The organism is Flavobacterium sp. HSC-32F16 (genome assembly GCF_024171645.1).
Taxonomy (GTDB): domain Bacteria; phylum Bacteroidota; class Bacteroidia; order Flavobacteriales; family Flavobacteriaceae; genus Flavobacterium.
In genome coordinates, this window is record NZ_JALKAC010000006.1 from 115,343 (window position 1) to 173,013 (window position 57,671).

A 57,671-nucleotide genomic window follows, 5' to 3' on the forward strand; every position below is an offset into this window, starting at 1 on the left:
GAAAAAGTTTTACCGCATCAATTTCATAGTCTTTTTTTAGTTTTTCAATATCCAGATCTGCCAGTTCTGCGGCTTCGGCAATGTTATCCCATTTGGCAATATTCTTCTTTTGGAGATACAATTTCTCACGAAGAATGCGCATAAATCCCACTGCTTTTTCTTTACTCTGAATCTGCGCCGCTTTCATAGCAATACAAGACGGATAAGACGAATCCAGTGGATCTTCAAGCCAGACATTACCATCAATTGGCATTTCGTAATATAGACTGGCTTCATCCCAATGGTGTGCCACGTCAGATGGTTTACTTATGCCGCCGCTGTTGTAATTCCAATCCGGCAGTAAACCGCCCATTCTGTAATCAATTTCAAAATATTCGCCATATTCCAATTTCAGTTTTCGCAGCTGCGGTTCAATTCCCCAGCACGAAGAACAAATAGGATCAGTATAATAAATTATTTTAACGGGTTTATTTTCTGTTTTAATAATTGTTTTTTCATTTAATGTTTCGCTGCTTGGCATTTCACACATACCGCTTACGGGATCACACAATAACGGATTTGTTTTGTTTTCGTTCATTTTCGAGTTAGTTTGCGACTGGCAGTTCGTACTGCAAATCAAGATTAACAACAGCGGCAGTATTTTCATAACAACTGTTTTAATTACGCTTAGGTTTTTTACTTTTACGCAAAGTTCGCCCGTATTTAATCACAAGTCAATTAGTCTAAAAAAGATGACTACAGAAAACAACCCCCAAAAAAAGAACGAATGTCCGGCTCAGGGACTTCTAAAATTATTATCAGGTAAATGGAAACCACAGATTTTTCTTTTGGCAGAAGCCGGTCCATTACGCTTTAACGGACTTTTGCGAGACATTAAAGGTGCTAATAAACAATCATTAGCGGTTGCGTTGCGTGAACTAGAGGAATTTGGACTTTTAGATAAAAACATAATCAAATTAAAACCGCTTCACATCGAATACACATTATCTGAAAAAGGAAAATCCCTTATTCCGGTATTTAAACAGCTGGAATTTTTTTCGGAGAAATAATTAAGATTGTATTATCAATTGTAAAGTAATTGCAATCTTACAAGGAATTATGTATTTTCACGTTTCGTAAAATATATAAGCCCAAGCTATGATTGAGATACATAAAAAAGACGATATTTTAATTCCGTTTACCAAAATTGGAGATGCCGATTGGAAAATCAACACTCAAAAAATTATCGAAGCCATTGCAGATAATTATGGAGACGATTTAAAAAAGCCTGTTTCAGAGGAAGAGGTTCTCGCTCTCGAAACAAAATTGGGTACTTCTTTACCAGAAAATCTAAAACTATTTTACCAGACATTCGGAATCGCAGATATTGGCGAACAGCTTCAGGATTTTGAAGAAGTCGACTGGATTAAAGACATCTGGTCAGATGCACCGCAATACGGCCCGGATTTTACAGAACAAGACCAACAGTTTTTACCTTATTTAATTTCTTTTAGTGATTATTTAGGAAACGGAAATATGTTTTGCTTTCACAGCGAAACAAAAGAAATCTATTATTACGATCACGACGATGCACCTTATTTAACCAAAATGTTTGACTTGGTTGATGATTACTTAAAAGGCTGTTTGATTTTTGCCCAAAATGATTTTTCAGAAAATAAAGAAATAGACGACTGGACAGAAGAAATAGCCAATGATCTTTTTGGTAAAACGACGGTTAGAAAATGGAGATATTAAATCTTCACAGAAATAATTTTAAATACATGGTTATATAGAATTTAATCTATGTGTTGATATTTTAAAATGCTTAAAATGAATTGCATACAAAAAATAAAGCGTCTTTATGGACTTTCGGATAAGGAAAACTACGGATTCTTAGAAACTGAAATCCTTGCACTTGAAAAAGATTTAGAAACAGTACTTCCTTTAAAACTCAAAGAATATTATTTAGAACTAGGGAAAGAGGAAAACCTTAATTATTCTTTTAACAGGCTCTTGAAACCAGATAATGAAGTTGGATTTTCAGATGATGATTATTTGGTTATTTATGAAGAAAATCAAGTTGTAGCTTTCTGGGGAATTAAAAAAGAAGATTTAAAATTAGATAATCCGCCAGTTTACGGCAATTACGATACAATTGAAAAATCGGATTGGGAAATTGAAACTCAAACGACCGAGAATTTCTTTTTATTTATGGCTGTTTTTAACGGAACTTTGGGCGGATTAAAATACAATGGGAACCATTTTGGTGCTATTGATTTAGATAAAGTAAAGTTTGTAGAAGAGAATTGGACATTGGTGCCGGAAATCAGCAGAGACAATCAAAAAGTATATACAGATGATTTTTACGATGTAATTAGTTTCTCTTTTGATAAAGAAAACAATTGCACGGCAGCATTTATTGGATCAAGCGATCAGGAACGATTCGATCATATTCTGGATAAAATAGATATAGAATGGTCTTATCTTTCCTATGATGATGACGAAGATTATGATGATGACGAAGATGAAGAAAACAAATAATTATGTGGTTTAGTAAATTCACTTTTTTCGATAAACAGCCTGGTTTATCAGAATTAATTTCAGAAGATTTTTTTACAAAACCATTTGCAAAAGAAGAATTTGACAATTTTCCTGATATAGACAGTTTGTATCCAAACGGAAAAACCTCTGAATATTTTCCTATTCCGGAACAGCTTCGATTACCAGAAGAATGTATCGAGCTTCTGCGCTATTCAAATGGAGGTGGTATTATAAACGGAGAACGTGAGTTTGGCTTTTTCTCATTCGAAACCATTCGGGAAATGTATATTAATTATGGATTTCCTATTTGGGCGCCGGCATTTCTTCCAATAGCATTTAATGGCGGAGGGAAATTTTATGCATATGATCTTAGAGAAAAAGAAGGTTTTCCGATTGTTTTGGTTCCAGCCGGAAATTTAGGTTATGATGATGACTGCTGGGTGTTTTTAGGAAATACACTCGAAGAAGTTTTGAGTAAAACCACAAATGTAGAAGAGGAACTCGATATACTTTATCCTGAAAAAGAACTTTCAGGAAAAGAACTTCAATACAAACAACTGCGTATCGAATTGAAAGAACTGGAAGAAAATAAAACGAAAAATCAAATTGATTTAAAAACCTATCTGCTTTCGAAAAAACGAATAGAAGCAGATTTGAAGAAATTACAAGAAAACGAATAAAACTATAATGAGAGAATTAAATTACTTAGTGAAAATTGAAGGAAACGAATTGCTTTTGGAAAGATTCATTGAAGCTGTAAACAACGGAACGGTTAAAATAGACAAAGATTATCCAAATCCTTATCTGCTGGATACGGGAGAAAAATTTCTTTTGGATAAAATCATTGAATATTTTTTCCAAACCAGACCTTTCTCAAAAGACCATTATATTGCTTTTTTTGAAACATTAAGAAAGTTAAACGGTTTTAATAGTTACTATTATTCGCTTGGAAAACAAACAGAAGAATTGGTTTTTAATACTTTTGAAAGAGTTAAAAAAGGCAAATACAAGATTTTTATTCCTAAAACAGAAGAAAATCATTCAAAACCAGACTTGGCAGAAAATGAAAAAGAACTCTTAAGCTTTTTATGTTATTTAGCCGTTTCTCATATTAAATACGGCCCAAGTTATGCCTCGGTTACTGCAAATGAATATTTTGATATCGTAACCGAATTAGGTTCTGATGAAGTAGAAAAACTTAAGAAATTTGGAACAGGAAAACTCCCAAAACAACTAACAAATTATAAAGACAGCGATTTTTCAGGCAAAGCCAATGATGTTTTTGCCACAATACAGATTAAACTGATTAATGAAACTGAAGAAAGTTATGGTAAAGCTTTAAACTTTGTAAATAATCTTCTTAAATCAGATTTTCCTAAGAGTTATGAAATAGCGTTTTCATCAAAAAACAAAGAAGTACTTCCGGTAAAAGGACTTCCAAAATGCGGACAGAACTACTTGTTTGCCGGAGCTGTAAAATATCCAAAATTACATTCTCAAATTCTCGAATACATTGGCCTTGCCAAACATAAATATGAATGGTACAATAACCTTGAAGACGAAAATTGTGCAATGCCTTCGACTTTTGCCGTTTTTGCATTGGGTTTACAAGACAATAAGTATTTTGATACGCTGATTGATTATTACCAAACAGTTGATGAAGAACACCAGTCGATCCAGGCAAAATTTACTCCGGTATTTTTAGAAAAATTTGGAGTAAACCAAAAATCAATTCAAGTATATATTAATGCGCTTTTATCTATGCAGGAACATCCGCATAATAAAGCCTTTATTTCCTGTTTCTGCACTGAAAACAGTCTGAAATTATTATTAGACAGCAAAGAAAATTTTGCATCTTATTATTTTACAGATGAAAATTTAAAAGAATACTCAGATAGTGAAAATAGTATTGAGGAAATGACAGATTACTGCAGGGAAAGTGTGATGTATACCTCTTTTGGACAAAGTAAAGGTTTTAGTAAAATTGCGAAAGGATTAAATGATGAACAAAGATTGATATTTGAAAAATTACAGATTGCAGATAAATAAAATGTGGAGCGATATATACAATTACTATAATATTCAAAGTGATTTATCATTTTCTCAAAAAGAAAGCACAAAAACAGTTATTGATATTATAGTACAGACTAAATATTTTAAGCAGAATGGAAATCAGAACTTTTCTAATGCGGATGGTTTTCCTTGGGTAGATTTAGTTTTAGTGGAAACTAAAGATGGAAATTTCGCTGTAAAAGAAAAAGAAAATCCATTTATTAATATGATAGCAATTGTTTGTTCTAAAAGAGAAGGAGTTGACCAAACGCTTTACATTAAAACTTTTTTGGAAATTGCAAAAGCCTTAAATTGGAAGTTGTATTTGGAAGAAGATGACGAAGGAAATGAAAATATAGAAATTACGAGTTTAATTTAAAACAACATAATGCTGGCAATTAAAAATAGAGAAGAAATTAAAAACAGTCTTTTATCAGAAAAGAAGGTTGTCAGGAACTTTCCTAAATCAGTTTCTTTTCCTTTTGATCCATTTTACAAGGATATCATTACTCAAATTAAGACTATTGAAATTTCGGCTGAATGTATTTTGTTTGACAGCGTACAATCTTTTAATGAAACCAAAGAATTTACTGATCCGGATTATTGGACAGAAAATTACAGTAAAGATCAAATCAATGAATTCTGGTTTTTTGCACAAAACGGACAAGGAGATTATTGGCTGTTTGATGATAAAAACAAAGTGTATTTCTACGATCATAATCAGGAACAAATGTGTCGGGAAAATTTTATTGACCTTGATTTGAATTTCGAAAAATGGCTTCAGTTTTCTTTTCTCAACAAGCAATATGAAGAATATTATGATCTGGAAGATGAAATCAACGAAGTGATTAAAACGGAATACAAAAACAAACTAAGAGAAATCAGCAAATCATTATTGGAAAATTATCCTTTTGAAATCTGATTTATTAAAGCAAAAAACATGTCAAACGCACAAAACCTAATAAACGAAATATCGACTTTCCTGGATAAATTTTCTTTAAAGAAAAACACATTAACAAAAGAAGATCTAATCAGCTTTATTGAAGAAAAATGGGCAGAAGCTGATGATGAAAAATACAATATTTATCAGGCTTATATAATCGCAGGCAGAATGACTAATGAATATATCTGGAAAAAAGATTTCCTGAATATGATGCGATGGCTTGAGATTAATGATCGTCATGCAGCTTCGGGCAGAAATGAACCATATATTCTAAATTATTACAGAGGACAATGCTGCTTGGAATGTGGAAATGAAGAAAAAGCATTAGAATATTTTTATTTGTGCTACAACGAAAATCCAGATTATATCTTTACCAGAGCGCCATTTTGCTATGATTTTTTCAATAAACACTTAGAAAATCCGCGTGAACTTCCAAAAGAAGAAGAATATGATGACTTTTTTGATTCTGTTGAATTAGAAGAATGGCAGTCTTTTTTTGATGAAGAAGAAATAATCCAGTGTGAAATTTTATTTGATGACGAAGAGGAGGAAGAACTTTCTGAAGAACACGAAAACGGAATCAATTATCTGGAAAGCAATCAAACGGAAATACTCGAAAGCATTTTAACAGAATTATTGAAAGTATATCCCAACTGGCAGAAAGATTATGGTTACAGCGAAGAGGACAAACCAGATTTTATGCCGGACATTAAGGAAATAAAAGATTTTGCTAGTTTGATATCGCCGTCTACAGTTTATATTACTTCTGTTTTTAAAGATGATCTGCCGTATATCGGTTTTCTTTTCTCCTGTTCATGGGACAGCGAACATGGTTTGGGCGTGATGACGCATAAAAACAGAATTATTGAAATAGGAGGTGCCGATACTGCATTTTTAACCTGGATTGCTGAAAAGGATAATGATAAAAATTGAAAGGAATAATCTAGTGAAAAAAAGCAATGAATCAAGAACAGTTTAAAAGTAATTTGCTAAAAACGATATCAGAAATTATAGAGGACTCCGAAAATAAAACGATTGTGTTTACAGTAAACCCAGTTAAAGAAACGAATGTCACTTATAATTCAACAGATGATTTTGTTTTAAAATGGGTTTTAACTGAAAAAAATATAATTGGAAGATTGTTTAATACCGATGAAGTTGTTACACTTTTATCATTTCCCAATCACAGATATACGTTGTGGATAAAGGTTAATTTAAGTGAAACTTCAGAAGAAAAACTAATTTTTGAATTAAGTATAAGTATGAGATTTCGAACACCCACTCAGCTAAAACATATTGACACAGGACATCCTCCTTTTATAAAAGGATAATGAAATAATTAAAAAAATAGTTCTAAGCAGAATATAAAAGCAATAAGTAAAATACCTTGAAAAAAAATATTCATTTAAATAACTGCAAATGAAACAAGAAACATTTGATATTATCGAATTACGTCCAGCTACAAAACATTATTACGGAGACAGTTTAAAAATGCCTGAAATCCTGTTAGAAGATGGATTGCTGGTAAAAGCAGAAACATTGGATATTCCGTTAGGACATTCCCGTTACGGCGGTCCAATTGCTGATCTTCCAAAAGATTTTCAATATCCTGATGATTTGCGTTTTGCTGCTCAATTGGATTTAAAACAAATTGCGCCGCATGATAAATTGGGACTTTTACCTAAAACCGGACATTTATTCTTTTTTGCTGATATTATGGAAGATAAAGGCTTGGTAGTTTATGCCGATATGGATAACAGTGAATTAATAAGAGTCGTAAAAGACCATGAAGATAATTTTTTTGAAGGCGTATTGATAAAAGAAGCCTTTGCATCAACAGAGAAACTTTCGAGCCGTTACCGCGAACCGGAATACGAAGATGAAGAAGAATATACAAACGAAGATGGATTATTATGGGATTATTTTGAAGGAAGTGAAACCTCTAAAATCTTCGGCATTTTTACACATTGCCAATATCAGGAAGAAAATATATTAGAAGTAGTCAATTCTGATAAAATAGTGCTTTTACAAATTGGAGAAAACGGATTTAATGACGAAGGTGTTTTTAGTGTATTAATTGATAAAAATGATCTTAAGAATCTGAATTTTAATAATTGTGAATTTCACTGGGGACAATCGTAAAATGATATAAAAATTTAGCTTCGAATTCCGTAGATCGCCCAATAGCTTTCGGGATCAATTCGTTGTAAAAATATATAATATACGGCTGTAAGTTCCATTTATGGCGCAAGCCCAAAAAAAACTCTAATCAATTGGAAATAATTAGATAAAAATAAAAAGAAAGTGATCATGATTAATGATTTAGGACACGGTTATAAAATTATTGATAACAAATTCATTCTTTGTTATGAAAGCGAAGTGTTTAAAAAGTTTTACAAAACGATTGACTTTGAAACTTTTAAAATAAGAGACACAAATGCAGAATATGATAGAGATGGTTTTGCTTCGACGATTTATTTTACAGATAAAAACCATGTTTATATTCAAAGTGCTTTTACCAGTTTTTCCATAATAGAACATGCTAAACCCGATGATTTTAAAGTAATAGATATTAAAAAAGGATATACATTTTCGAATGGAAACTATTTTCGGCATACTGATAAAATGCCTTTTGACTTGAGTAAAGGAAAACATCTTAATAATTATCATATTCAGGTAGAGGATAAATTATATTTTGGAGACGTAAAGTTGATTGAAAATGCCGATTTGGAGTCTTTTGTAATTCCGTATCCGGAATTAATTGAGAACTTAGCTTTAGATAAAAATCATGTTTTTTTTAAAGGAGAAGTAATTCCAGAAGCAGATTCAAAAACATTTAAAATTTTGGATGGATGCTTAAACGGCACTTATTATTTGGAATGCGATAATGCTTTTTATGCGAAAGATGCCAAATATGCGTATTTTGTCAGAACAATCAGCAATGAAGTAAAAGTGATAAAAACCAAGAGCCTGAACGATTTCCATTTCAAAGTTATAGATGAAAGAGGATATGCTTTCGATAAAGAATACAGTTATTATATGGGAAAACGAAGTAAATTATAAAATTATGGCAATATATAAATTCGACGAAGTACTAAATGACCTAATGGATTATTTCATTTTAGGCGATCCAGATTATCTGCTTCAATATAAAATAGAAAATAACCTTCCAGATGATCTGCTGACGGAATTCACAACAGAAGAAACCGGAGATCAGGTTGTGGAAGAAGGCGTAATAGTACCAATGATAGGAATTGAAAATTATCCTTATACGGTTTATTTCAATTTGTCAAATGAAACGCCTGAATTGTTAAAACCTGAAAATGAGGTACAACACCACCGAGATGGATATTGTTTGAAAGTTGTGAATGGTAAAATTTATCTTTATACAATTCCGTATTTAAGAGATTTTACAGAAACAAGAATCGATACATTAAAGAAGTATAAACACGCTGCTATAGAACTGCCAAACGGCTGGTATGCAGTTACAATTTTGGCCGGATTAACCAAACAGCTTTTCGAAGTAGAAAACGTTTCGGGTGAAACAGAAGTATTTGAAAGTATGGAGCCTACTTTTGAATTCATATTAAAACCTTCTTCGGAAAAACCAGATTATACGGCTGATTTTACGTATCCTTTTAAAGTTGAAGCATAAAAAAAAATCGAATTTATATTATTCGAAAAAGACATAAGAATAAATATGAAAATGTACATTTTAGTTAAACAGGGTGTTCCAGATAAATTTGTTCCTGTAATAACGGCACACGCTTCTTTAGCATGTTTTAGAAAGTTTGAACAAAATGAGAATATGCAAAAGTGGATCAACGGAATATTCAAAAAAGTGGTTTGTATCGTTTCTGAGAAAGAATTTGAGAATGCAAAAAATGAATCAGAAAACCTTGTATTGACAGAATCCGCATTAGAAAACAAAGAAGTTTGTATTGCATTTGTACCACGCGAAGAATATTCTAAAATGTTTAAGTTTTTTAGAATGTGGACACCGCAGGATAATTTATAAGTATGAAGAAACAGATAGCAATAGAAGATCTTAAGCAAAATACCTTTTTCTGGAAATTTTATTTCTGCTGGTCAAGAGGTTATGATGAAAAGGAAGAAATAAATATTGATGAAGTTTTAGAAGTTGTAGAAACGGATGAAACTAAAGCTTACGAATGGGAATACTTGTTTTTTAATCAGGCTGATATAGAAGAAAATCCAAGATACATTGCAGAAAAGCTTACCGATAATTTAAATTATGCGATTGAATTTCAGGAATATGAAATCAATTTTTTCCTGAATGATATTTATATAGGCAATTTAGGAGGACATTTTGAAGCGTGGTTTTTTACATTAGATGAATTACTGGCCTTTGAAAAATATCCTTTTTTGTTGCTGCTTTTTCTGCCTGTGACAGGAATACAAGAAAATCAGAAATCTATTTTAAAACCCATAATTACAAAACATTTGGAAGCGATTCCAAAATTTGAAACACAGTCTGAATATATTGCTGATTGTATTTTAAATGGTTTAATTATGGAATCTCCATTTCAGGAAACAGACGAAATTGGTTTAACCAATAATCAAAATCATAGCGTGAGAAATGTAAAAGCCTATCCGCGTTATAGAGAAGATGTGATAGAATTGAATAAGGTTTTGGCTTCTTTTAAAAAGTAGATTTTCAAAGTCCCGAAGGAGTGCATCATATTACAGCAGCGAATTTTAATCCGTTGTAAAAATATCGCCCACGTTTATAAAGTTCCATAGGAACGACTTCAACAAAAACCTTTGTATCTTTATTCTGAACTTTTGGATCTCAAAAAAAACTCCATTAAACTTTTATTAACAAAAAGTAAGATTCCATTAGTTTATATTTGTAAGGCACAAATTAATCCTAAAGCGTTGCAGCTCATGAAAATCAAGTCTTTTTTGTATATATTTCTTTTTGGCGTTTTTTCAATTTCAGCTTACAGCCAGAATGTGAAGCTTTTAAATATAGATCAGCTTAATGAAAGAATTAAAAACGGAAAAGACAGCACGTATGTGGTGAACTTCTGGGCAACGTGGTGTGCGCCATGTATTAAAGAACTGCCGCATTTTGAAAAACTAAGCACTGAACACAAATCAGAAAAACTAGCTGTTTTATTGGTAAGTCTTGATTTTAAATCGAAACTCACTTCTAATGTAGTTCCGTTTGTGAAAAGAAAAAACCTGAAAAACGAAGTATTTCTTTTAAACGAAAGCAGTCCTCAGGAATTTATTGACCGCATCGATCCAAGCTGGTCAGGGAGTATTCCCGCAACACTTTTCATCAAAAATGATAAACGAAAATTTGTCGAAAGCGAATTTACCTACGAACAATTATTAACTGAATATAAAAAACTGTAAACCCGCAAACCATTATGAAAAAAATAATCTTATTACTGACATTGGCATTTTCTGCCTTTTTAGCTCAGGCACAAACAGGAACAACACTTAAAGCCGGAGATACTGCACCGGATTTTAAACTGAAAAATGTAGACAATAAAGAAGTTTCTTTTGGAAGTTTTCCAAAGGCAAAAGGTTATATTGTTGTTTTTACTTGTAATACATGTCCTTACGCTGTAGGCTACGAACAAAGAATTATCGATTTAGATAAAAAATTTAAACCACAAGGCTATCCAGTAATTGCAATTAATCCAAACGATCCGGAAGCTTCTACAGCAGATACTTTCAATAAAATGCAGGATTTGGCAAAAGAGAAAAAGTATCCTTTCCCGTATTTATTTGATGCTGGGCAAAAAATCACTGACGAATACGGTGCAAAACGCACCCCGCACGTTTTCATTGTTTCTAAAACTGCAAAAGGAAATGTAGTAGAATATGTTGGCGCTATCGACAACGATCCGGAAGGAAATAAAGCGGATAAAGTAAAATATGCCGAAGATGTAATTGCATCTTTAAAAAGCGGTCAAAAACCAGCTGTAACACAGACAAAAGAAATTGGCTGTACAGTTAAAAGAAAAGCAAAAGCTTAATTACCAGAATTTAATTTGTTTAAAACGCCTCAAAATATGAGGCGTTTTTTTATGCAGTAATTTCGCTGAGTTTCTGTTCTTTCAGTTCTAATTCAGCAATAATTTGTCTTTTCATTATTGTCTGAATATAATCTTTTACTTCAGCGTATGAAATATCATATTTACGTGGGATATCCTGTAGATGAATCGGGAAATCAGCCAGTAATTTATCGTAATAAATATCAAGTTCTTTTTCATTCGGCATTTCAAATTTCAACTTAATTTGAAATCTTCGCAGTAATGCCGTGTCAATACTGTTGTAAAAATTGGTAGCACAAATCAATAAACTGTCTGTTGGGAAATAATCTATAAGTTGAATAATCGTGTTTACTAAACGCCGCATTTCGGCAACATCTTTATCGTCGCTTTCACGGCTTTTTCCAATCTGGTCGAATTCATCCAGAAATAAAACCGCTTTTTCACGAATCGCTTTGTCGAAAATGGTTTTTACATTTTTAGAAGTTTCCCCAATTTTAGCATTGATTAAAGTGCTGAGGTTGATAATAACAATATTTTTATTTAAAGCCGTTGCAATGGCTTTTGCCGTTGTTGTTTTGCCACATCCCGAATGTCCGTGAAGCAGAATTTTATTGTCAACTTTTAAATTGTACTTTTTTAATTCCTCAAGATATTTGTGCTCTTTTATGGTTTGAAGCAGGGCAGATTTATTCTCTTCGCTAAAAAGCAGATCATCCAGCGCAATTTTTTCAGTATCGTTTACAACCAGTTCGTACAGATTCATTTGAGATTTTATTTGATGCAAAATTAAGTTTTATTCTGCAATATTTTCATTCCAGATTTCTTTGCCTAAAAAACGATTTCCAAAGATAGAAGTTCCAATTCGCACCATGTTGGAACCTTCTGCAATAGCCAATTCTAAATCCTGAGACATTCCCATCGAAAGGTTTAAATTCGTTATTCCTTCAATTTTTGCTTCATAAACTTCATCTCTTATTTCTCTAAGCAAACGAAGCGACGGACGCATTTTTTCTTTCTCAACATCTAATAAACCAATCGTCATTAATCCTTTGATTTTTAAAGTATCATATTTCCTGATTTCTTTAATAAAAGAAACAACTTCTGAAGGTTGCAATCCAAATTTACTTTCTTCAAAAGAAGTGTTGACCTGAATAAAAACATCAAGATTTCGGTTTTCTTTTTGAAGTTGTTTGTGTAATTCTTCTGCCAGACTTAATCGGTCAAGAGATTGAATACAGCTTACATATTTCAAAACATCTTTGACTTTGTTGGTTTGCAAATGACCAATAAAATGACGTTCGATTTTCAAATCTTTTAGTTCCGAATCCTTATCCCGAAATTCCTGCATTTTATTTTCGCCAATCAAATATTCGCCTGCTTCAATTGCAATTCGTATTCTTTCGGCAGGAACCGTTTTGGTTGCCAGTAATAACTGAACATCTGCAGTATCTCTTCCCGAAGCTTTACAAGCCTTTTCGATACGATCGTGAACCTGTTTCAAATTATAAATAATCTCCTCTTTCATAATGAGCAAAGTTAGATGTAATATGGATTATAAAAAAGATCCAGTTTTTTCTATATAAAGTAGTCCAGATAAATAACATACTGGACCAGAAAACGCCTGAAAATGACAAAACTGGATTATTTAATGGTTAGGCATCCTGCCTAATTTTGTCTTGGCAATAAAGTCAAATTAAAATCAAATCAAAATGAGCAAATCAATTTTTTATCATGCAGGTTGTCCAGTTTGCGTAAGCGCAGAACACGACATTTTAAATTTAGTTAAAGATGTTGAAGTAGTAAACATCGGAGAAGACAGATCCCGAATTGCTGAGGCTCAAAAGGCGGGTATAAAATCTGTTCCGGCTTTGGTAACGCCAAACGGAAATGTACTGCACATTAATTTTGGTGCTTCTATGGAAGAAGTGATCGGATAAATATAAACACCTCTTTGGAGTTTTCTTCGAAGAGGTTTTGTAAACATTGAATTAAAAAAAAGATTTTTTTAAACACGTAGAAACATAGATTTTTTTCTTTTATAAAGAGTACAAAAAGAAACTAGTTTCTAACACATAGCTATGTTTGTTTAAACAAGTGAAACGCCTTTTACTACGCTTTAAAAACTATGTCTCTATGTGTTTAAATAACAACACAATAAATAAAAAATATAAATAAAAAAATAAGATGAAAGTAGCAGTATGGGATACTTATGTAACCCGAAAAGACGGTAAAATAATGCATTTTGATATTTTGGTAGATGAAAATACAGAAGATGCAAATCAGGTTTTTGAATATGGAAAGCAATACCTTAAAACAGTTTTACAGGAAGGTCAGCCTTTGACTTCAAAAGAATGCAGTTTTTGTCATATTGATAAAGCGCCTGCAGATATTGAAAATCAAATTCTTAAAAACGGATTTTCGATAATTGAAATGGAAAACTGTTATTAATTTTTCGTTTAGAATTATTAAAACGATAGGCTGAAAGTGTGGGGACTTTCAGTCTATTTTACTTGTTATAATTATGAAAAACATCTTCAATCTAGAAACACAAAACAATAGTTTAGACGGAAAAATTACAGCTGGATTTGAACGTTTGTCTCAGGTATTCAGAGTTTTATTGTGGGAAAAAGCCAAAAAATATGATTTAAGTCCGATACAGATTCAGCTTTTGATATTTATAAAACATCATTCTAAAAATAAGGCAACGGTAAGTTATCTGGCAAAAGAATTCAATTTGGCAAAAGCCACGATCAGCGATACCATTAAAATTTTGGAACAAAAACTGTACATCACAAAAACTGTTAATGCAAATGATTCCAGAAGTTCTACAATCGAACTCACGGCAAAAGGTTTAGAAATGGTTTTGGTAACCGAAGATTTTACAAATCCTTTATTTGATTTGGTAAAAACAGTACCCGAAAAGGAGAAATTGGTTTTGTGGAAAAATCTCAGTTCTGTAATTGAACAATTGCACTATTTACAAGTTATAAATGTTCAGAGTACGTGTCACAATTGCGGTTATTTTGTACAGCAAAACGGAAATAAGTATTGCCGATTAATGGATATTCAATTAGAAACAAAAGATATCAGATTAGATTGTAGCGATCACAAACCAGTTCGCTTATAAAAATTTTGAAAGTGCTTTAATTCCTTCTTCCATTTGCTCTTCTGTAAGCGAAGCATATCCTAATCTAAATCCATTTACTGGACTACCAAAACTGAATTTTTCCGGAGTCATTAATTTGATTCCTTTAGAAAGCAATTCGGTACAGACTTTTTGGGTATCGACAATTTTATTTGGAACAATCCAAAATGCCAAGCCGCCTTCAGGTTTTATAAAAGTAATTTTGTCTTTTAAATGAAGTTTGCAGAGACTTTCAAAATGATCTCTTTTTGCTTTATAAATAAGATTTGTTTTTTTGAGATGTCTTTTAATTTTACCTTCATTGATAAGATGCAGAACCGCTTCTTCCATAATATTATCACCCTGAACATCGATTATTTTTCTATGCTTTGCAATTTTTTCTATGTTTGGAATTGAAGTAGCCAAATAACCAATACGCAGAGCCGGAGCTACAATTTTACTTAAAGTGCCAATATAAATGTAGTTTTTAGCATTGCTGTAACTTGAAATCGGCAGAATTGGGCGTTGTCCGAAATGAAACTCATTATCATAATCATCTTCAATAATTGTAAATCCGTGTTGATTGGAAAGCTCAATAAGTTTCAATCTTTTTTTTAAGCTCATCGTAACCGTAGTTGGAAATTGATGATGGGGCGTAACGTAAATCGCTTTTATGGCTCTATTGTTTTTAAGATGATTTTCAACTTCTTCTAAATCTAAACCATCTCTGGTTACATTTACTGCCAGCAGACTGGCGCCGGCATTTTCAAAAGCTTCCCAAGCAGGTTTATATCCCGGATTTTCGATTATCACATAATCTCCTTTTGACAACAAACAATGCGCCGCGAGATACATTGCCATTTGGCTTCCTCTTGTTATACAGATTTCATCCAGAGAAACATTCATTCCTCTTTTAAAATTCAGCATTTGTACAATCGCTTTTCGAAATTCTACATTCCCCAGTTCATTGCTGTAACCCATAATCTGCCAGCGGGATTTTCTATTGAATATTTCGCGATAAGCACGTGCCAGATCGTTCATAGGAGCGAGGCGGCTGTCGGGAAGTCCGTCATCAAAAACAAGATGCGGTTTCTGGTTTTCGACTGCAATATTGACTTGTGTTTCAGCTTTTTTATTCGGGCTGATTTCAGGAAGAATATCGGCAATAAAAGTACCTTTCCGATCCATTGTAATCAGCCAGCCTTCAGCAATCAAAACATCCAAAGCTTCAATTACCGTGTTTCGGTTCACATTTAATAGTCCAGCAAGTTGTCGGCTTCCGGGCAAAGCATTTCCGCTGGTTAATTTACCGGATTTTACCGCATTGATTATAGCATCAGCAATTTGCAGATAAAGCGCTTTGTCTGATTTTTTATCTAAATGAATTTCAAATTGCCATGGTCGTAACATCTGGACTAGTTGTTTATATTAAAACTGTGTTATGTGTACAGTCCAAAGTTACAATATTTTTGTCACGCAATACTGCATTAACTAAAATATAATTAACATGGAAACGAAAGAAAAAAAATTCTCGTCTAAAGATTTTCACCAGACTTATGCAAGACCAAGTTTTGTAATGCCGGATAAATTAATTCACAGAAATGTAGAAAATGCCGGAGAACACAATCAATTTTCTACAGAACGAAAACATCCGGTGTTTTTTGTCGATTTGCCAAGTAAAAATGTAAGTATGACCATTGGCGGACTACTTCCGGGACAGCTTACCAACCGACACAGACATACTTACGAAACACTCTTATATGTAATTGAAGGTTCTGGCTATACCGAAATTGAAGATCAAAAAGTAGAATGGAAAGCGGGAGATGCGGTTTATATTCCGGCCTGGACATGGCACAGACATCAAAACTTAAGCGATACTGAAAATGCAAAATATATCGCAACAGAAAATGCTCCTCAATTACAAAATTTAGGTGTAGCATTAAGAGAAGAAGAAGGCAGGGATTTATAAAACGGAAACCAGATGAAAAACACACAATTTAAAGGTATTATCGCTTATCCTATTACTCCTTTTGATGAAAATGAAAAGGTTGATATTTCGCTTTACAAACAATTACTGGAACGATTAATTGTATCTGGTTCTCACGCTGTAGCTCCGTTAGGGAGCACTGGCGTGATGCCGTACTTAAATGATGAAGAAAAGGAAGCGATAACAGAAGCTACGGTTTCGCAGGTAAAGGGAAGAGTTCCAATTTTAGTCGGCGTTTCAAATTTGACTACAGAAAGAACTATTTATCACGCAAAAGCAGCCGAAAAAGCGGGCGCAGACGCCGTTATGATTATCCCGATGAGTTATTGGAAATTAAGCGATGACGAAATCGTAAAACATTATGATGCTGTTGCCAATCAGATTTCTATTCCCATTATGGCGTACAATAATCCGGCGACGGCTGGAGTAGATATGTCTCCGGCATTATTGAAAAGAATTCTCGAAATCCCGAATGTGACAATGATTAAAGAAAGTACAGGCGATGTGCAGCGAATGCATTATTTAAAGAAAGAATTAGGAGAAAATGCAGCGTTTTATAACGGATCAAATCCGCTGGCACTTTCTGCATTTGCAGCGGGAGCAACCGGCTGGTGTACTGCGGCTCCTAATTTAATTCCGGAATTGAATATTGCTTTGTACAATGCTGTTCAGGAAAATGATTTTCAGGAAGCGCAAAAGTTGTTTTACAAACAAATCAATTTACTGCGATTTATTGTAGAAAAAGGGCTTCCAAGAGCAATTAAATCAGGACTGCATATTCAGGGAATTGAAGGCGGACATTTAAGAAAACCATTGCAGCCTTTAACAGAAAAGGAAATCAGTGATCTTAACAGTATTTTGAAATTAGTCAGCAATTAAAATAGGAAAGGGATCGTTTAATTTTTAAACGATCCCTTTTTTTGTTTTTAGAATTCTCCTTTTTTCATGTAAGGCTGACCCCAAAGTATACTTTGCATTAAAACACTTTTTACCCAAGCGTTATACATTTTATCAACATCGGCGGCACTTGCTCCGGTTTTTGCCAAAAATGGTTTTAGCGTCGTTGTAACCGGAATAGTTAAAGCCGGAATATAACGATAATTAATAATGGGAACAGAAGTGACATTATCTGTTTTGTTTTTCTTGGTGGTGTAATGTCTTAAACCAATTTCATATTGGTAATTAAGCCAATCCTGATCATATTTTGCTTCAGCTGTTTGAAGAATCCACATTTTAAAACGACCTCTGACTTTTGCTAAATATTCTCCGTCTGGTTTTCCGGTTTTAGTGTTTCCAAAAAAGTAAACTAATTGCGGCGTTGATCCCACAAATCCGTACCAAACGTCCAGAATGGCATCCGTTTGACCTTTAAGAATGTCATGGCTCATTTGTAAATACTTTACATCTTCTTCAGAAAAAAGTAAAGATTGTTCTAAAAGTTTTAATTCTTCAAGTGTAAATGGAGATTTTGCTACATCTTTAGTTCCGTACGTATAACCGTGCGGTGCTTTTGTTTCCTGCGCCCCAGCTTGCAGGGTAATAACAAGTACTACTGCTAAAATTGCTTTTTTCATTTTTTTTGATTTTTTGTTAGGACATTATCGTCATGACAAACTTAGGCAGGCATCCTAACTAAAAAATGATCCAGTTTTTTGATTTATAATACCAAACTGGTGTACAAAGCAGCAGCGATTATTTTATACTAATTCCATAATCTCAATGGTTTTAATTTTTTGGGATAACTAATTTAGGAAATAAAAGCAGTCTTAGTAAATAGTTTAGCCAGAGTGACTGAAAAATGTTACTGACGCTAAGAATTAAACTTTATTAGCCAAAAGTTCTGTTAATAAGATATTTATGTTAACTGATGCGCAGGCAATTCCTTCATCGGCCGCGCCATAATAAATGTATAATTCTTCATCGTCGAGAATAGTTCCCGTTGGAAAACAGACATAATTTACATAGCCTTTTAATTCCCAAGGCTGATCTGGAACAAACAATGGATAGGGCAGACGTGCGATTTCTTTTGTTGGGTCATCAAGATCTAAAAGTGCAGCGCAGGCTACATACATATATCCATTTATCGTATCATGAACGCCGTGATAAATTAAAAGCCAGCCGTGTTCTGTTTCTATTGGCGGCGCTCCATTTCCTAAATAACTTAATTCGTGTGTAAATTTTGGGTCTAATACAATATGGTTCTTAAAATCCAGCATGTAATTTTTCCAGTACTCGGGAGTTAATTCGTCTAGAGTATTGACTGAGGCAATCTGAATTCCGGGACGAATTCTATGCAGGAAATGAAGTTTACCGTTTATTTTTCTTGGAAAGAAAACCACATTTTTATCCCATACATAACTGCTTCCAGTACTTGGCTGAAAATATTTGATATTTAAATCCTGCTGGTGTTTTATAAGAGAACGTAATTCATCGCCTGATAATTGAGGAACGACAATTCCGTGTTTGGTGAAATTTTTTAAATCTGGAGAAGTAGCAACACATCCAAATGCATTTTCACCGTCGTAACCACAATACGAAAGGTAATAAAGATCATCGATTGTGACAATTCGCGGATCTTCGACACCATATTTTTCATTGGGCATTTCAGGTACTATAACCGGATATTCGTATCGTTTTTCAATAGTTAACGGATCAGAAAAACGGCAGTATCCAATTGTGGAATGATTTCCTAAAGCAACGGCTCTGTAGAAAATATGTATTTTTCCATCAGCAGCAATGACTGCTGGGTTTAAAACACCTTCAACCTCAAAATCTAATTCGGTTTTAGTGATAATTAATCCATGTTTATGTATCATAAAGCTATTTTTTAGATCATTCAAATAAAATTAATGAAATAGACAATAACTTGATTTACATAACATTCCGAAATTCTTTCATAATTTCGAATTAAAAAAAAACTTGCAGTAAACTACAAGCTTTTTAATTTTTTCATGAATACAGGAAAAACTTCGTTTAATTCATCAAATAATGGATTGTTGCGGTGTTTTAGTTTTATTTCGCTGAATAATTTTAGTCCAAGGGCAAATTGCGTTGCTTCATATGGATTTTCGAATATGTTCTTGTCTTTTATTCTTTGGATGATTCCAAAAATTTCATCGTGATTATCAAATTCAATTCCGAGTTCTTTTGCAGGCTCGGTATCACCATTTGCATATTCCTTAAGGCTTAATGTCAAATAATATTTGTTTGATCTTTTTTGCATGATACTAAATTTTCAATTTTATTTTAACCATTTATCGACAATGGTTTTAAAGGTTTCTTTGTATTGTTCGCCCACTGTAATTTCTGTTTTATCTATAAAAATAGAATTTTTGCTGATGGCGTTTATTTTATCAAGTGAAACTATGAATGATCGATGAACACGCATAAATTTCGCTGATGGTAATTTTTCTTCTAAAGCTTTTAAGGAAATAAGAGAAAGTATGGCTTTTTGATTATCATCTAAATGCACTTTTACATAATCTTTTAAACTTTCGATATATAAAATTTCTTTAAGAGAGATTCTAACCCATTGATATTCTACTTTTAAGAAAATAAATTCATCATCGGCAGTAATGGGCTGGAAGTTGTTTGAAGCTTCTTCGGTTATTTGAAGTACTTTATTTGCAGCGCGTAAAAACTCTTCATAACTAAAAGGCTTTAAAAGATAATCGACTGCATTTACTTTATAACCTTCAATAGCATAATGATTGTAAGCGGTTGTAAAAACGATTTTGGGTACTTGTCCAGGCTGTTCCTGCAAAAGTCTTGCGAGTTCCATTCCGGTTAAATTAGGCATATTGATATCCAGAAAAACCAAATCCGGTTGTTTTTCTCTAATTAAACTCATAGCTTCGACTGCATTATCGCAGCTGGCGCTTAATTGCAAAAAAGGAGTTTGGTGAATAAAAGTTTCGACCAGTTTTAATGCGAGAGGTTCATCATCTACTGCTATACATTTTAATGTTGTCATTATTCTAAATTTATTTGCAGCTGAACATTATACATACCGTTTTTGGCTATACCTGCAATGAGTGTATGTTTATGCGGATAAATTAAATGCAGTCTGCGTTTTGTATTTGTTAATCCAATGCCGCCTTCATCTGTAGTTGACGTTTTTTCGAAATAAGTATTTTCTACTTCAAATTGGAGATTGCTTCCGTTTTGTCTCAGTTTAATATGAATTTCACTTTTATCGGTAGCATGAATTCCGTGTTTAAAAGCATTTTCTACTAAAGGTAATAATAACATCGGAACAATTGGGTAATCGTGTATTTTTTCTGGAATGTCGGTTGTAATCGTCAGTTTTTTATTCGCACGAAGTTTCATCAAGGCAATAAAATCTCTCATAAAATCGGCCTCTTTCAGCAATGTAGTTGTTTCTTCTGTGCTGTACAATAAATAGCGCATCATTCGGCTTAAGGTATGAAGCGCATTTCTGGAATCTTCAATATCAGTGTAGGTAAGCGAATAAATACTGTTTAAAGAATTAAAGAAAAAGTGCGGATTAATTTGAGCTTTCAGCATAGCCAGTTCTGCAACTGTTTTATCCTGTTCCAGTTTTTGTTTGTGCTGTGCGGCTTTCTGCCAGTATTGTAACATCGCCCAGCTCGTGCTGATTCCTAAAACCAGTAAAGTGAGCATTAAAACATAGTTGTCAAAATAAGGATTTCTATATTTTTTAAATCCCAAAACCAAACTTATTTTATTATGAAGATCTGTTTGAGAAGTATAAAAATAGGCAATAAGCTGCATGGCAAAAACGGCAACAAAAGCCCAAACTAAAAACGGAGAAGTATTGTCCTTAATTATGGTTTTTGGTACAATGATTTTGGCATTAGAATAAAAAATAATGATTAACAAAATCAAAATAATAATCTGCCAAAGCCAAAAGGCACCAGGCAGAATCACATTCCAGGTTAAAGGCATGTAAAACAACATGATAAATCCCAATAATAACCAGCTTAGAATGTGCAGTCCGGTAAAAAAATAAGGTCTGTATACGTTTGATGCCATTACAAGTTTTGTTTTTTATGGACAATATTACATTTTATTTGAATGCGATTTTGAAGCAATCGCTAAAAAGAGATTTACAGTCCTTAAAAACCATTTTAGAGCCGACGAGCTCAAAATTAAACACTTGTTTAATTTTAAAAAAAATCCATCGTGTGTCAGGACATTTTTATCGATTGTCTTTCGCTCTTCGTCTATTTGAAATTTTTTGTATGTTATATTTTATTTCTTTTGTTGTCATATAATCGATAATTACATATTATTTCTAATGAATAAGCAATCATTTTTAAGCATTCTCGCAGCATCAGTTATTATCGCATCTTGCGGTAAAAATGATAAATCGGCTCAGGCCGGAGGGGCACCGCAGGTTAAAGAGTATAAAACGTTGACTTTACAGCCGGAATCTGCTACGCTAAACAGCGATTATCCAGCCAGTATTCAAGGACAGCAAAACATAGAAATCCGACCAAGAGTGGAAGGTTACATTGATAAAATTTTTGTAGATGAAGGCGCTGTTGTAAAAGCAGGCCAGCCTTTGTTTAAAATAAGTGCGCCAGAATATGAGCAGCAAGTTCGTACGGCAACTGCAAGCATTAAAAGTGCTCAGGCTGATTTAAGTTCTGCAAAACTGGCAGTAAACAAAGTAAAGCCATTGGTTGAAAAAGGAATTATAAGTAAATACGATTTAGAATCGGCACAATATACTTATGAATCTGCTGTAGCCGCTTTGGCTCAGGCAAATGCCGCTTTGGTAAATGCTAAAACTAATTTAGGATATACAACTGTAACAAGTCCGGTAAGTGGAGTTGTTGGTTCGATTCCGTTTCGTTTGGGAAGTTTAGTAAGCTCAAACACAACCGAACCTTTAACGACGGTTTCAAGTATTGGAAATGTGTATGCTTATTTCGCAATGAATGAAAAAGCACTTTTAAACTTCACTAAAAATAACAATACCGGAGCATCATTAACTCAAAAAATTAAAAGTCTTCCGGCAGTTTCTTTATTACTTTCAGATGGTTCTGCTTACGATGAAAAAGGACATATTGAAACCGTAAACGGATTAATTAATACTGAAACGGGAACTGTAAACATTAGAGCTCGTTTCCCAAATTCAAAAGGAATTATCAGAAGCGGAAGCAGCACAACTGTGAGAATTCCAAATGAAGTTAAAGATGCGATGATTGTGCCTCAAAGTGCAACATTTGAACTTCAGGATAAAATGTTTGCAGTAGTTTTAGGAAAAGACGGAAAAACAAGAAATGCTAATATATCAGTACTTGAAAATACAGCCGGAAACTATTATGTAGTAACAAGCGGTTTAAATGCAGGAGACGAAATAGTTTTAGAAGGAGTAGCTTCTCTAAAGGAGGGAACTGAAATTAAAGCTAAAAATCAAAGTCCGGAAACCGTTTACGCCGATTTAAAATAAAAAAAATGTTTAAAAAATTTATACAAAGACCTGTACTCTCGACGGTAATATCTGTTATTATTGTCATCTTAGGTGTTTTAGGCCTAATTGAGTTACCTATTTCTCAATATCCGGATATTGCACCTCCAACAGTAAATGTTGCCGCGAGTTATACCGGAGCTAATGCTGATGTGGTACTGAAAAGTATTGTAATTCCGCTGGAAGAGCAGATTAATGGTGTAGAAAACATGACTTACATGACTTCTACAGCAACTAATGATGGTAACGCTTCGATCAAAGTTTTCTTTAAAGTAGGAACCAATCCTGATTTAGCAGCGGTAAACGTTCAAAACAGGGTTTCAAGAGCAACGAGTTTATTACCTGTAGAGGTAACTCAGGCTGGGGTTACAGTAACTAAAAGCCAGAGTAGTAACTTATTGATCTTTTCATTATACAGTGATGATAAAGCTTATGATCAGACGTTTCTTCAAAACTATGCAAAAATCAACCTTGTACCGCAGATCCAGCGTATCGTTGGGGTTGGAGATGTAACGGTTTTTGGTGCAAAAGATTACTCTATGAGAATCTGGCTGAAACCAGATGTAATGCAGCAATATAAACTGATTCCAAGTGATATTTCGGCTGCTTTGGCAGAACAGAATATCGAGGCAGCACCGGGTAAATTTGGTGAAAACGGAAATCAGGCATTTCAATATGTAATTAAATATAAAGGACGTTTAACATCAGCTCAGGAATTTGAGGAAATCGTTATAAAATCGGTTGGGAATGGGCAGATGCTTAGACTTAAAGATGTTGCTAAAGTAGAGTTAGGATCTTTAAGTTATGCTTCAACGATTAAAACAAATGGTGTAGAATCGGCAGCAATGGCTATAAGCCAGACTCCGGGATCTAATGCGCGTGATGTAATTATCAATTCTAAAATATTGATTGAAGAAGCGGCAAAGAGTTTTCCAAAAGGAATGAAATATACCATTATGGTTGACGTTAACGAAAACCTTGATGCTTCTATTGAAAAAGTAATTCATACTTTGATCGAAGCCTTTATATTGGTTTTCATTGTAGTATTTATTTTCCTTCAGGATTTTAGATCCACATTAATTCCGGCAATTGCGGTTCCGGTTGCGATTGTAGGAACGTTCTTTTTCCTGAATTTATTTGGATTTACGATTAACTTATTGACACTTTTTGCGATGGTACTCGCAATTGGTATTGTGGTCGATGATGCGATTGTGGTCGTCGAGGCGGTGCACGCCAAGCTGGATCACGGTTATAAATCGGCCAAGAAAGCTACAATACATGCGATGAACGAAATATCGGGGGCGATTATATCAATCACGCTTGTAATGGCTGCGGTTTTTATTCCGGTAACTTTCATTACCGGATCAACCGGAGTTTTCTACAAACAGTTTGGTATTACACTGGCGGTTGCGATTATTCTTTCGGCAGTAAACGCCTTAACTTTAAGTCCGGCGTTGTGTGCTTTGCTTTTAAAACCTCATGCAGACGATCATAAGCATAAGAGTTATTTACAAAGGTTTTATACCGCTTTTAACGTTGCATTTGATAATGTAACCGTAAAATACAAAAGATCAGTTCAGTTCCTTTCGGTTAAAAAATGGATTGTTTTAGCTTCAATCGTGGTTGCGGGAATTGCATTAGTTTATATGATGAAAACTACGCCGTCTGCTTTCGTTCCTGCGGAAGATCAAGGGACAGTTTTTGCCAATATCAGTTTACCGCCATCGGCTTCGATGGAACGTTCTGACATAATTGCAAAGAGAGTAGACAGTATCGCGAAAACTATTCCGGGAGTAAAAAATACGCTTCGTATTGTGGGGCAGAACTTTACAGCCGGAGCAGGTAGTGCTTACAGTATGGTTATCGTAAAATTATATCCTTGGGATCAGCGTGATCTTAGTGTTGATGATGTAATTGGACAGCTTTTTGCTAAAACGAGCGGTATTCGTGAAGCTAGTATCTTCTTTATTTCACCACCCACTATCCAAGGTTTTGGACAAAGCGGTGGATTTGAATTCCAATTGCAGGATAAAGGAGGTCATACAACGGCTGAATTCTATAAAGTAAACAATGAATTTCTGGCTAAATTAGCTGAACGTCCTGAAATACAATATGCAACGACACCATTTAATCCTGGTTTCCCGCAATATATGATGGATATTAATCTGGCTAAAGCCAAAGATGCTGGAGTTTCGGTAAATACTATTTTATCAACTATGCAGGGGTATTATGGAGGATTGTATGCTTCGAATTTTAATAAATTTGGAAAACAATACCGTGTAATGATTCAGGCTTCGCCAGAATTTAGAACTAATACTCAGGGATTAAATAAAATTTTCGTTCGTAACAGCGCTGGTAATATGGCTCCAATTACTGAATTTGTGAAAATGACCCGAGTTTTTGGACCAGAATCGATTTCGAGATTTAACTTGTTTACTTCTATTTCGATTACAGGAGCACCAAAACCAGGATATAGTTCAGGAGATGCGATTAAAGCAATTCAGGAAGTTGCGGCAGAAAATCTTCCGGCAGGTTACGGTTATGAATTTTCAGGTTTAACGCGTGAGGAGTTAGCATCTGGAAGTGAAACGATTTTCATCTTTATTTTATGTTTGGTTTTCGTTTATTTCTTACTGAGTGCACAATACGAAAGTTATATTTTACCATTTGCGGTATTATTCTCAATTCCGTTTGGATTAGCAGGAGCGTATTTATTCTCGATTATTTTCAAACTGAACAGTAATATTTATCTTCAGATTTCCTTAATCATGTTGATTGGACTTCTTGCCAAGAACGGTATTTTGATTGTCGAATTTGCTTTGGACAGAAGGCGAAAAGGTTTACCAATTGTACAAGCTGCAATCGAAGGAGCCGTAGCACGTTTACGTCCAATTTTGATGACTTCGTTTGCCTTTATCCTTGGACTTGTGCCGCTGATGTTTGCTACTGGTGCAGGAGCAGTTGGTAACAAATCGATTGGTACGGGAGCTGTTGGAGGGATGTTAATCGGAACCATTTTAGGAGTATTTGTTATTCCGGTTTTGTTTATCATTTTCCAGACTTTACAAGAAAGAATCAGTGGTCCGGCAAAAGACGGTTATGATGATGAAGACGATGATGAAAACGAAATTCAGTTAATAGAAGCTCACAAAGAGTAAAATTTAATAAAAGCAGAAATGACGAATAGTTCAAATAAATATATTCTTATGGTAATTGCAGCCGCACTTTTAAGTGCGTGCTCAATTACCAAAAAGTACGAACGCCCAGCATCACTCTCGACAGATAAGCTGTATCGTGATGAGGCTTCCGCCGATTCGACTACGATTGCTGATATGCCGTGGCAGAGCATTTTTAAAGATGAAAAGCTGAATGCATTAATTCAAAAAGGATTAGATCAAAACCTGAACCTGAAAAATGCAATTGAAAATATAGTGCAGTCAAGAGCTTCTCTGCGTCAAAGTAAATTGGCTTATTACCCAACATTACAGCTTGATGCAAGTGCAACACATACAAAACAGTCAGAAGCGGGACTAAACTTTCCGGCTGGAATCAACATCAATACGTTAACAACAACTTATAAATTAGGTTTAAGCACGTCTTGGGAAGCTGACATCTGGGGAAAATTAAGCAGTTCTAAAAGAGCCGCTTTAGCCACTTATTTAGCTACAGATGCTGCTAAACAAGCAGTTCAGACGCAGTTGATTTCAGACATTGCCAATAATTATTTCCTTTTGTTAGCGTATGACAAACAATTGAAAATTACGCAGGAAACACTGGAAAGCCGTATTAAAAATGTGGCAACAATTAAAGATTTAAAAGAAGGTGCTATTGTTACCGGAGCTGCGGTTGTGCAAAGTGAAGCCAACCAGCATGCGGCTGAAGTTTTGATTCCGGATTTGAAACAAAGTATTCGTGAAACCGAAAACGCTTTAAATATCTTATTAGGTCAAGCTCCCGGAACAATTGACAGAGGAGAATTAGGAACACAGATTATCCCTGAAAATATTGCAATTGGAATGCCTTCGCAGTTATTGCAAAATCGTCCCGATGTTCGTCAGGCTGAATTTAATTTCAGAGTGGCTTTTGAATCTACGAATTTGGCTAAAACTTATTTTTATCCAAGTTTAACGCTTACTGCAAGCGGCGGATTTTCAAATTTAGAATTAAAAGATTTCTTTACGAATTCTATTTTTTATTCGATTATTGGAGGATTAACACAGCCTATTTTTAATCAGGGTAAAAACAAAATAAGATTAACAACAGCGCAGTCGCAACAATTACAGGCTTATAATACTTTTCAACAGAGTCTTTTAACGGCTGGTCAGGAAGTTTCTAATGCTTTGTATTCTTACCAAATGGCTGTTGAAAAAGAAGATTCAAGAAAAAAACAAATTGAGGCTTTAGAAAAAGCAGTCGATTTTACACAGCAGCTTTTAGAATATAGTTCGGCAACTAATTATACAGATGTATTAACTTCTGAACAAAATCTTTTAGCAGCGCAGTTAAGCGGTATCAATGATAATTTACAGAAATTACAAGCCGTTGTAAACTTATACAGAGCTTTAGGCGGAGGTTGGAAATAAAAATTGTTTCTATTGAATATTTACCGTTGGTCGTTAAAATTCAAACGTTGGTCTAAATAATAAATTAATACTAAAATTTGTATGTAATTTTGATTTGTTAAGATTACTGATTACCCGCCATTCAATTTAAATTAAAACATGACTAAAACGCCTCAGTAATGAGGCGTTTTTAATTTTACTTCATTTTTTGTTTTCTTTACCTTTAATTTTGAAGCTTGTGACCTTATTCCAAGTTAAAACCTGCGTATTTATCTCATTTCTACCAAAGGGAGAAATCACACAAGAAACTCTGTAAAGTATGTCTTCAATCCTTATCTAAACGAGTGCGATTTACTTCGTTTATTTGTTTGTTATCGCTCGAGTCTCTCTTCGGTCTAAATCCTAAAATAGTAATTCAACAAATATATATCGGCAGAAAAGTACTGCTCGTCGATTGGTTTTGCGGTTCTGTATAATGGATTCGATAAACGTGAATATTGGCACTACTTTAGATTAATTTCTAATGAAATTAATATTTAAATTCTAAAAACATGAAAAAGTTAGTATTCGCCTCAGTATTATTTATGAGTGTATTTTTTGCCCATGCGCAGGTATCCATTAATGTAAATATTGGAACGCCTCCAAGCTGGGGACCAGAAGGAAACGATGACAGCAGATATTATTATTTACCTGACATCGATGTATATTATGATGTTAACCAGAGTGTATTTATTTATGACAACAGCGGTAAGTGGGTTCGTGAAAAAAGACTTCCGTCAAAATACAGACAATATGATTTGTATTCAGGTTACAAAGTAGTTTTAAACGATTACAGGGGAGATGCTCCATACAGTTATCATACAAAACACAGAGCTAGTTACCCTAAAGGTTATAAAGGACAGCCTCAGAAAAACAGGGGAGAAAAACCAGTAAAAAACAACAAATCTCAAGGAAAGCAGAAGTCTGAGAACAAAAACAAAAATAACTCCCAAAAACAAACCAATAAAGACCATGGCCGTCCACACAATGATCGTCATTAATTAAAATTAAACAAACATGACAAAACGCCTCAGAAATGAGGCGTTTTTTTGTATAAAGCCAAAAAAGGCTGTCTTGAAAAAGACAACCTTTAATGACTAATAAAATAAAAATGTATTCTAAAGTTTTTTACTTTCCTGATTGGCTTTCAGGGCTCATAATAACTTCGACACTACTAGAACTATCCAAAACGTGCTTACTAAACTGCTGAATAGTTTTTTGATTAATTTTAGAAATTAAATTTTTATACTCGTCATCCTGTAAAAACGGAATCTGATTTAAGGTATTGTTGTAAATTGTAGTATTCCAGAAAGAATTGGTTTTAAGGGATTCTTCCCGGTTCTTTAAAAGTGCCTTTTTAATATCTTCTAAATCATTTGCATTTACCGGATTTGATTTTAAATCGTTTAATTCTTTCCAGACAATCTGCATTAATTTTTCTTCTTTATCAGGATTACAGTCAAAAGTCAAGGCAAGACTAAAAGCGGGTTTTGGAATCGTTTCAAGATTACCGCCCACATTCACGCCGTAACTGCCGCCTTCTTCTTCTCTAATAGTCTGCAGGAATCGTTTTGATAATATTTGTCCTATAATATAAATTGACAATGCATTTTCTTTACTGTATTCCGTTTTTCCCGTTAAGTTTAAATAAATGGTTGTTTTAGCCACTTCCATAGGACGTTTAAAATGCAGGATCGTTTTCCCTTTTTTGGGTTCAATATTATGATCGACATAATTCTCTTTTAGAGCCGGATTCGATTTTATATTTCCAATATATTTCTGAATCAATTCTAAACCTGAATCTGGAATATTTCCAACAAAAACAAAGGTAAAATCGGCAGCATTTTTAATACGGTCACGGTAAATGTTTTCTGCTTTTTTCAGGTCAATAGTTTCAAGGAATTTTTCGTTGAAAAGAAAAGTTCTTGGATTATGGTTTGAATTTGCCAAATCTATAGAATCCTTAAAAGCACTTCCGTTGTCTTTTTTAATGTTTTCTAAACGATTTTTATATTGTTCTTTTAGAATATTAAAAATGTTTGGATCAAAGCGAGGTGCTTCAAAATAAAGATTAACCAGCTGCAGCATTGTTTCTAAATCGGCTTTGTTTGAATTTCCCTGAAAACCCTGCGTATTTTCACCAATGAAAGGAGCCGCTTGTGCCACTTTTCCAGTTAGTTTTTCTTTTAAACCCATATTATCAAAATTTCCTAAACCAGATGATTTTGCAATTGTTGCTGCAATTTCGGCAGAAGTCAGATCTTCTGTTTTTACAAGAGATTTACCGCCTTTTGAAAAAGCGGAAAATATAATTTGATCCTGCGAATATGTCGTTGGAAGGATAATTATTTTAGCATCATTTTCTAAAATATAACCTTTGGCATCTTTGATTCCGGCTACTTCAAATGTTTTCTTTATCGATGCAGGTTTTAATTCTTTATCAATTAAAGGTGCGTTGTTTTCTTTTTTTGTATAAGGCTCTAAAGTCATGTTTTCGACTTTTTTCATTACACTTACAACAGCTTCTTTCGATGGGAAATCATTTTTATCCTGATCTGAACCTGTTACCAAAACGACTTGGTTTGTTGGTTTTTGAATGGTTTTCGCATAAGCATTCAATTCCTCCAAAGTGATACTTTTTATAATGCCAACAATTAATTTATAATCATCTTCAGGGGAAAGGAATGGTTTTGCTTTTAGAAAATAATCGGTCAATTTATCTGCCCAGCTGTCGTTATCGACTTTATCTTTATTGCTGATAAAATCATCGTACGAGCTGATAAAAAGTTTTTTGGTTCTGTCCAGTTCTGATTTTACAGCTCCAAAACGTTTTAAACGCTCGGCTTCTGTATAGGCTTCTTCAAATGCTTCGAGTGTTTTTCCTTTTTTGGCTGAAGCCGCAATATTATATGAATTGTTTAATCTTGAAATTCCACTAAAATAGGCGCTTAAATTTAAACTCGAGCTTTGATTTTTTAAGAGTAATTCTTTAAAACGATTGTTTAATATATTGGTATAAAAAGAGTTCATTACATTTTTGCGTGTTACAATGCTGTCTTTTACTAAAGGCTCGTCTGTAATATATCGCAATGTAATTGTTGTAGTTGATGCTTCTTTATCAGATGCTGTTCCAAAATACAATTCATCATGTTTCGGAATTTCTGCATACGTCCTTACGGTTGCTTTTTTTGCCAAAGGAATGCCTGAAAATATCGTTTTGACTTTTTCTTCCATTACTTTAACATCAATATCCCCAACGATTATTACAGCCTGTAAATCGGGTCGATACCATTTTTTATAATAGTTTCTCAATTCAGGATATTTGAAGTTATTGATGATGTTTAAATCGCCAATAACATCGCGTTTGCTGTATTTTGAACCTTTGTATAAAACAGGATCTGTCTGCATTTTTAAACGAAAATCACTTGTACGGCGCGTTCTCCATTCTTCTCTGATGACACCTCTTTCAGCATCAATTTCCTGATTGGTTAAAGATAGAGATCCAGACCAGTCGTGTAAAACCCAAAGCGTTGAATCGATTAGTTTTTCGTTGGTTACAGGAACGGTACTGATATTGTAAACAGTTTCATCATGAGCAGTATAAGCATTGATGTCTTTACCAAAACTTACACCGTTTTTTTCCAGCATTTTAATGATTCCTTTTCCTTTAAAATGTTCTGTACCGTTAAAAGCCATGTGTTCCAGAAAATGTGCTAATCCGTTTTGATTATCGTCTTCGAGAATGGCGCCAACATTTTGAACAAAGTAAAAGCTTGCTCTGTCTTTTGGCTCTTCGTTATGCAGAATATAATAGGCTAACCCGTTTTTTAATTTTCCGGAAGTAACGTTTTTATCCAGCGGAATATTGGTTTTAAATTGAGAAAATGCGCCTTGAAAAGACAAGACCATGATCCCAATAATGATATTTTTTTTTGTATTCATTTTGATATTTTTTTATCTTCTGTTTCTTCTAATTAATATAAAAGCACCACTTAATATGATTAATAAAGGAAATAATCCGATGAAAACGATTTTATTGATGAAAACCTGATTGGCATTTATTGTTATTTTTTTATCCGTATTTTCAGGTCGGGTAGTATCAATTGGAAATTCATAATTGCTAAACCAATTGAAAATATCGGTTACAAACTGAAATGTTCCAGATCCGCCTCGGCTTAACTCGGCATTACCCATAAAGTCAGCGTCTCCGGACACAATTATTTTTTGTGATTTTCCCTTTACATTTCTTGTTAAGGCCACAACAAGCGGAACGGAAGTAACAGATGGCTGTTTTTTTACATCTTCAGTAATTGATGTAATTCCTGTTTGAGATTCCCATGCCGGCTGGCTGTTTGTTTTTAAAAGCGGCGTTACTTTAAATCCTGTATCTTTCGTGGTTTTAATACCGCTGCTTCCTAAAAACGGAATAGGATTGTTATTTTTGTTTTGGCTGAATTTAATGATTGCAGGATCTATATTTTTTTGAAGATCGGTTACTAAATAATCTGGAGAATTGGTTTCGCTTTCCTGAACCAATGCTTGTTTGGTAAAACCTAAACCTAATTTGTCTGTTATGGCAGCTAAAGCCGAATTGGTTTCAGGTTCTGCTAAAAGCATTAAATTTTTTCCTTCATCTATATATTTTGAAATTCTGTCTACAGCACCCTGGCTTAATTGTGTTTTTGGATCGGCAATGATTAAAATAGTAGTCTGCTCCGGAATGTTCTGCGCATTAATATCTACAGATGAAACATCAAATCCCTGATTGATTAAAGAATATCTGAAAGTAATTTCATTAAATCCTGTTTTATAATTTTTGTCTCCATTTTTTTCAACACTTCTTTCCATGTTTCCGGTTGCGAAAACAATTTTTGGTGCCGGTACAACTACACGTTTTAAAGCCGCAGATATTTCTTTCTCCATAGGGACTTTAAACATGTCATCATACATTCTTAAAAATGTTTTCTTTCCGTTGTATTCTATAGTTCTTACAACTCTGTTCTGCTCTGGTTTTAGATCAATAACTTTTTTAATTTCTTCGGGAGAATATAATTTTTTCAATTTTAAATCTTGCGTTTCAATCATTTTCTGCGCAAGCTGTTTGTCATTTAATCCAGGATTTTGAGTATATAAAGCTTCATTGTTTGAAGTATCGTAGTAGTAGACATATTCCATTTCTATTTGGGGTAAAAAACGGGTGTACTTTTCAAAACTGGCAATATCTGAATTTTGAGAATACGGCATAGCCATATAGTAGTTAATGTCTAACAAGTTAACATAAGTTGTTATTTTAACCGGGCCGTCTATTTTCTTTACGATATTTAAGCTGGTTTCTGTAAGTGTCCTGTCTTTGGTTCTGGTCATATCATAATACATCGAAAGAGAAGCTCTTGATGTGATATACCCAAGTGCAAGAACAGAACCTACTAAGGCAGTATATTTTAAAATTCTTTGAGAAATGGATTGTGCATCTCGACCGGTTTGCAGTTTATAAATGCTTAACCCAATAAAAAGACCGCTTACCAAAATAAAGTACAGGACATCTTTGCTTATAATTAAACCTTCGAGCATTTCGTTAGCGCGGCCGGCAATCGAAAGGAAATAGGTAATATCTTTTACATATTCTACATCCTGCCATAACTTGCCAATAAAATTTAACCCCGCCAAAACAACTAATGTGCTTATTGCGGCCACAACCTGATACGATGTTAAACAAGACATAAAAAGCCCGATTGCAGCATAAGTACATACCAGCAAATACAAACCAATTAATCCGGAAATTGCAAATTTTAAATCTAAATTATCAATAGAGAAATAGGCAATAATAACCTGCAGACCTAAAATTCCAACAAATAATAAGCAATATGCCGCAATAGCTAAATATTTTCCTAGTACAATATCTTTTATTTTTATAGGAGAAGAAAGCAGCAGTTTGATAGAACCACTATTGATCTCACGGCTTACCAAACCCATTGTTAACAGCGGTACATATAGGTATAGATAATTTTGCATTTCGGTATATAAACCACTGAAACCGGAAAATATAACCTGCGATAAATTACCAAGGCCTTCTCCAATTTTTTGCGCTTTTTCAAAACGTTCGATAGAGTTGAAAAATTTCCAGCTTGACTGGATCGAAAATATGACTAAAACAACCCACGCAACAGGCGAGTAGAACATCGTGTTGAGTTCTGTTTTAGCAATTCTGTATATAGTTTTCATTTGTTTGTTTTTTAAGAAAGAATAGTGTTTTTAGAAGGTGCTTTTTTTGATAACTGGGCAAAAATCTCATCAAGAGAAACTTTTTCAAATTGAATCTCACGTAATTTCCAGTTGTTATAAACGCTTAGTGAAATGATTTTTTCAGCCACTTCCTGTGTTCCTGTAAAAGTAATCTGCACTTTTTTTGGTGAAAGAAATACGGCATTTGTAACTTCAGGAATATCTGTTAAGGCAGAAATAACAGGCGGATTTTCAAAACTTGCTGTTAGTTTATCTGCTTCAATATAATTGTTGAAAGCTTCAAGCGTATCAGAAAAAACCATGTGTCCGTTTTCAATCATTCTGATATCCTGGCAGGTTGCCTGAACTTCAGAAAGAATGTGTGAAGAGAATATTACGGCTTTGTCTTTTGATATTTTTTTGATTAATTTTCTAACTTCAAGAATCTGGTTAGGGTCAAGTCCATTGGTTGGTTCATCCAGAACAACCAATTTTGGTTCGTGAATAATGGCCTGCGCAATACCAACACGTTGTCTGTAACCTCCGGATAAGTTTCGAATTAATCGGTTGCTGAAATGTGCAATACCGCATTGTTCTTTGGCTTTCTCTAAAGCATCTTTTAAATCTTCCTTTTTTACATGACGCAGTTGTGCACAGTGAATCAGGTATTCATTTACTGTTAAATCTAAATGCAAAGGCGGTGTCTGTGGTAAAAAACCAATTAGTTTTTTGGCTTCAACAGGATTTTCTTTCAGATTAATTCCATCAATAAAAATGTTTCCTTTAGTTTGATTTAAAACGCCGCAAAGGATATTCATGGTGGTTGATTTTCCTGCGCCATTAGATCCTAAAAGACCTAAAATTCTATTTGTTTTAATTTCAAAACTAATATTTTGTATTGCCCAATCCTTACTATATTGATGTGACAAGTCCTCAACTCTTACAATTGTTGTTTCCATAGTGTTTTTTAAAATCACAGGAATGTATTTTTTCAAACACATTCCTGCGTTACTTTTAATATTTAGTATCCTGAATTTTGGTTTAAGAAGGGATTAGAACGAATAGCAGGTTCTGGTATTGGATATAAACTATCTGTAGTTTTCCAGATTTTGTCGGTTAAAACAGAGAGTGTTTCATCTGTTTTTCCAGTTCTTTTAAGATCAAACCATCTGTGTCCATTTTCTGCAAAAAATTCACGCTGTCTTTCAAGAGCAATTAAATCCAGAAGCTGGTTTGGATCTGTTAAAGTGGTATTATCAAGTAAAGCTCTGTTTCGAATAGCATTAATATCTTGCTGCGCTCCGGTAATATCGTTTAATTTTACTCTGGCTTCGGCTCTTATTAAATACAACTCAGCCAGTCTAAGTACTGTAGAACGTTCAATAGGCGATGCTGTAAATCTATTTTTGTATTTAGTTGGTGCAATTCCTATAAATACACCCTGAGCATTTGTTATATTTCTTGTCCATTTTGTTTTTCTGTCATCACCGGTTTCAAATAGTGCATTTCCTTTTCTTAATAAAAAAACAGCTGTATTGGCATCTAAAAACACCGATGATCCTTCGTAAGTATAGTTAACGTTAAAATAGGGAATTTGCAGAATAGCTTCGTCATTATCTGAAATAAACGGACTATTTGTTGGTGATAAATCTGTAATTAGTTCATAAGTTCCAGTTTGGCTTAATACAGCAGATGCATGAGTTGAGGCTTCACTCCATTTTCCTGAATAAAGATTTACTCTTGCTAATAAAGCTTCTGCAGCCCATTTTGTTGCTCTGATTCTTTCGTCATCATAATTTGTATAATCTGTTGGAAGATCTTTTGAGGCATCGGTTAAATCAATAATAATTTGTGCATAAACAGCTTCTTGAGAAGATTGCGGCAATAAAGCAGAAACATCAATATTGGTAGTCAGTACCAAAGGAACATTTTCCCACAAATTAGTCAAATTAAAATGAGCATAAGCTCTTAGAAATTTAGCTTCGGCAATGCACTGTCTACTTTTAACAGCATTAAGCGTAGTACTTTTGCTAACACCTTCTATAACATTGTTAGCATTATAAATAGTTTTGTACAGTTCGCCCCACATTCCGTTAATAGAACTATCGGTTTCAGGTATTTCATTAGTACCATAAATTGTCGGAATACCATTTGTTCGTACCAATTCATCTGATGTCTGACCAAGAATAGAATGTATCTGATTGTAATAAAATCCAGCTACCATGCTTTGGTAAATTCCGTTTACAGCAGCTTCGGCCGTTGGATCTGAACCATAAACGGTATTTGATGATAACTGATTGCTAGGAAGATCAACATCAAGTGCAGCATCGCAGCTCGTAAATCCAATTAAAAGAAATGACGAAAATATATAGATATATTTAGTAGAAATATTTTTCATGATGAGTAGAATTAAAATGTAAACTGAGTTCCAAAAGTTATCGTACGCAATGGAGGTAATGCTAGACCTTGTGTTTCCGGATCAAGTCCTTTGTATTTAGTAAACGTTACCAGGTTTTGTCCCTGTATTGAAAGGCGAATTCCCTGCAAATATTTCTTGGTTGCCACATCTAAAGGGATTTGATAAGAAGCACTTACATTTTTAAGTTTTATATAAGATGCATCGATTATAGAAGCATTTGATCCCATATAATTAAAGAAACTGTTTTGATAACCAGAGCTTAAAATATTTCCCTGAGCTAAATAATCGTTATACTCATCTACCTGAAAATTAGCTGTTGAATACGGATAACCTGGTTGTGCTCCGGTAGAAGTCATTAAAGTTGTTCCTTCCTGTTTTACAAACTGGAACAAAAAGTCAAGTGTGAAATCTTTATAACTTATTGTATTAGATATTCCTCCGTAGTATTTAGGATAAGTTGGTCCCGCATATTTTCTATCTCCTCTACCAGTTTGGGCAAATCCGGTAGAGATTCTTCCGTCTGCGTTTACATCTTCAAATTGAGCAATTCCAGCATCATTTACACCTGTAAAATTGTACAAATATCTGCTGCTTAAAGGGTTTCCAATTACATATTGAGAGTAATAGCTGGTAAACTCTATACCAGGAAATGATACTAGTTTATTTGAATTGGTTGAAATATTGAAAGCAGTAGACCAATTGAAGTTCTTAGTACGAATATTAGTTGTACCCAACGTAAATTCCCATCCTTTATTTTCAACTTCTGCTGGTAAATTTGCAGTATAAGTTGTAAAACCTGCCTGAGCGCTAAGAGTATAGTTTACTAATTGATTACTGGACGTATTTTTATAATAAGCAGCAGTAAAAGAAATACGATCGTTAATGAAACTTAAATCCAGAGCTGCTTCAAATTTCTTTGTTAATCCCCATTTAATATTAGGATTTTGAATTCTGGCCGCAGTCATCGAAGCATTTCCATTGCCGTAAGTACGAGTATCAAAAGTATCAGCGTATTGATAATTGTCAATGTCGTCACTTCCTATTTCTCCATAACTAGAGCGAAGTTTTCCAAAACTTAACACTGGAATATTTTTCATGAAATTTTCCTGAGTAAATATCCAGGCACCACCAACAGAACCAAAATTTCCAAAACGATTATTTGCTCCAAATTTAGAAGAACCATCTCTTCGAAAGTTAACATTCAAAATATATTTATTGGCAATATTATAGTTTATCCTGCTGAAAAGAGAAATGTATTTATACTCTGTACTACCATTGATAGCCGTTATGTTTTCTGCGGTTGCTAAGTTTCCAATTAAATTGTCTGAACTGTAACCGTTTGAGCTTACATACGATGGCATCTCTGATTTTCTGTTCTGCCATGAACCTCCAACAAGCGCCGTAAGATTTCCTTTCCACAATTCAGTTGTATAATTCAATTGTGGTTCAACAGTAAAATTATTGGTGTTATTTGTTGAAACAGTATACGATCTTTGAAAGTTCATTTCGCCGCCGCCAGCTTCGGTATAAACATGATTACTTGCTGATCCCGGCATGAATTGTTTGGTCTGCATTTGAGCTCTTCCGTATCCAAGATCTGTTTTAAAAGAAAAACCTTTTGCAATTTCATACTGCAGATTAAAACTTGTTATTAAGTTAATTCCTTTATCATCAACTCTTTTCTCTAAAGCAGCAAGCGGATTAATATCACTAAAGTAATCAGGAGACCAGTAATAACTGCCGTCTGCATTGTACAACGGACGGTTTGGAGCTGTACCAACTGCATAAGTTGTGATATCAAAAAATGGAAGTTTATTATTATCTGCAGCAAAAATTACAGAAGCTCCTACTTTTAATTTTCTATCTAATGTACTATGATTGATATTAAAATTAGTTGAGAATTTATCATAGCTGAAATCTCCCGGAACAACAGTAGTTTCTTTATGGTATGCACCGCTTAATAGAAAATTAGTTGTCTCATTTCCACCTTTTAAAGAGGCTGAATAATTATTGAAATTTGCTGTGCCTCCTATTAATTTTTTCTGCCAATTCGTATAGGCATTTGGATCCCAGTCTACAAGAGCAATACCGTTACTGTCATTTGATGCAGTATCGCCATTATTGTTTAATGCTGTTTGAAGCATATTTAAATATGCAGGCGTGTCTAATGTTTTGGTAAAATGTGCTACTTCAGAAACTCCAGAGTTGGTGGTTATGGTAAACTCTGTTTTCCCGGTTTTCCCTTTTTTAGTAGTAATAAGCACGACACCATTTGCTCCTCTGGAACCGTAAATTGCTGTTGCATCGGCATCTTTTAATATTTCGATGCTTTCTATATCATTTGGATTAATAATATTTAGCGGACTTGTTGATTTTTGTGCTCCTCTAATAACATTTTGATCCTGTACTTGCTGCTTAATGTCATCACCAATATACGGAACACCATCAACGATATAAAGAGGAAGGTTACTGCCTTCAATAAAGTTTCTGCCACGAATGCTGATGTTCATGTCGCTTCCTGCGTAACCAGAAGTTTGTGTTACAAAAACTCCAGGCGCTCTTCCTTGAAGAGTTTGTAAAATATTAGTTACAGGTTGTTTTGCAATATCTTCAGACGTAATTTTTACTACAGATCCTGTTGTTGTTCTTCGGGTGGTTGTACCGTAACCAATAACAACGATTTCATCTAATTTAGCTAAATCAGGCTGCATTTTAATGGTAACAGAAGTCTGGTTTTCAACTGTTATTTGTTGCGTTTTATATCCTAAATAAGACAATTTAAGCACGTGTTTTCCAGATGTAAGCTCAATGTAAAATTGCCCGTCAAAATCTGAAATTCCTTGTTTATTACCTCCTACAATTAATACAGAAACACCAGGCAGCGGTTGTCCGTTTTCATCCAGAACTTTACCGGTAAGCATATAATTAACTTCTTCTTCATTTTTTGTTTGAGAAGTATTTGCAGCATTTTTAGCAGTTTCTTTTTTATAAATCACAACATTCTTGTCTACTTGTTTGTAGACAAGATTACTGCCTTGAAATACATTGTCTAAAATCTCACTTACACTTCGGCGTCCTCTTGGTGTATTGACTTTTGGAAAATCTTTTATGATTTGCGGCTGATAAGCGAACAGCAGTCCCGTTCTGTTTTCTATGGTTTTAAATAAAGTTTTAATATCCTGATTATGAAGCTCAATGTCAACAGATATTGATTCTAAATTCTGACCGCTCATTTCGGTTGCAAAGACCATATGAGTACCACAGGTCAATAAGAAAATGTGGAATAAACTGATTCGCATGATCATAATTGTTTTTTTTGACAAACGGAAAAATGAGGATTTCTTTTCCCTGTCAAACATGGTTGTTTTACAGCGTAATTTCATAAATTTGCATGTTTTTAATGGTTACTGGATTAATTATTAAGAATCTTGGCCATCTGGTGTAGGAGCTGGATGGCTTTTTTATTTTAGTTTTTTGGTTAATTGTTTTTTTTTAAAGGTTAATATTCTATTTTTAAAAGCTTTCTAAGTAGGAGGTTAGATCGCTTTGTCTCTTCATTAATTTATTCACAGCCTTTGCCTTCAATAACAACTGCTCCGGCTTTGTTGTAACGATATTCAGTTTCAATAACACTGCAGATTACTTTTAAAACATGATCAAGATCTTCTTCATTTAAGAAACTTGCCGTTATTCTGCATTTGTTAATCTTCTCATTTGAAATTAAAATCTGCACTTTATATTTTTGAGAAATTAACGAAACAGCTTCCTGCATATTAAGATCATCCAGAATCAGGTAATTGCTTTTCCATTCGGTTACAATGGCTGCGCTTATATTATTTTGCTCATAACTCAAAGTGTTTTTATCTACTTTAATCTGCTGGTTTGGAGTAATTACGCCGTACACTTTCTCAGTGTCTCCAACCTGAACTTTACCTCGGGTAACCGTAACTTCAATACTTTTAGAAGAATTTTGGGCATTGATGTTAAAAGCCGTACCTAAAACTTTAGTCTGTACTTTACCCGTATGTACTATAAAAGGTTTTTCTTCATTTCTTTTTATGTCAAAAAAAGCTTCTCCGGTAAGTGTAACTTCACGTGTTTTATTGTTAAAAGAATTTTGATCGTATTTTAAACTGCTGTTTTCGTTTAAAAGAACCGTACTTCCATCCGGAAGATGAACCAATTGCTTTCCGCTGAAATCAATTAAAGAGTTTTCGGCAGTTAAAGTCTGTTCAACAACAGGAACTGGCAAAGTATTTTTTTGCTGAAAAAAGAAATTATTACCAATAGCAATCAAAGCAATAATACTGGCAGCAGCGACGATGATGCGTACCATTTTTTTACTGCTTCTTTTATGAGGTTCCAAAGTCACCACTTTTGGCTCGGTTACAGGTTTAGATAAAATATATTTCAGGATATAATCTCCCTGCTCTTTATCTAATACCTTAGAAGCATCGTTATCTTTAAGCATCAAATGAATTTTTTCTTTTATAAAATCATCATGATTGCCTTGTTCAATAATCTCCATCATTTTTTGCTGCTCGATTTCGGAGAGATTATTTTGCAGATAACTTTGAAATAATTCTTCAAATTTGTTTTGCTGCATTGTTTGTAAATTAAGTTAGTACTTGTTTGTAAATGATAAATTGGGGTCAGTTATTTTTTTTTTGAAGAACCCTGCAGTTTGTTGGGGTAAACCAGTAATTGCAATGATCTTTATTATGAAGACGATTGAAAAATAGGGAGGGAGTAGTCGAAAGTAAAAAAAATGTAAAAAAAACGTAAAAAAATAGCCAGAGATCTTTTTTTGAAAGAAAAAACTTTAAAGTTTATATTTTAAAAAATAGAAGCAATGTCATGAACATATTCATGTAAGGGGAAATTTTGACGCGTACAAACTTTAAAGCTTGGGACATATGTTTTTTTACGGTTTCTGTAGAAATGCCCAAATCTTCACCAATTTTTTGATGGCTTAAGCCTTCCCATTTCGCCATTTTGTAGATTTTTTGCTGCTGGGGAGGAAGCTGCTCTACAATTTCGTTTAGAATAACGGCATACTGCTGTTCTTTAATCTCAGTATCAGTATCGTTTGCAGAAGCATTTTGATACTCCATATCAGAGACTAAACTGGAATCTCTTGCAATTTTTTTAAGCGTATCGAAAATATGATTGCGCGAAATGATAAAAAGATAGTTTTCGAAATGAGTAATTTCAGCTAAATTCTTCTGATTCTGCCAGACTTTTAAAAAGACATCCTGTACAGTTTCTTCTGCTAAAATCTTTGATTTTGTTATTTTAAATGCAGTGCCAAAAACAACATTTTTGTATTCATTATACAGCTTCGTAAAAGCCAGTTCGCTTCCCTGAGACAACTCGTACAAGAGTCTGCTTTGATCGGAACTGAAATTTGATGACATGGCTTAGAATATTGTGTTGCTTTTGACAATATTATTACTTTTTTGAATATATGCGTTATTTTAATGTAAAATAATTGATAGAAATATGGTTTCGGTAATATTATGCAAGAAATATTTCATGATTTTTAAAAAATTAATGAGCATTTTGTAAATCAGCTAAAAGTACTATTTTGTGTACAAAGAATGTAAAAAAGACATATTTCAGATTCAATTTTACATAAAAAAGCCTTTAAAAAATTGATTTTAAAGGCTTTTCTAAATTTCAAAAAGGAAAATATTATTTATTCATTTTCACTTTATGTCCATACAAACCAAACGATAAAATAATAACAAAACAAACCAGCGGAATGATATATCCAGCCTGAATATCATCATGTTTCATATCAATTAATGTTCCCATTGCATAAGGAAGAATTGCTCCGCCCACAATTGACATTACCAGCCACGAAGAACCTGTTTCAGTATTCGATTTTAAACCAACCAATCCTAAAGAAAAAATAGTTGGAAACATAATCGACATAAAAAATCCGATACCTCCTAAAGCATAAATTATATAAATTCCTGATCCGTAAATAGCTACTAAACAAAGAAAAGCACTTATTATACAATATATTGATAGTAAAATATAATCTTTAATGAACTTCAAAAAGAAAGTTCCGCTAAATCTTCCCATCATAAATAAAAAACCATAAATACCTAAATAATAAGCGGCCGTTTTTTCATCTAAACCAGCTTCTTTCTGTGCTATTCGTACAAAAAAACTAGTTACACAAACTTGTGCGCCTACATAAAAAAATTGTGCGACAACTGCCCAACTCAAATGTGAAAATTTTAAAACTGAAAAGAATCCTGGTTTAGGTTCAGTTTCTGTCTGTTGAGATTTCATGGACGGTAAGTGCATAAAATAGAAGATTACAGCAACTAAAACCAAAATGCTTCCTAAAATAATATACGGTAATTTTACAGACGAGGCTTCTTCTAAAAGATATGTTGCTTTTGCTGCTTCTGACATGGATGCCATTTGTTCTGGAGTGTGATTAACCCCTGAGAGTATAAATACGCCTCCTAATAATGGAGCTAATGTTACTGCTAAGCCATTAAAAGAAGCAGCTAAATTTAATCTGGTAGAAGATGATTCAGCTGGTCCTAGTATAGCGGCATACGGATTAGCGCTTGTTTCCAGAATTGTTAAACCACAGCCGATAATAAATAAAGCAAGTAAAAAAAGTTCGTACGTTCTATTATTTGCAGCGGGTACAAATAAAAAAGCTCCCGCTGCAAAAACTAATAGCCCCGTAATGATACTGTTTTTGTAACCTATTTTTTTTATAATAATTCCCGCAGGAATTGCCATTATAAAATAGGCAAAAAAGATAGAAGTATCAATCAATGTAGATTGTCTGTTATTTAATTCACACGCTTTTTTTAAATGAGGAATTAAAATACCGTCAAGGCCATGCGCCATTCCCCAAAGGAAAAATAAGCTGGTAATTAAAATAAATGGCAGAAGATAGTTGGTTTTTCCGCCCTCGTTTGGCACTTCGTGAAGATCGCCTGTTTGGTTTGTTACTTGCATTTATTAGTTTTTTTAAGGTTCTAAGGTTCTGAGGGACAAAGGTTCAAAGGTTTTTTTACCACTAAGTTTCTAAGATGTAAAGTTTTTAAATCTCAGCATCTTAGAAACTTAGTGCCTTAGAACCTTTTTTTTACCAGTAATAAGTGGTCACATACCAAAACCACTTCACCTCTTTGGTTAATGATTTCGACATGTTCTGTTACGGTTCCCATTTCTGGATTTTTGGCTTCTCCTTTTTCTGAAATGGTGATTTCAGAATGAATTGTATCGCCAATATGAACTGGTTTTACAAAACGCATTTTATCATATCCTCTTGAAAAAGCCTCAGGATTTATTTCAGAAGCAGTTAATCCGATACCAATAGCAAAAACCATAGTTCCGTGAGCAATACGCTGTCCGAATGGCTGTGTTTTGCACCATTCTTCATCCATGTGATGCGGGAAAAAATCTCCCGTGTGTCCGGCATGAACCACAAAATCGGTTTCTGTAATAGTTCTGCCTAATGTAACTCTTTTATCTTCAAGTTGATAATCTTCAAAAAAGGTTGATTTGAAATACATAGTTTTTTGTTTTTTTATTTAACCATATAAGTGATATAAGATAATTTAAGCGGTGCGTTGAGTTTAAGAGTGCTTATTTTAATTCATAAAAGCTTTGCTCAAAATGATTTAAATGAACTTATATTACTTATATGGTTTAAATTTTTATTTTACTTTTCACACAAAGTGATTAAATGAACTTATATCACTTATATGGTCTAAATTTTTATTTCTACTTTTTACACAAAATGATTAAATAAACTTACATCACTTATATGGTTTAAATTTTTATTTTACTTTTCACACAAAGTGATTAAATGAACTTACATCACTTATATGGTTTAAATTTTTATTTCTACTTTTTACACAAAGTGATTAAATAAACTTACATCACTTATATGGTTTAAAAAATTATAGTTCAGTGAGCGAAATACCTCCATTGTTGTTGCTGATGTAGCAAGCTTCAACGACTTTCATAGTGTCTAAAACGTCCTGAACGCTTGCCAGTAATTTAGAGTCTGAGCCTTCTTTAAAGCGCATTAAATTTGACATTGTTCCAATGAAAGCTTCTGGAAACCATGAACCTTCAAGGTCAATTTTTTTCCATTCGTATTGACCGTTTTCATCTTCAATTGCATATTCAAAAATGTCAGGAAGTCCGTCAGGATAATTCATTAATAAACCCATTTTGGCTTTGATGGCGCCTTTTGTTCCTTCCCATTTAATGTAACTTTCTTCGTGATTTGGGCCAAAATGATGATCGTGATTCGTATTGATCACAACATGTTTATCTTCGCCATAATCTAAAATAATCGTAGAACGGCTCGATGATAATTTTTTAAGCGGATGTTTGGCTGTTTTTGCCATCACACTTTTGGGATTTCCCAGAAACGATCGAATGGAATCGATATAGTGAACACTGTGAAAAAGAATTTCCAATCTAGGATGTTCCTTAATCAGCGGAAACAATTCCCACGGCGTGTTTACTGTTACTTTAAATTCAAAATCATATAAATCGCCTAGTAAACCTTCACTAATTAAATATCTCGCCGCGCTTACAAAAGGTGAAAATCGAAGCTGAAAATTGATAGCAGCAACAAGGTTCTTTCTTTCGCAGACTTCTACAATTTCTCTTGCCTGAGCCAAATCATTTCCCATTGGTTTCTGAATCAAAACGGCTGCTCCGTCAGGCAATTGTTCCAATATTTCGATATATTGATCTGGCAGAACCGTAATATCATAAACCGCATTTGACGGCGCATTTTTTACAGCTTCCGCAACGTTTTCAAAAACATGTTGAATTTCAAATTCTTTGGCTAAATCGTATGCCTTTGCAATCGTTCTGTTGGTAATGCCAAAAACCGTAAAGCCAGCCATTTTATAAGCGGGTAAGTGTGCATCTTTTACAATACCGCTTGCGCCGATAATGATAATTGGCTTTTTTGTTTCGGGCAGTAAAGGTTTATAGGGAATATTCATTTTGTGCTATTTTAAGTCCAGTTAGCGCCGCAAACTTTGTCAAAGTTGACTACACCTAATCAGTTCGTTAATTTTTCAATATTTTTCTGTGTTTGTTCTAAAAGTATTTTCGACGGAATATCCGTTTCTATCGCTTTTAACACCATTTGATCTATCAATTCGGCTGCTTTTGGCCAAATTGGTGTTTGTGGTAAAGTCAAAGCATTTTCATGCAGCATTTCCAGTTTATGATAATAGGGAATGGTTTTATTGATTTCGGCATCATTCCAAGTTGATTTTCGGCATCCAATTCCACCTTCGGTTGTCAATAATTTATCACTTTCAGCAGTTGTTGCAAATCGTAAAAAATCATAAGCGAGTGCTTTATTTTTACTTCCAATGCCAATTGTATAAAGCCAATATACATTTAATGAAGCCGTCTTATGTTTTTCATCGTGCGGTAATTCTGTAATATCCACTTGGCCTTTTACTTTCGATTCCTCGATTACTTCACACATCGAAGCAAATCCAAACCAGTTAATTGCCATTGCAGCTTGCCCTTCGGCGAAAGCCATTCCAGCTTCAACAGAACCAAAATTCTTTGAACCCGGATGAACCGTATTTGTATCGTTAACAATTTTTCTGTAATAATCTAAAGCTGCAGCAGCTTCATTATGATTGATGTTTATTTTGTTTTGATGATCTAAAAGAGAGCCGCCTCGTGTCCATAACTGCAGGCAGAAATCAAAAACCATATTATGACCGTCAGGATAATTGGCAAAAACACAGCCGTATGAATTGCTTTCAGGTCTATTAAAAAATGTGGCTATTTGGGTGAATTGCTCCCAGTTTTTGGGAGGGAACAATTCGTAACCAAATTGTTTCTTAAAGTTTTCTTTTTCAGTTAAATCTTCAAATAAATCTTTTCTGTAAATCAGGCACTCCGGTCCATCATGAAAAGGAAGACCGTAAATACTTCCATTAACCTGCTGTAGGTTTAACAGTGATTGATGCCAGCCTTCAGGATAATCCTGTGGTGGATTTTGATCGATAAAAGAAGTTAAATCCAGAACTGCTTTTTCATTCGCAGCATCAAAAATCCAATCGGTATTTAAGTGCGCAATATCCCATTTTCCGGTTTTTAAACCTTTATTGGTAATGGTTTCTTCATATAGATCGTGCAATTCCATAGAAACCATTTCAACCTCAATCTGAATATTGTTTCTCAGACAAAAGCCATCCCAAAGTTTTTGCAGTGTACTTTCAAAAGGAGAAAATTTTCTAACAGCGATTCTAAATTTTTCCATATCTATGCTATAAATTCTTTTATAATTCGCTCGTTATCTTGTCCTAATTTTGGAGAACCTTTACCAGATGTAAAATTTTCGCCGTCAATTTTTATAGGACATCTTGTAGTTTTATAGGAGTAACCGTCGAGCATTTCAACTTGCTGTGTAAACTCCAAAACTTTAAAACCATCTTCTCTAAAAAGCTGTTCATAGTTTAAAACTCCCGCACACCAAATATCTGCCGGTTCTAAAATATCCAGCCAAAACTGCGTTTCCTGTGTCAATAGGTGAGAAGCCAGAATATTTTTTATTTCATCTCTAAGCGTAAATTTATTCTCCGGAAATTGCAATAATTCATCGCATTTAAGCAGTGAAGCCAAAACTGGAATAGATCCCATTGCCAAAGCCAGATAACCATTTTTAGTTTGATAAATTCCGTATGGCGCGCCTAAATAAGCGTGTGCATTATTGGTTTTAGTTCTAACGGGTAATTCACCGCCATCATTAAAGAATGTCGTAATCGTTTCAAACTGAAAATCAAAAGCAGATTCCAGCATACTTACCTGAACCGTTCCGCCCATATTTTGTGTTGCTTTTCGATATAAAGCGGCTAAAATTCCTTGTGCTAAATGCGCACCCGCAAGCATATCTACAATCGACAATCCCATTGGTACGGGACCATCTTCCTGATTACCGCTCAGCCAAGTCAGAGCAGTTAATGATTGTAATAATAAATCCTGTCCCGGTAAATTTTTAAGTTCAGGATGATTTCCAAAACCTGAAATCGAAGCATAAACGACAGTTGGATTTATCGCTTTTACATCATCATAACTTAAACCAATGCGCTCCATAACTCCTGGCCTGAAATTATGCATGACAACATCGGCTTTTGCCAATAATTTTTTTAATTTTTGAAGTTCTTCCGGTTGTTTAAAATCAATGGCAAACGATTCTTTATTTCTGTTTATGGTATGAAAAACAGACGATTCGCCGTTCATGATTAAGTCAGAAGTATATAAGGTTCTGCAAATATCGCCAGTTCCCGGTTTTTCAATTTTTATAACGCGCGCTCCCATATCGGCCAACCGAAGACTGGCCGACGGACCCGAAAGAAACTGACTAAAATCTACTATTAAATAATCTTCTAAAGGTTTCATTTTTTTGTTTATTCGTTGAATCGTTTATTTGTTTAATCGTTACTTAATACGATCAGCGAATAAATTCTTCTTGTATTGCTAAATTATCTTCGCCCACTTTTGGAGCTGCTTTTGAGCTGCTTAAAATTTTACCGTCTAGTTGAATCGGGCTTCGGGTTGTAACCAAAGTTTCTCCGTCTGAATTTTTTACGGTTTGTTTTAAGTTTAATTCCTTTACAAATGGCTGTTGGTCTAAAGTTTCATAATTCAAAACTTTTCCTGCCCAAATGCCTTGTTTTTGAAGCAATTCTAACCAATAATCTGCTTTTTGTTCAGCTAATTTATTGGCTAAAAGAATTCTGATTTCGTCTCTTTTTTCAAACCAAAGAGGTTTAGCAGCATATTGATTTAAATCGACTCCAAGCGTATTTCCTATAAAAAGTAAATCACCCATTGCAAGCGAAATATAATCGTCTTGTGTTTTGTAAACGCCGTAAGGCGCACTTAAAAAAGCGTGTGCACTTCCTTTAATATCGCCTCTTTCCGGCTGTTGTCCGCCATCGTTTACGAAAGAAGTAATGGCTTCAAACTGAACATCCAAAATAGATTCCAGTAAACTAACTTCAACCAAAACACCTTTTCCGGTTTTGGCTCTTTTCAATAATGCTGCTAAAATTCCCTGTACGAAATGATTACCGCACATTAAATCGGCGACAGCCAGACCAAACGGAACTGGTCCCTGACTTTTTCGTCCGCTAAGCCAGCTTAAACCCGAAAGAGACTGCAAAAGCAAATCCTGTCCCGGTTTTTTTGCCCAAGGACCTTTATCACCGTAACCTGTTATCGTTCCGTATATTATCTTCGGGTTTATGGTAAGCGTTGTAGTATAATCCAATCCGATTTTTTTCATCACGCCCGGTCTGAAATTATGTGTCATAATATCAGCCTTTTCGATTAGTTTTTTAATTAAAACCAAATCGTCAGGATTTTTTAAATCGGCTGCAAAAGATTCTTTATTTCTGTTAATCGTATGAAACAAAAGACTGCTGTCATCAACAAAAAGATCTTTAATGCTTAATTGTCGGCAGGCTTCGCCTTTTACGGGACGTTCGATTTTTATCACTCTCGCACCTAAATCGGCTAACTTTAATCCGGCAGAAGGACCCGCCAAAAACTGGCAGAACTCTAATACAATTAATCCTTCTAATGGTTTCATGAATTTTGCAGTTTTAAGGATTTAGCATAAAGTGCATTCAATGCATCTAAAACCAGTTCTTCGTCACCGCCATTCATTAAATAATCACGAACTACATCGCCCGCATGATCCTGAAAATACATGTGTCCGGAATATCTTGGTCGTAGAAAAGCTCTTTCTAAAGCGGGTAAAGTATTTTTAAAATAATTGTTGGTTATAGAATTGATTCGGTCATTTTTCCAGGCTTGTAAATGTCCCGGCTGGCCTCCGTTATCGGCAAAAATATTCTGCTGTACCTGAGACGAACCCGTAAATTCAGCATAACGAATCGCTTCGGGAATATGCTTGCTGAATGAAGAAACTGCTAATCCTGTTCCGCCAAGAGAACTTATCATAGGCGCATTATTCAGTTTAACCAAATCATAAAAATGAAGCAGATTTTTGCTGTATCCGGCTCTTGAATAATTAGAATATCCGTAAGCAAAAGGGCAGTAGGCAATTTCATCTGAATTGACCATCGCTTCGTAAACCTGAATAGGATTTCGGTTAAAGTTAGCCGGATCAATTAATTGTGCTAATTCACGAAACATCTGCAAAGCTTTTTTTCCTGTTTCTACAGAAATAACTTTTTCTTCAGACTGAAACGGTGCTTCGCTTAAACTGCAGCAAAACATATAAAAACTCATTAAAACATCAACCGGAATTCCGGCAAATGCAACCAGTCCTTTTTTGGCTAAAGCCAATAAATCGTCATATGTCTGAGGCACTTCAAGTCCCTTTTTTTCTAAAATATCCAAACGTGCTGCAGCAACCGGAGTAGCGGCATCTATTGGCAAAGCCCATAATTTATTGCTAAAAACATAACTCCCGTATGATTTACCAACGGTATTTATTTCCTGATCTTTAATATAATCGGCAGGCAGATAATCAGAAAGTGGGAGGATAGCATTTGTATGTGCTCCAAAACCTGTCCACGGATGATCGATAACCAATAAATCAAATCGTTTTGCTAAATCTTCGATAGAAGCATCTGCAAATTCTTGTAAACTTCTTTTCTCCCAGGTAATTTCGATATCCGGATTTAACTCGGTAAAGCGTTGTGCCGTTGCAACCATAGGTAATAAACCTCTTGTATGATTCCACGTTATGCCTTTTAATACTGCCATTTTTCTTGAATTATGTATTTGGAAAATAATAAATGTAAAAAATACAATTACAAAATTATAAATAAGATTGAATTGAGCAAGAAAATGTAACTTTTTACATTGATTTTTTTGATAAAACTTTTAAAGTAGGCTAGTTTTTTTACAAAGCGAATAAAAAATGTTATAATTTATTAAAGAATGATCATTTTATTATATTAGTATAAAAATAAAATGCAAATATTGTTTTAATCGATTACATTTGTAATTGTGCTTTTTACATTTATTATTTGCATGAAGATGTGGAAGCCTTAAATTTGAATTCTATAATACTAAATACCATTTAAAATGTTTTCATTACAAAATAAAAAAGCAGTCATAACAGGAGGCGGAAGCGGAATTGGAAGAGCAATTGCTGCCTTGTTTGCCAAACAGGGAGCAGAAGTTCATATTATTGATTTATCTATTGAAAGTGCACAGGATGCTGTTGACGAAATTAAAAATGCTGGAGGAAATGTGTTTTCGTATGCGTGTAATGTTTCCAGTCAGGCTGATGTTAAAGCGACTTTTGAAAAAATTGGAAATATCAATATCTTAATAAATAATGCCGGAATTGCGAATGTTGGAAAAGTTGACACAACTTCTGAAGCTGATTTTGACCGTGTAATGGATGTAAACGTAAAAGGTGTTTACAACTGTTTGTTTGCAGCGATCCCACAGTTCCGACTTTCAAATGGCGGTGTGATTTTAAACATGGCCTCAATTGCGGCGTGGGTGGGAATCTCAGACCGATTTGCTTATTCAACTGCAAAAGGAGCTGTAATGGCGATGACTTTATCTGTAGCCAGAGATTATTTAAGTGAAAATATCAGATGTAATTCTATTTCTCCGGCAAGGGTTCATACGCCTTTTGTTGACGGATTTATCTCTAAAAATTACGCTGGAAAAGAAGAAGAAATGTTCGAGAAATTGTCTAAATCACAGCCAATTGGCCGTATGGGAAAACCGGACGAAATTGCCGCTCTGGCTTTGTACTTATGCAGCGAAGAAGCAGGATTCATCACCGGATGCGATTACCCAATCGACGGAGGATTTATTAAACTGAATAATTAATTGAAGGTTCTGAGGTTCTAAGATTCTAAGGTACTAAGGCTTTTTAGCATCTTAGAATTTTACGATTCGTTTTACCTGACAGGTTTTTAAAACCTGTCAGGTATAAACAGGAAAACCTCAGAACCTTAGAACCTCAGTACCTTAGTAACTTTTAAAAAAATATATACAATGAAATTAATACGTTTTGGAGAAATCGGAAAAGAAAAACCAGGAGTTTTAATTAATGAAAAAAGATATGATGTTTCTTCTATCGTTTCAGACTTCAACGAAAGCTTTTTTGAAGAAAATGGTTTAGAAAAATTACAAAAAGCATTAGAAAGCAATCCTTCTTTGCCAGAAGTTGATGCGAGTGTACGTTTGGGATCTCCGGTTGCGAGACCTTCAAAAATAATCTGTATCGGATTAAACTATGTGGATCACTGCAAAGAAACAGGCGCTCCAATTCCAACAGAACCAATCATCTTTTTTAAATCAACAACTTCTTTATGCGGTCCGGATGATGATGTAATTATTCCAAAAAACAGTGTAAAAACCGACTGGGAAGTGGAATTAGCATTTGTAGTAGGCAAAAAAGCAAGTTATGTTGAAGAAGCAGAAGCTTTGGACTACGTTGCAGGTTATGCATTATTGAATGATTACAGCGAAAGAGAATTTCAAATTGAGCGCGGCGGACAATGGGCAAAAGGAAAAGGCTGTGATACATTTGCGCCTCTTGGACCATTTTTGGCAACGAAAGATGAAGTAAAAGATGTTGATAATTTATCGATGTGGCTGAGCGTAAACGGTAAAAAATACCAAGACAGCAATACGTTGAATCTGGTTTTCAAAATTCCCTATTTAGTACATTATTTAAGTCAGTTTATGACTTTGCTTCCTGGCGATATCATTAGTACAGGAACGCCTCCGGGAGTTGGTTTGGGTATTAAACCAGATCCAATTTACTTAAAAGCGGGCGATGTTGTTGAACTTGGAATTGAAGGTTTAGGTACAAGCAAGCAGACTGCAGTCGCATATAAAAAGTAATTATTTACTCGTTGAGCATAATTATTTAAACATATAGAAACATAGATATTCTATACGTAAAATGATCTATCATTTATTTTAGTATTCTTCTATAAAAAGGAAAAATCTATGTTTCTATGTGTTAAATAAAATTTTCACGAATTCTGTTCTACGGGTAGTTTAAAAAAAATTGGAGATGAAATTTATTGTATGCGAAAAACCGCAGGAATTTAAATTAAAAGAAAAAGAAATTCCGGAACCAAAAGACGGTGAAGCTCTCTTGAAAATAAAAAGAATTGGAATCTGCGGAACTGATATTCACGCTTTTGGAGGTACTCAGCCGTATTTTGAATATCCCAGAATTTTGGGACACGAATTGGCTGCAGAATATGTAAAAGGAAATGCAGCAGGTTTTAAACCGGGTGATAAAGTCACTTTTATTCCGTATTTCAACTGCGGAACTTGTGTTGCGTGTCGAAACGGATTAACAAACTGCTGTGTAAATATCAAAGTTTTTGGAGTTCATATTGACGGCGGAATGGCCGAATATGTTTCGATTCCGGAACAATATTTACTTCACGGTCAGGGATTAGATTATGATGAACTGGCTTTGGTTGAACCATTGGCAATTGCAGCGCACGGAATACGAAGAGCGGCTGTTAAGTCAACTGATACGGTTTTGGTAATGGGAGCAGGTCCAATTGGAATTGGACTGATTCAGTTTGCTAAAATTGCCGGAGCAAAAGTGATCGTAATGGATATCAACGATTACAGATTAAATTTCTGTAAAACCGAATTGAATGCTGATGAAACCATCAATCCCTTAAACGATGATGTAGCCGCAAAACTGGCTGAATTGACTAATGGTGATATGGCTAATGTTGTAATTGATGCTACTGGAAACCAAAAAGTGATGAACAGCGCTTTCAATTATATTTCGCATGGCGGAAGATTTGTTTTAGTCGGGCTTCAAAAAGGTGAATTGAGTTTCAGTCATCCTGATTTCCATAAAAGAGAATCTACTTTAATGAGCAGTCGAAATGCCACTATTGAAGATTTTGAATATGTAATGAAATGTTTGAAAGAAGGTAAAATCGATCCTAAAAAATACATTACGCACAGAACAAGTTTCTCAGAAATGATTACTGATTTCGGACAATTAATTGATCCTAAAAACAATGTAATCAAGGCGTTAATTGAGATAGACTAATTAAGAAATCCGGCAGGTTTTTAAACCTGCCGGGTTTACTGGATAACCTTTAAATAACCACAAAAATGGATTTAAATTTAAAAAATAAAATTGTCGTTGTTTCCGGTTCAGCTGGAAAGGAAGGCAGTATTGGAGAAACAATTATTAACCGAATTGCAGACGAAGGTGCGATTCCGGTTTTGGTTGACAGAAATGCAAGAGGTTTCGCTTACGCGGAAGCTTTCCAAAAAAGAGGAATAGATTCGTTATTTGTGCAGACAGATGTTACTGATCCCGTTGAAATCGAAAATGCTGTAAAAACAATCATAGCAAAATACGGAAGAATCGATGCTGTTATCAACAATGTTGGTGTAAACGACGGTGCAGGTTTAGAGGCGAGCTACGAGGAATTTATGGATTCTTTGAAACTTAATGTAGTAAGTTATTTTTTGTTGGTTAAATATGCGCTTCCGTACTTAAAAGAATCAAAAGGAAATATCTTAAATATTGGTTCAAAAGTAGCTTTAACAGGGCAGGGCGGAACTTCGGGTTATGCTGCTGCAAAAGGCGGCGTTTTAGGTCTTACAAGAGAATGGGCGGTAGATTTAATCCAATTCGGAATCCGTTCTAATGCTATTATTATTGCTGAAAGTTATACTCCTGCATACGAAGACTGGATTAAAACATTGGCAGATGGAGAAACCGTTTTAAAGAAAATCAATAAAAGTATTCCGTTTGAAGGCAGAATGACCAAAACAGAAGAAATTGCAGATACGGCGCTTTTCATTATTTCTGATCGTTCATCTCATACTACAGGACAATTTGTTTTTGTAGATGGCGGTTACGTGCATTTAGATCGTGCTTTAATCAACGATGTAAACTAATTCAGGATGAATAACCGAATTGATTCTCATCAGCATTTTTGGAAATTTGATCCCGTAAGAGACAGCTGGATTGATGAAAGTATGTCGAAAATTCAAAGAGATTTCCTTCCGGAAGATTTATTGCCACTGCTTAAAGAAAACAAATTTTCGGGTTGTGTAGCAGTTCAGGCAAGTCAGTCTGAAGATGAAACCCATTTCCTTGTTGATCTGGCTTCAAAAAATGATTTTATAAAAGGAATCGTTGGCTGGGTTGATCTTCGTGCAGATAATATTTCAGATCGTTTACGTCATTTTTCTTCAAATAAAACCATTAAAGGATTCCGACACGTTATACAAGGTGAAGCTAATGATTTTATGTTTAGGGAAGATTTCCGCAACGGAATTTCAGCTTTAAAAGAGTTTGATTTTACATATGATATTCTGATTTTTCATCGTCAGTTACCAGCAGCAATAAGTTTGGTAAAAGATTTCCCAGATCAAAAGTTTGTGATTGATCATATTGCAAAACCAGATATTAAATCAGGCAGTATAGTTTCGTGGAAAAAAGGAATCGAAGAAATTGCAAAATACGACAATGTATGGTGTAAAATTTCAGGAATGGTTACAGAAGCCGACTGGAAGAACTGGAAACCAGAGGATTTAAAACCGTATTTAGACGTGATTTTTGAAAATTTCCCAGCAGATAAAATACTATACGGTTCAGATTGGCCGGTTCTAAATGCAGCTTCTGATTATAATGAGGTTGTGAAAACTTTAGAAGATTATATTTCGAAGTTTTCTGTTGATGATCAAAATAAGATTTGGTTTGAAAATGCGGTTTCGTTTTATAATTTGAATAAATAATTTTTTAGCCACAGATTAAAATGATTTTCACAGATTTTTTTAATCATTTTAATCCTTTAATCTGTGGCTGAATATATTTTACGCGCAAACTTGTTAAACATAGCCCGTGGTTTCAATTACGGGGACGTAATATTGTCACGCTTCGTATGTGTTCCCGTAATTGAAACCACGGGCTATGTTTGAAGATAGGATAGAATTAAATTAGATGTCGTATGTCTTTGCGAGGAACGAAGCAATCACATTTGCTATATCAAGCTTTGTCGAATATTTTACTGAGATTGCTTCGTTCCTCGCAATGACAAAGCGTTGTGTTTTTACTGTTTCAAAACATCATTTCCAGAATCCCATTTCTTCTGCCAGGCCGGATATTTTTTCAATGCTTTTTCCGGTTTATCGGTATACCATGCATAACCGCTTCTGCGCTCTCGGCTCACTTCTGCAAGAGAATATAAAAGTTCACTGTTTCTGTCTGAGAATAAAGGTTTATGAGATCCTAATTCGTAATATCTCGTCCAGATTGGCGGTGCAGCAGTATCAGTTACTACACGAACATCATTAGTGATTTTTTTGTATTTAGAATCCATTTCCGGAGCCTGAAAACTTTCAACTCTCGTATTGTATATTTTAGAATCCTGAAACCACTTTACAGCACTTTGCACGGAGTTAATTATTTTTTCATTCGGATTATCAATTGCCATTAAAAACAGCACAACATCTACACTTTCTGCATTACAGATACTTGGCGGTTCAAATTTTCTCGCCCACGTTGGTAAAAGCGTAATTTCATCATGCTGCTGACACCAGGCGGTTAATTTTCCGTCTTCTTTAATCTGCATTTTTAAAATACAGTCAATGCCTTTTTCGTAGGATGTAGTTACTTTCTTTCTGATTTTAGGGTCGATAAATGTAAAATCAGGATCATTGTTTACGATCTTTTTCAAAAGATTCATGATACCCATATAAGCGCCGTCATTAAATGTAATATGTCGGCTGTACCCTTTTTCCAGAGGAAAATATTGAGGCCAGCCTCCGTTGCCGTATTGCGCTTCCATGATAAAATCAATTCCTTTTAATGCGCCGTCTTTGTATTTTGCCTCTTTAGTCAAAGTATACACCTGAGCCAGATAATTGACGTGCGTATAAGTCGTTTCATTGTCAAAAGTTGTATGCAGAATTGCTTTGGTTTTAATGACCGTATCGATTTGCTTTGGAGTCAGAATCGCTTTCATATCGTAATTCTTCGGCCATCCGCCATTATTACGCTGAAAGAGCAAAATATTATCAGCAATTTTAGCATAATCCGTTTCCGCATATTGAGGCTGATTTGGAATCGGATTTACGATATTGGTTTTGTCTTTAATATGGTACCAATGGTTGGTGCCGTCAGTAAAAACTTTGGTACTGATTACTAATTTTTCCTCTTTGTTAGTTTGTGCATTCGAATGTAAAAACGAAAATACGCAAAGACTTAAAACAACTGCTTTTGAACTATTGATAAATTTCATTTTGAAATTGTGATTAAAATTTTACAGCTCCTTTTGGAACATCATTTCCAAGAGTTGTCGTTTTTGAAAAATCTAATTTTTTAGAAGAAACCAATTCAATATTTGCGTTTCCTTCACCATTAATATTTACAGCTTTAGCAGATGTAGAATTAAACTCAACATCTTTTAAAGACATATTTTTTACATTGTAAACTTCAAATACATTACTTTCTTTAATATCCAGTTTTGCATTGGTGATTTTGATTCCGTTTGCGTCTATAATCGAAAATCCTTTTTCTGCAGTAACCGTTAAGTTTGAGATTTCGATATTTTCAAGATTCATTTCAGGAAGACCTTGTAAAAATACTGCCTGCTGCGCGCCTTTGATGGTAATGTTTTTAATCGAAATATTTTTAAATTGAGGCGTTTCAACTGTTACAGGCATTGCTTTATTAACGATTTTGTCTCCGCCTTCCTCTAAAGTTTCAGCTATAGATTTTCCTCCATAATACAAATTAAAAGAAATGGCCTGCGATGGAATATCAGTCATAAAAACATCCGAAATAAAGATATTTTCTACAACACCGCCTCTTCCACGTGCACTTTTAAAACGCAAACCAACATCAGTACCCATAAAAGTACAATTTGAAACATGAAGATTTTTTACACCTCCTGACATTTCGCTTCCAACCGTTACACCACCGTGTCCGTGATATACAATATTGTTTCTGACAATAATATTTTCGCACGGAACACCTCTTTCACGCCCGTCTTTATCCTTTCCTGATTTAATACAGATAGCATCGTCACCAACATCAAAACTTGAATTTTCAACCAAAACATTTTTACAGCATTCTACATCAAGACCGTCACCATTTTGAGAATACCACGGATTACGAACCGTTACATTTCTCACAATTAAATCTTCAACCATAAAAGGGTGAATATTCCACGCTGGTGAATTTTGAAAAACAGGACCGTCAAATAAAACTCTTTTGCTGTTTTGAATACTTACCATTACCGGACGCAGGAAATCGTGAATAG

55 protein-coding genes (2 of these 55 running past the window's edge) are annotated in these 57,671 nt (G+C 34.3%); 30 read left to right on the forward strand and 25 right to left on the reverse strand.

Going from position 1 to position 57,671, the window contains the following annotated elements; translation table 11 throughout:
* Nucleotides 1-577 carry the 5' portion of a DsbA family protein gene (locus L1276_RS17015; protein WP_253789848.1) on the reverse strand. 341 nt of this gene lie to the left of the window's left edge, so 577 of the gene's 918 nt are visible here — the first part of the coding sequence; it begins with the start codon at nucleotides 575-577; its stop codon lies beyond the left edge, outside the window.
* A gap of 154 nt (nucleotides 578-731) precedes the next feature.
* On the opposite strand from L1276_RS17015, the gene L1276_RS17020 reads away from it, so the two are divergent.
* The 16 genes from L1276_RS17020 to L1276_RS17095 all read left to right on the forward strand — a co-directional run bounded on the left by L1276_RS17020 (nucleotide 732) and on the right by L1276_RS17095 (nucleotide 11,529).
* On the forward strand, nucleotides 732-1,049 hold the full coding sequence (locus L1276_RS17020; RefSeq protein ID WP_253789850.1) for a helix-turn-helix domain-containing protein: 318 nt from the start codon (nucleotides 732-734) through the stop codon (nucleotides 1,047-1,049).
* Nucleotides 1,050-1,137: 88 nt separating this feature from the next.
* Entirely contained in the window at nucleotides 1,138-1,734 is a 597-nt protein-coding gene (locus L1276_RS17025) for an SMI1/KNR4 family protein (RefSeq protein ID WP_253789852.1), read from the forward strand.
* A 75-nt stretch (nucleotides 1,735-1,809) separates the two neighbouring features.
* Nucleotides 1,810-2,520 (forward strand): SMI1/KNR4 family protein, encoded by a 711-nt coding sequence (locus L1276_RS17030; protein WP_253789855.1) that lies wholly within the window; start codon nucleotides 1,810-1,812, stop codon nucleotides 2,518-2,520.
* 2 nt (nucleotides 2,521-2,522) lie between these two features.
* Entirely contained in the window at nucleotides 2,523-3,200 is a 678-nt protein-coding gene (locus L1276_RS17035) for an SMI1/KNR4 family protein (protein WP_253789857.1), read from the forward strand.
* 7 nt (nucleotides 3,201-3,207) lie between these two features.
* Complete coding sequence (locus tag L1276_RS17040; RefSeq protein WP_253789859.1) at nucleotides 3,208-4,569, forward strand: DUF6138 family protein; 1,362 nt, start codon at nucleotides 3,208-3,210, stop codon at nucleotides 4,567-4,569.
* Nucleotides 4,556-4,951: a hypothetical protein gene (locus tag L1276_RS17045; protein ID WP_253789861.1), complete on the forward strand. Its 396-nt coding sequence runs from the start codon at nucleotides 4,556-4,558 to the stop codon at nucleotides 4,949-4,951. The genes L1276_RS17040 and L1276_RS17045 overlap by 14 nt, the downstream gene beginning before the upstream one ends.
* Before the next feature lie 9 nt (nucleotides 4,952-4,960).
* Nucleotides 4,961-5,494, forward strand: coding sequence for a hypothetical protein (locus L1276_RS17050; protein WP_253789863.1), 534 nt, complete (start codon nucleotides 4,961-4,963; stop codon nucleotides 5,492-5,494).
* A gap of 18 nt (nucleotides 5,495-5,512) precedes the next feature.
* Nucleotides 5,513-6,448: a hypothetical protein gene (locus L1276_RS17055; RefSeq protein WP_253789864.1), complete on the forward strand. Its 936-nt coding sequence runs from the start codon at nucleotides 5,513-5,515 to the stop codon at nucleotides 6,446-6,448.
* 26 nt (nucleotides 6,449-6,474) lie between these two features.
* On the forward strand, nucleotides 6,475-6,846 hold the full coding sequence (locus L1276_RS17060) for a hypothetical protein (protein ID WP_253789865.1): 372 nt from the start codon (nucleotides 6,475-6,477) through the stop codon (nucleotides 6,844-6,846).
* Between the two features lie 88 nt (nucleotides 6,847-6,934).
* Nucleotides 6,935-7,657, forward strand: coding sequence for a DUF1963 domain-containing protein (locus tag L1276_RS17065; RefSeq protein WP_253789866.1), 723 nt, complete (start codon nucleotides 6,935-6,937; stop codon nucleotides 7,655-7,657).
* A gap of 168 nt (nucleotides 7,658-7,825) precedes the next feature.
* Nucleotides 7,826-8,578 (forward strand): DKNYY domain-containing protein, encoded by a 753-nt coding sequence (locus L1276_RS17070; RefSeq protein WP_253789867.1) that lies wholly within the window; start codon nucleotides 7,826-7,828, stop codon nucleotides 8,576-8,578.
* Nucleotides 8,579-8,582: 4 nt separating this feature from the next.
* Nucleotides 8,583-9,170 carry a hypothetical protein gene (locus tag L1276_RS17075; RefSeq protein ID WP_253789869.1) on the forward strand — a complete coding sequence of 196 codons (588 nt, stop codon included), beginning with the start codon at nucleotides 8,583-8,585 and terminating at the stop codon, nucleotides 9,168-9,170.
* 45 nt (nucleotides 9,171-9,215) lie between these two features.
* Nucleotides 9,216-9,533 (forward strand): peptidyl-tRNA hydrolase, encoded by a 318-nt coding sequence (locus L1276_RS17080; protein WP_253789871.1) that lies wholly within the window; start codon nucleotides 9,216-9,218, stop codon nucleotides 9,531-9,533.
* 2 nt (nucleotides 9,534-9,535) lie between these two features.
* Entirely contained in the window at nucleotides 9,536-10,189 is a 654-nt protein-coding gene (locus tag L1276_RS17085; RefSeq protein ID WP_253789873.1) for an Imm19 family immunity protein, read from the forward strand.
* 234 nt (nucleotides 10,190-10,423) lie between these two features.
* Entirely contained in the window at nucleotides 10,424-10,900 is a 477-nt protein-coding gene (locus L1276_RS17090; protein WP_253789875.1) for a TlpA family protein disulfide reductase, read from the forward strand.
* Nucleotides 10,901-10,914: 14 nt separating this feature from the next.
* Nucleotides 10,915-11,529, forward strand: a complete 615-nt coding sequence (locus L1276_RS17095) for a thioredoxin family protein (RefSeq protein ID WP_253789877.1) — start codon at nucleotides 10,915-10,917, stop codon at nucleotides 11,527-11,529.
* A gap of 49 nt (nucleotides 11,530-11,578) precedes the next feature.
* On the opposite strand, the gene L1276_RS17100 is transcribed toward L1276_RS17095, so the two are convergent.
* Nucleotides 11,579-12,310 carry an AAA family ATPase gene (locus L1276_RS17100; RefSeq protein ID WP_253789879.1) on the reverse strand — a complete coding sequence of 244 codons (732 nt, stop codon included), beginning with the start codon at nucleotides 12,308-12,310 and terminating at the stop codon, nucleotides 11,579-11,581.
* Nucleotides 12,311-12,340: 30 nt separating this feature from the next.
* The gene (locus L1276_RS17105; protein WP_253789880.1) at nucleotides 12,341-13,072 is read right to left on the reverse strand and encodes a YggS family pyridoxal phosphate-dependent enzyme; all 732 of its coding nucleotides are present in this window, start codon (nucleotides 13,070-13,072) and stop codon (nucleotides 12,341-12,343) included.
* A gap of 184 nt (nucleotides 13,073-13,256) precedes the next feature.
* Here L1276_RS17105 and L1276_RS17110 point away from each other — a divergent pair, with 184 nt between their 5' ends.
* The 3 genes from L1276_RS17110 (at nucleotide 13,257) to L1276_RS17120 (ending at nucleotide 14,674) form a co-directional block, all read left to right on the forward strand.
* A complete protein-coding gene (locus tag L1276_RS17110; protein ID WP_053471916.1) occupies nucleotides 13,257-13,484 on the forward strand; it encodes a thioredoxin in 228 nt (75 codons plus the stop codon).
* 247 nt (nucleotides 13,485-13,731) lie between these two features.
* Entirely contained in the window at nucleotides 13,732-13,995 is a 264-nt protein-coding gene (locus tag L1276_RS17115) for a DUF2024 family protein (protein WP_253789882.1), read from the forward strand.
* A 73-nt stretch (nucleotides 13,996-14,068) separates the two neighbouring features.
* Entirely contained in the window at nucleotides 14,069-14,674 is a 606-nt protein-coding gene (locus tag L1276_RS17120; RefSeq protein ID WP_253789885.1) for a MarR family winged helix-turn-helix transcriptional regulator, read from the forward strand.
* On the opposite strand, the gene L1276_RS17125 is transcribed toward L1276_RS17120, so the two are convergent.
* On the reverse strand, nucleotides 14,669-16,081 hold the full coding sequence (locus L1276_RS17125; RefSeq protein ID WP_253789887.1) for a PLP-dependent aminotransferase family protein: 1,413 nt from the start codon (nucleotides 16,079-16,081) through the stop codon (nucleotides 14,669-14,671). The two genes, L1276_RS17120 and L1276_RS17125, sit on opposite strands and share 6 nt — an antisense overlap.
* 97 nt (nucleotides 16,082-16,178) lie before the next feature.
* Here L1276_RS17125 and L1276_RS17130 point away from each other — a divergent pair, with 97 nt between their 5' ends.
* Together L1276_RS17130 and L1276_RS17135 are read left to right on the forward strand one after the other, a co-directional pair.
* On the forward strand, nucleotides 16,179-16,640 hold the full coding sequence (locus L1276_RS17130) for a cupin domain-containing protein (RefSeq protein ID WP_253789889.1): 462 nt from the start codon (nucleotides 16,179-16,181) through the stop codon (nucleotides 16,638-16,640).
* 12 nt (nucleotides 16,641-16,652) lie between these two features.
* On the forward strand, nucleotides 16,653-17,537 hold the full coding sequence (locus tag L1276_RS17135; RefSeq protein WP_253789891.1) for a dihydrodipicolinate synthase family protein: 885 nt from the start codon (nucleotides 16,653-16,655) through the stop codon (nucleotides 17,535-17,537).
* A 47-nt stretch (nucleotides 17,538-17,584) separates the two neighbouring features.
* On the opposite strand, the gene L1276_RS17140 is transcribed toward L1276_RS17135, so the two are convergent.
* The 5 genes from L1276_RS17140 to L1276_RS17160 all read right to left on the reverse strand — a co-directional run bounded on the left by L1276_RS17140 (nucleotide 17,585) and on the right by L1276_RS17160 (nucleotide 21,674).
* A complete protein-coding gene (locus tag L1276_RS17140; protein ID WP_253789893.1) occupies nucleotides 17,585-18,232 on the reverse strand; it encodes a protoglobin domain-containing protein in 648 nt (215 codons plus the stop codon).
* Between the two features lie 243 nt (nucleotides 18,233-18,475).
* Nucleotides 18,476-19,474 (reverse strand): pesticidal protein Cry7Aa, encoded by a 999-nt coding sequence (locus L1276_RS17145; protein ID WP_253789895.1) that lies wholly within the window; start codon nucleotides 19,472-19,474, stop codon nucleotides 18,476-18,478.
* Between the two features lie 113 nt (nucleotides 19,475-19,587).
* Nucleotides 19,588-19,881, reverse strand: a complete 294-nt coding sequence (locus tag L1276_RS17150; RefSeq protein ID WP_012026109.1) for a DUF3861 domain-containing protein — start codon at nucleotides 19,879-19,881, stop codon at nucleotides 19,588-19,590.
* Between the two features lie 18 nt (nucleotides 19,882-19,899).
* The gene (locus L1276_RS17155; RefSeq protein WP_253789897.1) at nucleotides 19,900-20,631 is read right to left on the reverse strand and encodes a LytTR family DNA-binding domain-containing protein; all 732 of its coding nucleotides are present in this window, start codon (nucleotides 20,629-20,631) and stop codon (nucleotides 19,900-19,902) included.
* A complete protein-coding gene (locus tag L1276_RS17160; RefSeq protein ID WP_253789899.1) occupies nucleotides 20,631-21,674 on the reverse strand; it encodes a sensor histidine kinase in 1,044 nt (347 codons plus the stop codon). The genes L1276_RS17155 and L1276_RS17160 overlap by 1 nt, the downstream gene beginning before the upstream one ends.
* A 265-nt stretch (nucleotides 21,675-21,939) precedes the next feature.
* On the opposite strand from L1276_RS17160, the gene L1276_RS17165 reads away from it, so the two are divergent.
* From L1276_RS17165 to L1276_RS17180, 4 genes are all read left to right on the forward strand, one after another.
* Entirely contained in the window at nucleotides 21,940-23,100 is a 1,161-nt protein-coding gene (locus L1276_RS17165; protein ID WP_253789901.1) for an efflux RND transporter periplasmic adaptor subunit, read from the forward strand.
* Between the two features lie 5 nt (nucleotides 23,101-23,105).
* Nucleotides 23,106-26,276, forward strand: coding sequence for an efflux RND transporter permease subunit (locus tag L1276_RS17170; protein WP_253789903.1), 3,171 nt, complete (start codon nucleotides 23,106-23,108; stop codon nucleotides 26,274-26,276).
* 18 nt (nucleotides 26,277-26,294) lie between these two features.
* Nucleotides 26,295-27,701: an efflux transporter outer membrane subunit gene (locus L1276_RS17175; RefSeq protein WP_253789905.1), complete on the forward strand. Its 1,407-nt coding sequence runs from the start codon at nucleotides 26,295-26,297 to the stop codon at nucleotides 27,699-27,701.
* 530 nt (nucleotides 27,702-28,231) lie between these two features.
* Nucleotides 28,232-28,720 carry a hypothetical protein gene (locus L1276_RS17180; RefSeq protein ID WP_253789907.1) on the forward strand — a complete coding sequence of 163 codons (489 nt, stop codon included), beginning with the start codon at nucleotides 28,232-28,234 and terminating at the stop codon, nucleotides 28,718-28,720.
* A 127-nt stretch (nucleotides 28,721-28,847) separates the two neighbouring features.
* Here the strand turns inward: L1276_RS17180 and L1276_RS17185 are convergent, their stop codons facing one another.
* The 14 genes from L1276_RS17185 to L1276_RS17250 form a co-directional block, all read right to left on the reverse strand.
* Complete coding sequence (locus tag L1276_RS17185) at nucleotides 28,848-31,661, reverse strand: pitrilysin family protein (RefSeq protein WP_253789909.1); 2,814 nt, start codon at nucleotides 31,659-31,661, stop codon at nucleotides 28,848-28,850.
* 12 nt (nucleotides 31,662-31,673) lie between these two features.
* Nucleotides 31,674-33,941 (reverse strand): Gldg family protein, encoded by a 2,268-nt coding sequence (locus L1276_RS17190; protein WP_253789911.1) that lies wholly within the window; start codon nucleotides 33,939-33,941, stop codon nucleotides 31,674-31,676.
* A gap of 11 nt (nucleotides 33,942-33,952) precedes the next feature.
* Entirely contained in the window at nucleotides 33,953-34,900 is a 948-nt protein-coding gene (locus L1276_RS17195) for an ABC transporter ATP-binding protein (protein WP_253789913.1), read from the reverse strand.
* Between the two features lie 62 nt (nucleotides 34,901-34,962).
* The gene (locus L1276_RS17200; RefSeq protein WP_253789915.1) at nucleotides 34,963-36,339 is read right to left on the reverse strand and encodes a RagB/SusD family nutrient uptake outer membrane protein; all 1,377 of its coding nucleotides are present in this window, start codon (nucleotides 36,337-36,339) and stop codon (nucleotides 34,963-34,965) included.
* Nucleotides 36,340-36,350: 11 nt separating this feature from the next.
* Nucleotides 36,351-39,743: a SusC/RagA family TonB-linked outer membrane protein gene (locus L1276_RS17205; RefSeq protein ID WP_253789917.1), complete on the reverse strand. Its 3,393-nt coding sequence runs from the start codon at nucleotides 39,741-39,743 to the stop codon at nucleotides 36,351-36,353.
* A gap of 179 nt (nucleotides 39,744-39,922) precedes the next feature.
* Nucleotides 39,923-40,966: a FecR family protein gene (locus L1276_RS17210; protein WP_253789919.1), complete on the reverse strand. Its 1,044-nt coding sequence runs from the start codon at nucleotides 40,964-40,966 to the stop codon at nucleotides 39,923-39,925.
* A gap of 223 nt (nucleotides 40,967-41,189) precedes the next feature.
* Nucleotides 41,190-41,777, reverse strand: a complete 588-nt coding sequence (locus tag L1276_RS17215) for an RNA polymerase sigma factor (protein ID WP_253789923.1) — start codon at nucleotides 41,775-41,777, stop codon at nucleotides 41,190-41,192.
* Nucleotides 41,778-42,054: 277 nt separating this feature from the next.
* Nucleotides 42,055-43,353: an L-fucose:H+ symporter permease gene (gene fucP / locus L1276_RS17220; RefSeq protein WP_253789925.1), complete on the reverse strand. Its 1,299-nt coding sequence runs from the start codon at nucleotides 43,351-43,353 to the stop codon at nucleotides 42,055-42,057.
* 116 nt (nucleotides 43,354-43,469) lie between these two features.
* Nucleotides 43,470-43,913, reverse strand: a complete 444-nt coding sequence (locus L1276_RS17225) for a MaoC/PaaZ C-terminal domain-containing protein (protein WP_253789927.1) — start codon at nucleotides 43,911-43,913, stop codon at nucleotides 43,470-43,472.
* A gap of 390 nt (nucleotides 43,914-44,303) precedes the next feature.
* Nucleotides 44,304-45,371, reverse strand: a complete 1,068-nt coding sequence (locus L1276_RS17230) for a Gfo/Idh/MocA family protein (RefSeq protein ID WP_253789929.1) — start codon at nucleotides 45,369-45,371, stop codon at nucleotides 44,304-44,306.
* Between the two features lie 59 nt (nucleotides 45,372-45,430).
* Nucleotides 45,431-46,657, reverse strand: a complete 1,227-nt coding sequence (locus L1276_RS17235) for an extracellular solute-binding protein (protein ID WP_253789931.1) — start codon at nucleotides 46,655-46,657, stop codon at nucleotides 45,431-45,433.
* A gap of 2 nt (nucleotides 46,658-46,659) precedes the next feature.
* Nucleotides 46,660-47,796: a CaiB/BaiF CoA-transferase family protein gene (locus L1276_RS17240; protein WP_253789933.1), complete on the reverse strand. Its 1,137-nt coding sequence runs from the start codon at nucleotides 47,794-47,796 to the stop codon at nucleotides 46,660-46,662.
* 52 nt (nucleotides 47,797-47,848) lie between these two features.
* A complete protein-coding gene (locus L1276_RS17245) occupies nucleotides 47,849-48,991 on the reverse strand; it encodes a CaiB/BaiF CoA-transferase family protein (protein ID WP_253789935.1) in 1,143 nt (380 codons plus the stop codon).
* The gene (locus L1276_RS17250) at nucleotides 48,988-50,136 is read right to left on the reverse strand and encodes an ABC transporter substrate-binding protein (protein WP_253789937.1); all 1,149 of its coding nucleotides are present in this window, start codon (nucleotides 50,134-50,136) and stop codon (nucleotides 48,988-48,990) included. Before L1276_RS17250 ends, L1276_RS17245 begins: the two co-directional genes overlap by 4 nt.
* A 324-nt stretch (nucleotides 50,137-50,460) precedes the next feature.
* Between L1276_RS17250 and L1276_RS17255 the strand changes: the two genes are divergently transcribed.
* The 5 genes from L1276_RS17255 (at nucleotide 50,461) to L1276_RS17275 (ending at nucleotide 55,143) form a co-directional block, all read left to right on the forward strand.
* The gene (locus L1276_RS17255) at nucleotides 50,461-51,225 is read left to right on the forward strand and encodes an SDR family NAD(P)-dependent oxidoreductase (protein WP_253789939.1); all 765 of its coding nucleotides are present in this window, start codon (nucleotides 50,461-50,463) and stop codon (nucleotides 51,223-51,225) included.
* Between the two features lie 168 nt (nucleotides 51,226-51,393).
* Nucleotides 51,394-52,248, forward strand: coding sequence for a fumarylacetoacetate hydrolase family protein (locus L1276_RS17260; RefSeq protein ID WP_071638337.1), 855 nt, complete (start codon nucleotides 51,394-51,396; stop codon nucleotides 52,246-52,248).
* Nucleotides 52,249-52,423: 175 nt separating this feature from the next.
* Nucleotides 52,424-53,437: a zinc-binding alcohol dehydrogenase family protein gene (locus L1276_RS17265; protein ID WP_253789942.1), complete on the forward strand. Its 1,014-nt coding sequence runs from the start codon at nucleotides 52,424-52,426 to the stop codon at nucleotides 53,435-53,437.
* A gap of 65 nt (nucleotides 53,438-53,502) precedes the next feature.
* Nucleotides 53,503-54,300: an SDR family oxidoreductase gene (locus L1276_RS17270; RefSeq protein ID WP_253789944.1), complete on the forward strand. Its 798-nt coding sequence runs from the start codon at nucleotides 53,503-53,505 to the stop codon at nucleotides 54,298-54,300.
* A gap of 6 nt (nucleotides 54,301-54,306) precedes the next feature.
* Nucleotides 54,307-55,143, forward strand: a complete 837-nt coding sequence (locus L1276_RS17275; protein WP_253789946.1) for an amidohydrolase — start codon at nucleotides 54,307-54,309, stop codon at nucleotides 55,141-55,143.
* A 314-nt stretch (nucleotides 55,144-55,457) separates the two neighbouring features.
* Here the strand turns inward: L1276_RS17275 and pelA are convergent, their stop codons facing one another.
* Together pelA and L1276_RS17285 are read right to left on the reverse strand one after the other, a co-directional pair.
* The gene (gene pelA, locus L1276_RS17280; RefSeq protein ID WP_253789948.1) at nucleotides 55,458-56,648 is read right to left on the reverse strand and encodes a pectate lyase; all 1,191 of its coding nucleotides are present in this window, start codon (nucleotides 56,646-56,648) and stop codon (nucleotides 55,458-55,460) included.
* Between the two features lie 13 nt (nucleotides 56,649-56,661).
* Nucleotides 56,662-57,671 carry the 3' portion of a glycoside hydrolase family 28 protein gene (locus L1276_RS17285; RefSeq protein ID WP_253789950.1) on the reverse strand. 673 nt of this gene lie beyond the right edge of the window, so only the last 1,010 of its 1,683 coding nucleotides appear in the window; its start codon lies beyond the right edge, outside the window — the gene reads right to left on this strand; its stop codon occupies nucleotides 56,662-56,664.

Excerpts from the sequence above, each read along its gene's own strand:
- L1276_RS17270 (WP_253789944.1), top strand. The coding sequence starts at position 53,503 with ATGGATTTAAATTTAAAAAATAAAATTGTCGTTGTTTCCGGTTCAGCT.
- L1276_RS17080 (WP_253789871.1), top strand. The coding sequence starts at position 9,216 with ATGAAAATGTACATTTTAGTTAAACAGGGTGTTCCAGATAAATTTGTT.
- L1276_RS17020 (WP_253789850.1), top strand. The coding sequence starts at position 732 with ATGACTACAGAAAACAACCCCCAAAAAAAGAACGAATGTCCGGCTCAG.
- L1276_RS17025 (WP_253789852.1), top strand. The coding sequence starts at position 1,138 with ATGATTGAGATACATAAAAAAGACGATATTTTAATTCCGTTTACCAAA.
- L1276_RS17090 (WP_253789875.1), top strand. The coding sequence starts at position 10,424 with ATGAAAATCAAGTCTTTTTTGTATATATTTCTTTTTGGCGTTTTTTCA.
- L1276_RS17070 (WP_253789867.1), top strand. The coding sequence starts at position 7,826 with ATGATTAATGATTTAGGACACGGTTATAAAATTATTGATAACAAATTC.
- L1276_RS17275 (WP_253789946.1), top strand. The coding sequence starts at position 54,307 with ATGAATAACCGAATTGATTCTCATCAGCATTTTTGGAAATTTGATCCC.
- L1276_RS17120 (WP_253789885.1), top strand. The coding sequence starts at position 14,069 with ATGAAAAACATCTTCAATCTAGAAACACAAAACAATAGTTTAGACGGA.
- L1276_RS17265 (WP_253789942.1), top strand. The coding sequence starts at position 52,424 with ATGAAATTTATTGTATGCGAAAAACCGCAGGAATTTAAATTAAAAGAA.
- L1276_RS17115 (WP_253789882.1), top strand. The coding sequence starts at position 13,732 with ATGAAAGTAGCAGTATGGGATACTTATGTAACCCGAAAAGACGGTAAA.
- L1276_RS17155 (WP_253789897.1), bottom strand. The coding sequence starts at position 20,631 with ATGACAACATTAAAATGTATAGCAGTAGATGATGAACCTCTCGCATTA.
- L1276_RS17175 (WP_253789905.1), top strand. The coding sequence starts at position 26,295 with ATGACGAATAGTTCAAATAAATATATTCTTATGGTAATTGCAGCCGCA.
- L1276_RS17135 (WP_253789891.1), top strand. The coding sequence starts at position 16,653 with ATGAAAAACACACAATTTAAAGGTATTATCGCTTATCCTATTACTCCT.
- L1276_RS17215 (WP_253789923.1), bottom strand. The coding sequence starts at position 41,777 with ATGTCATCAAATTTCAGTTCCGATCAAAGCAGACTCTTGTACGAGTTG.
- L1276_RS17110 (WP_053471916.1), top strand. The coding sequence starts at position 13,257 with ATGAGCAAATCAATTTTTTATCATGCAGGTTGTCCAGTTTGCGTAAGC.
- L1276_RS17255 (WP_253789939.1), top strand. The coding sequence starts at position 50,461 with ATGTTTTCATTACAAAATAAAAAAGCAGTCATAACAGGAGGCGGAAGC.
- L1276_RS17205 (WP_253789917.1), bottom strand. The coding sequence starts at position 39,743 with ATGAAATTACGCTGTAAAACAACCATGTTTGACAGGGAAAAGAAATCC.
- L1276_RS17060 (WP_253789865.1), top strand. The coding sequence starts at position 6,475 with ATGAATCAAGAACAGTTTAAAAGTAATTTGCTAAAAACGATATCAGAA.
- L1276_RS17170 (WP_253789903.1), top strand. The coding sequence starts at position 23,106 with ATGTTTAAAAAATTTATACAAAGACCTGTACTCTCGACGGTAATATCT.
- L1276_RS17235 (WP_253789931.1), bottom strand. The coding sequence starts at position 46,657 with ATGGAAAAATTTAGAATCGCTGTTAGAAAATTTTCTCCTTTTGAAAGT.
- L1276_RS17230 (WP_253789929.1), bottom strand. The coding sequence starts at position 45,371 with ATGAATATTCCCTATAAACCTTTACTGCCCGAAACAAAAAAGCCAATT.
- L1276_RS17035 (WP_253789857.1), top strand. The coding sequence starts at position 2,523 with ATGTGGTTTAGTAAATTCACTTTTTTCGATAAACAGCCTGGTTTATCA.
- L1276_RS17185 (WP_253789909.1), bottom strand. The coding sequence starts at position 31,661 with ATGAATACAAAAAAAAATATCATTATTGGGATCATGGTCTTGTCTTTT.
- L1276_RS17050 (WP_253789863.1), top strand. The coding sequence starts at position 4,961 with ATGCTGGCAATTAAAAATAGAGAAGAAATTAAAAACAGTCTTTTATCA.
- L1276_RS17195 (WP_253789913.1), bottom strand. The coding sequence starts at position 34,900 with ATGGAAACAACAATTGTAAGAGTTGAGGACTTGTCACATCAATATAGT.
- L1276_RS17150 (WP_012026109.1), bottom strand. The coding sequence starts at position 19,881 with ATGCAAAAAAGATCAAACAAATATTATTTGACATTAAGCCTTAAGGAA.
- L1276_RS17140 (WP_253789893.1), bottom strand. The coding sequence starts at position 18,232 with ATGAAAAAAGCAATTTTAGCAGTAGTACTTGTTATTACCCTGCAAGCT.
- L1276_RS17210 (WP_253789919.1), bottom strand. The coding sequence starts at position 40,966 with ATGCAGCAAAACAAATTTGAAGAATTATTTCAAAGTTATCTGCAAAAT.
- L1276_RS17065 (WP_253789866.1), top strand. The coding sequence starts at position 6,935 with ATGAAACAAGAAACATTTGATATTATCGAATTACGTCCAGCTACAAAA.
- L1276_RS17085 (WP_253789873.1), top strand. The coding sequence starts at position 9,536 with ATGAAGAAACAGATAGCAATAGAAGATCTTAAGCAAAATACCTTTTTC.
- L1276_RS17055 (WP_253789864.1), top strand. The coding sequence starts at position 5,513 with ATGTCAAACGCACAAAACCTAATAAACGAAATATCGACTTTCCTGGAT.
- L1276_RS17105 (WP_253789880.1), bottom strand. The coding sequence starts at position 13,072 with ATGAAAGAGGAGATTATTTATAATTTGAAACAGGTTCACGATCGTATC.
- L1276_RS17145 (WP_253789895.1), bottom strand. The coding sequence starts at position 19,474 with ATGATACATAAACATGGATTAATTATCACTAAAACCGAATTAGATTTT.
- L1276_RS17075 (WP_253789869.1), top strand. The coding sequence starts at position 8,583 with ATGGCAATATATAAATTCGACGAAGTACTAAATGACCTAATGGATTAT.
- L1276_RS17030 (WP_253789855.1), top strand. The coding sequence starts at position 1,810 with ATGAATTGCATACAAAAAATAAAGCGTCTTTATGGACTTTCGGATAAG.
- L1276_RS17130 (WP_253789889.1), top strand. The coding sequence starts at position 16,179 with ATGGAAACGAAAGAAAAAAAATTCTCGTCTAAAGATTTTCACCAGACT.
- L1276_RS17040 (WP_253789859.1), top strand. The coding sequence starts at position 3,208 with ATGAGAGAATTAAATTACTTAGTGAAAATTGAAGGAAACGAATTGCTT.
- L1276_RS17100 (WP_253789879.1), bottom strand. The coding sequence starts at position 12,310 with ATGAATCTGTACGAACTGGTTGTAAACGATACTGAAAAAATTGCGCTG.
- L1276_RS17260 (WP_071638337.1), top strand. The coding sequence starts at position 51,394 with ATGAAATTAATACGTTTTGGAGAAATCGGAAAAGAAAAACCAGGAGTT.
- L1276_RS17160 (WP_253789899.1), bottom strand. The coding sequence starts at position 21,674 with ATGGCATCAAACGTATACAGACCTTATTTTTTTACCGGACTGCACATT.
- L1276_RS17190 (WP_253789911.1), bottom strand. The coding sequence starts at position 33,941 with ATGAAAACTATATACAGAATTGCTAAAACAGAACTCAACACGATGTTC.
- L1276_RS17125 (WP_253789887.1), bottom strand. The coding sequence starts at position 16,081 with ATGTTACGACCATGGCAATTTGAAATTCATTTAGATAAAAAATCAGAC.
- fucP (WP_253789925.1), bottom strand. The coding sequence starts at position 43,353 with ATGCAAGTAACAAACCAAACAGGCGATCTTCACGAAGTGCCAAACGAG.
- pelA (WP_253789948.1), bottom strand. The coding sequence starts at position 56,648 with ATGAAATTTATCAATAGTTCAAAAGCAGTTGTTTTAAGTCTTTGCGTA.
- L1276_RS17095 (WP_253789877.1), top strand. The coding sequence starts at position 10,915 with ATGAAAAAAATAATCTTATTACTGACATTGGCATTTTCTGCCTTTTTA.
- L1276_RS17225 (WP_253789927.1), bottom strand. The coding sequence starts at position 43,913 with ATGTATTTCAAATCAACCTTTTTTGAAGATTATCAACTTGAAGATAAA.
- L1276_RS17165 (WP_253789901.1), top strand. The coding sequence starts at position 21,940 with ATGAATAAGCAATCATTTTTAAGCATTCTCGCAGCATCAGTTATTATC.
- L1276_RS17245 (WP_253789935.1), bottom strand. The coding sequence starts at position 48,991 with ATGAAACCATTAGAAGGATTAATTGTATTAGAGTTCTGCCAGTTTTTG.
- L1276_RS17240 (WP_253789933.1), bottom strand. The coding sequence starts at position 47,796 with ATGAAACCTTTAGAAGATTATTTAATAGTAGATTTTAGTCAGTTTCTT.
- L1276_RS17250 (WP_253789937.1), bottom strand. The coding sequence starts at position 50,136 with ATGGCAGTATTAAAAGGCATAACGTGGAATCATACAAGAGGTTTATTA.
- L1276_RS17180 (WP_253789907.1), top strand. The coding sequence starts at position 28,232 with ATGAAAAAGTTAGTATTCGCCTCAGTATTATTTATGAGTGTATTTTTT.
- L1276_RS17200 (WP_253789915.1), bottom strand. The coding sequence starts at position 36,339 with ATGAAAAATATTTCTACTAAATATATCTATATATTTTCGTCATTTCTT.